Source organism: Streptomyces sp. P17 (assembly GCF_032436805.1).
Taxonomy (GTDB): domain Bacteria; phylum Actinomycetota; class Actinomycetes; order Streptomycetales; family Streptomycetaceae; genus Streptomyces.
The window spans coordinates 114,031-170,097 of sequence record NZ_JAVRBF010000001.1; the positions used below are offsets into that span (position 1 = coordinate 114,031).

At 71.2% G+C, this 56,067-nt stretch carries 55 protein-coding genes (2 of these 55 cut by a window edge); 38 read left to right on the plus strand and 17 right to left on the minus strand.

Features of this window, described 5'->3' with window-relative positions:
* The 10 genes from hisD to RMT89_RS00575 all read left to right on the plus strand — a co-directional run.
* Positions 1–1,151: the 3' portion of a histidinol dehydrogenase gene (hisD, locus tag RMT89_RS00530; RefSeq protein WP_315881872.1), read on the plus strand. The gene continues 175 nt to the left of window position 1, outside the view; the window shows 1,151 of its 1,326 coding nt (coding positions 176–1,326); the start codon falls outside the window, past its left edge; its stop codon occupies positions 1,149–1,151.
* On the plus strand, positions 1,148–2,254 hold the full coding sequence (locus tag RMT89_RS00535; protein WP_315881873.1) for a histidinol-phosphate transaminase: 1,107 nt from the start codon (positions 1,148–1,150) through the stop codon (positions 2,252–2,254). The genes hisD and RMT89_RS00535 overlap by 4 nt, the downstream gene beginning before the upstream one ends.
* Positions 2,251–2,844, plus strand: a complete 594-nt coding sequence (gene hisB / locus RMT89_RS00540; RefSeq protein ID WP_015661105.1) for an imidazoleglycerol-phosphate dehydratase HisB — start codon at positions 2,251–2,253, stop codon at positions 2,842–2,844. Before RMT89_RS00535 ends, hisB begins: the two co-directional genes overlap by 4 nt.
* A gap of 3 nt (positions 2,845–2,847) precedes the next feature.
* Positions 2,848–3,012 carry a hypothetical protein gene (locus tag RMT89_RS00545; RefSeq protein WP_315881874.1) on the plus strand — a complete coding sequence of 55 codons (165 nt, stop codon included), beginning with the start codon at positions 2,848–2,850 and terminating at the stop codon, positions 3,010–3,012.
* On the plus strand, positions 3,009–3,650 hold the full coding sequence (hisH, locus tag RMT89_RS00550) for an imidazole glycerol phosphate synthase subunit HisH (protein ID WP_315881875.1): 642 nt from the start codon (positions 3,009–3,011) through the stop codon (positions 3,648–3,650). The genes RMT89_RS00545 and hisH overlap by 4 nt, the downstream gene beginning before the upstream one ends.
* The gene (gene priA / locus RMT89_RS00555) at positions 3,650–4,378 is read left to right on the plus strand and encodes a bifunctional 1-(5-phosphoribosyl)-5-((5-phosphoribosylamino)methylideneamino)imidazole-4-carboxamide isomerase/phosphoribosylanthranilate isomerase PriA (protein WP_315881876.1); all 729 of its coding nucleotides are present in this window, start codon (positions 3,650–3,652) and stop codon (positions 4,376–4,378) included. Before hisH ends, priA begins: the two co-directional genes overlap by 1 nt.
* Positions 4,375–4,776, plus strand: a complete 402-nt coding sequence (locus RMT89_RS00560) for a RidA family protein (protein WP_315881877.1) — start codon at positions 4,375–4,377, stop codon at positions 4,774–4,776. The genes priA and RMT89_RS00560 overlap by 4 nt, the downstream gene beginning before the upstream one ends.
* A complete protein-coding gene (hisF, locus tag RMT89_RS00565; protein ID WP_315881878.1) occupies positions 4,773–5,528 on the plus strand; it encodes an imidazole glycerol phosphate synthase subunit HisF in 756 nt (251 codons plus the stop codon). The genes RMT89_RS00560 and hisF overlap by 4 nt, the downstream gene beginning before the upstream one ends.
* 124 nt (positions 5,529–5,652) lie before the next feature.
* A complete protein-coding gene (locus tag RMT89_RS00570; RefSeq protein ID WP_315881879.1) occupies positions 5,653–6,240 on the plus strand; it encodes a helix-turn-helix domain-containing protein in 588 nt (195 codons plus the stop codon).
* A 24-nt stretch (positions 6,241–6,264) separates the two neighbouring features.
* Positions 6,265–7,515, plus strand: coding sequence for an MFS transporter (locus tag RMT89_RS00575; RefSeq protein WP_399497379.1), 1,251 nt, complete (start codon positions 6,265–6,267; stop codon positions 7,513–7,515).
* Positions 7,516–7,519: 4 nt separating this feature from the next.
* Here the strand turns inward: RMT89_RS00575 and RMT89_RS00580 are convergent, their stop codons facing one another.
* A complete protein-coding gene (locus tag RMT89_RS00580; RefSeq protein WP_315881880.1) occupies positions 7,520–8,155 on the minus strand; it encodes a TIGR03085 family metal-binding protein in 636 nt (211 codons plus the stop codon).
* Positions 8,156–8,238: 83 nt separating this feature from the next.
* Here RMT89_RS00580 and hisI point away from each other — a divergent pair, with 83 nt between their 5' ends.
* The 11 genes from hisI to lgt all read left to right on the plus strand — a co-directional run bounded on the left by hisI (position 8,239) and on the right by lgt (position 16,915).
* Positions 8,239–8,631, plus strand: coding sequence for a phosphoribosyl-AMP cyclohydrolase (hisI, locus tag RMT89_RS00585; RefSeq protein ID WP_315881881.1), 393 nt, complete (start codon positions 8,239–8,241; stop codon positions 8,629–8,631).
* 11 nt (positions 8,632–8,642) lie between these two features.
* Positions 8,643–10,121, plus strand: a complete 1,479-nt coding sequence (locus RMT89_RS00590; RefSeq protein ID WP_315881882.1) for an anthranilate synthase component I — start codon at positions 8,643–8,645, stop codon at positions 10,119–10,121.
* A gap of 52 nt (positions 10,122–10,173) precedes the next feature.
* Positions 10,174–10,812: a TIGR02234 family membrane protein gene (locus RMT89_RS00595; protein ID WP_315881883.1), complete on the plus strand. Its 639-nt coding sequence runs from the start codon at positions 10,174–10,176 to the stop codon at positions 10,810–10,812.
* A 99-nt stretch (positions 10,813–10,911) separates the two neighbouring features.
* Positions 10,912–11,160, plus strand: coding sequence for an HGxxPAAW family protein (locus tag RMT89_RS00600; protein WP_315881884.1), 249 nt, complete (start codon positions 10,912–10,914; stop codon positions 11,158–11,160).
* Between the two features lie 57 nt (positions 11,161–11,217).
* The gene (locus RMT89_RS00605) at positions 11,218–11,655 is read left to right on the plus strand and encodes a DUF2752 domain-containing protein (RefSeq protein ID WP_315881885.1); all 438 of its coding nucleotides are present in this window, start codon (positions 11,218–11,220) and stop codon (positions 11,653–11,655) included.
* A gap of 123 nt (positions 11,656–11,778) precedes the next feature.
* Complete coding sequence (gene trpC, locus RMT89_RS00610) at positions 11,779–12,588, plus strand: indole-3-glycerol phosphate synthase TrpC (protein WP_315881886.1); 810 nt, start codon at positions 11,779–11,781, stop codon at positions 12,586–12,588.
* Between the two features lie 22 nt (positions 12,589–12,610).
* Complete coding sequence (gene trpM / locus RMT89_RS45825) at positions 12,611–12,853, plus strand: tryptophan biosynthesis modulator TrpM (RefSeq protein WP_399497381.1); 243 nt, start codon at positions 12,611–12,613, stop codon at positions 12,851–12,853.
* A gap of 59 nt (positions 12,854–12,912) precedes the next feature.
* Entirely contained in the window at positions 12,913–14,196 is a 1,284-nt protein-coding gene (gene trpB, locus RMT89_RS00615; protein WP_315881887.1) for a tryptophan synthase subunit beta, read from the plus strand.
* Entirely contained in the window at positions 14,193–15,011 is an 819-nt protein-coding gene (gene trpA / locus RMT89_RS00620; protein ID WP_315881888.1) for a tryptophan synthase subunit alpha, read from the plus strand. Before trpB ends, trpA begins: the two co-directional genes overlap by 4 nt.
* A gap of 97 nt (positions 15,012–15,108) precedes the next feature.
* On the plus strand, positions 15,109–15,885 hold the full coding sequence (locus RMT89_RS00625) for a thioredoxin domain-containing protein (RefSeq protein ID WP_315881889.1): 777 nt from the start codon (positions 15,109–15,111) through the stop codon (positions 15,883–15,885).
* Positions 15,886–15,967: 82 nt separating this feature from the next.
* Entirely contained in the window at positions 15,968–16,915 is a 948-nt protein-coding gene (gene lgt, locus RMT89_RS00630; RefSeq protein ID WP_315881890.1) for a prolipoprotein diacylglyceryl transferase, read from the plus strand.
* A 260-nt stretch (positions 16,916–17,175) separates the two neighbouring features.
* Here lgt and RMT89_RS00635 read toward each other — a convergent pair whose 3' ends face one another.
* Genes RMT89_RS00635 through RMT89_RS00665 form a run of 7 tightly spaced genes read right to left on the minus strand, consistent with a single transcriptional unit; the run spans position 17,176 to position 24,885 of the window.
* Positions 17,176–17,988, minus strand: coding sequence for a CoA ester lyase (locus RMT89_RS00635; protein ID WP_315881891.1), 813 nt, complete (start codon positions 17,986–17,988; stop codon positions 17,176–17,178).
* Positions 17,985–19,175 carry a CoA transferase gene (locus RMT89_RS00640; protein WP_315881892.1) on the minus strand — a complete coding sequence of 397 codons (1,191 nt, stop codon included), beginning with the start codon at positions 19,173–19,175 and terminating at the stop codon, positions 17,985–17,987. The genes RMT89_RS00635 and RMT89_RS00640 overlap by 4 nt, the downstream gene beginning before the upstream one ends.
* Complete coding sequence (gene rbsK, locus RMT89_RS00645) at positions 19,172–20,065, minus strand: ribokinase (RefSeq protein WP_315881893.1); 894 nt, start codon at positions 20,063–20,065, stop codon at positions 19,172–19,174. Before rbsK ends, RMT89_RS00640 begins: the two co-directional genes overlap by 4 nt.
* Positions 20,062–21,423 carry an ADP-ribosylglycohydrolase family protein gene (locus tag RMT89_RS00650; protein ID WP_315881894.1) on the minus strand — a complete coding sequence of 454 codons (1,362 nt, stop codon included), beginning with the start codon at positions 21,421–21,423 and terminating at the stop codon, positions 20,062–20,064. The genes rbsK and RMT89_RS00650 overlap by 4 nt, the downstream gene beginning before the upstream one ends.
* The gene (locus tag RMT89_RS00655) at positions 21,411–22,589 is read right to left on the minus strand and encodes an ADP-ribosylglycohydrolase family protein (protein ID WP_315881895.1); all 1,179 of its coding nucleotides are present in this window, start codon (positions 22,587–22,589) and stop codon (positions 21,411–21,413) included. The genes RMT89_RS00650 and RMT89_RS00655 overlap by 13 nt, the downstream gene beginning before the upstream one ends.
* A gap of 8 nt (positions 22,590–22,597) precedes the next feature.
* On the minus strand, positions 22,598–23,845 hold the full coding sequence (locus RMT89_RS00660) for an ADP-ribosylglycohydrolase family protein (protein WP_315881896.1): 1,248 nt from the start codon (positions 23,843–23,845) through the stop codon (positions 22,598–22,600).
* 14 nt (positions 23,846–23,859) lie between these two features.
* Positions 23,860–24,885 carry an ADP-ribosylglycohydrolase family protein gene (locus RMT89_RS00665; RefSeq protein ID WP_315881897.1) on the minus strand — a complete coding sequence of 342 codons (1,026 nt, stop codon included), beginning with the start codon at positions 24,883–24,885 and terminating at the stop codon, positions 23,860–23,862.
* Between the two features lie 269 nt (positions 24,886–25,154).
* On the opposite strand from RMT89_RS00665, the gene RMT89_RS00670 reads away from it, so the two are divergent.
* The 4 genes from RMT89_RS00670 to RMT89_RS00685 all read left to right on the plus strand — a co-directional run bounded on the left by RMT89_RS00670 (position 25,155) and on the right by RMT89_RS00685 (position 32,980).
* A complete protein-coding gene (locus tag RMT89_RS00670) occupies positions 25,155–25,886 on the plus strand; it encodes a VIT1/CCC1 transporter family protein (protein WP_315881898.1) in 732 nt (243 codons plus the stop codon).
* A 401-nt stretch (positions 25,887–26,287) separates the two neighbouring features.
* The gene (gene gltB / locus RMT89_RS00675; RefSeq protein ID WP_315881899.1) at positions 26,288–30,880 is read left to right on the plus strand and encodes a glutamate synthase large subunit; all 4,593 of its coding nucleotides are present in this window, start codon (positions 26,288–26,290) and stop codon (positions 30,878–30,880) included.
* Entirely contained in the window at positions 30,873–32,336 is a 1,464-nt protein-coding gene (locus RMT89_RS00680; RefSeq protein WP_315881900.1) for a glutamate synthase subunit beta, read from the plus strand. Before gltB ends, RMT89_RS00680 begins: the two co-directional genes overlap by 8 nt.
* A gap of 146 nt (positions 32,337–32,482) precedes the next feature.
* Positions 32,483–32,980, plus strand: a complete 498-nt coding sequence (locus tag RMT89_RS00685; RefSeq protein ID WP_315881901.1) for a glycoside hydrolase family 113 — start codon at positions 32,483–32,485, stop codon at positions 32,978–32,980.
* A 42-nt stretch (positions 32,981–33,022) separates the two neighbouring features.
* Here RMT89_RS00685 and RMT89_RS00690 read toward each other — a convergent pair whose 3' ends face one another.
* Positions 33,023–33,934, minus strand: a complete 912-nt coding sequence (locus tag RMT89_RS00690; protein WP_315881902.1) for a rhomboid family intramembrane serine protease — start codon at positions 33,932–33,934, stop codon at positions 33,023–33,025.
* Positions 33,935–34,081: 147 nt separating this feature from the next.
* Between RMT89_RS00690 and RMT89_RS00695 the strand changes: the two genes are divergently transcribed.
* On the plus strand, positions 34,082–34,810 hold the full coding sequence (locus RMT89_RS00695; protein WP_315881903.1) for a VWA domain-containing protein: 729 nt from the start codon (positions 34,082–34,084) through the stop codon (positions 34,808–34,810).
* Positions 34,811–34,894: 84 nt separating this feature from the next.
* Entirely contained in the window at positions 34,895–36,532 is a 1,638-nt protein-coding gene (locus RMT89_RS00700; RefSeq protein ID WP_315881904.1) for a cytochrome bc complex cytochrome b subunit, read from the plus strand.
* Here RMT89_RS00700 and RMT89_RS00705 read toward each other — a convergent pair.
* Positions 36,507–37,442 carry an acyl-CoA dehydrogenase family protein gene (locus RMT89_RS00705; protein ID WP_315881905.1) on the minus strand — a complete coding sequence of 312 codons (936 nt, stop codon included), beginning with the start codon at positions 37,440–37,442 and terminating at the stop codon, positions 36,507–36,509. The two genes, RMT89_RS00700 and RMT89_RS00705, sit on opposite strands and share 26 nt — an antisense overlap.
* On the minus strand, positions 37,442–38,581 hold the full coding sequence (locus RMT89_RS00710) for an acyl-CoA dehydrogenase family protein (RefSeq protein WP_315881906.1): 1,140 nt from the start codon (positions 38,579–38,581) through the stop codon (positions 37,442–37,444). Before RMT89_RS00710 ends, RMT89_RS00705 begins: the two co-directional genes overlap by 1 nt.
* Positions 38,582–38,630: 49 nt before the next feature.
* On the opposite strand from RMT89_RS00710, the gene RMT89_RS00715 reads away from it, so the two are divergent.
* Genes RMT89_RS00715 through RMT89_RS00725 form a run of 3 tightly spaced genes read left to right on the plus strand, consistent with a single transcriptional unit; the run spans position 38,631 to position 41,221 of the window.
* Positions 38,631–39,413 (plus strand): SDR family oxidoreductase, encoded by a 783-nt coding sequence (locus RMT89_RS00715; RefSeq protein ID WP_315881907.1) that lies wholly within the window; start codon positions 38,631–38,633, stop codon positions 39,411–39,413.
* A gap of 15 nt (positions 39,414–39,428) precedes the next feature.
* A complete protein-coding gene (locus RMT89_RS00720; RefSeq protein WP_315881908.1) occupies positions 39,429–40,040 on the plus strand; it encodes a TetR/AcrR family transcriptional regulator in 612 nt (203 codons plus the stop codon).
* Positions 40,041–40,063: 23 nt separating this feature from the next.
* The gene (locus RMT89_RS00725) at positions 40,064–41,221 is read left to right on the plus strand and encodes an acetyl-CoA C-acetyltransferase (protein WP_315881909.1); all 1,158 of its coding nucleotides are present in this window, start codon (positions 40,064–40,066) and stop codon (positions 41,219–41,221) included.
* Here RMT89_RS00725 and RMT89_RS00730 read toward each other — a convergent pair.
* Genes RMT89_RS00730 through RMT89_RS00745 form a run of 4 tightly spaced genes read right to left on the minus strand, consistent with a single transcriptional unit; the run spans position 41,205 to position 44,516 of the window.
* On the minus strand, positions 41,205–42,254 hold the full coding sequence (locus RMT89_RS00730; RefSeq protein ID WP_315881910.1) for a nitronate monooxygenase: 1,050 nt from the start codon (positions 42,252–42,254) through the stop codon (positions 41,205–41,207). The two genes, RMT89_RS00725 and RMT89_RS00730, sit on opposite strands and share 17 nt — an antisense overlap.
* The gene (locus tag RMT89_RS00735) at positions 42,254–42,970 is read right to left on the minus strand and encodes a CoA-transferase (protein WP_315881911.1); all 717 of its coding nucleotides are present in this window, start codon (positions 42,968–42,970) and stop codon (positions 42,254–42,256) included. The genes RMT89_RS00730 and RMT89_RS00735 overlap by 1 nt, the downstream gene beginning before the upstream one ends.
* A complete protein-coding gene (locus RMT89_RS00740) occupies positions 42,967–43,776 on the minus strand; it encodes a CoA-transferase (RefSeq protein WP_315881912.1) in 810 nt (269 codons plus the stop codon). The genes RMT89_RS00735 and RMT89_RS00740 overlap by 4 nt, the downstream gene beginning before the upstream one ends.
* Complete coding sequence (locus tag RMT89_RS00745; protein ID WP_315881913.1) at positions 43,773–44,516, minus strand: enoyl-CoA hydratase family protein; 744 nt, start codon at positions 44,514–44,516, stop codon at positions 43,773–43,775. Before RMT89_RS00745 ends, RMT89_RS00740 begins: the two co-directional genes overlap by 4 nt.
* Positions 44,517–44,569: 53 nt before the next feature.
* On the opposite strand from RMT89_RS00745, the gene RMT89_RS00750 reads away from it, so the two are divergent.
* On the plus strand, positions 44,570–45,310 hold the full coding sequence (locus RMT89_RS00750) for an SDR family oxidoreductase (RefSeq protein WP_315881914.1): 741 nt from the start codon (positions 44,570–44,572) through the stop codon (positions 45,308–45,310).
* A gap of 152 nt (positions 45,311–45,462) precedes the next feature.
* Complete coding sequence (locus tag RMT89_RS00755; protein WP_315881915.1) at positions 45,463–46,368, plus strand: SDR family oxidoreductase; 906 nt, start codon at positions 45,463–45,465, stop codon at positions 46,366–46,368.
* Between the two features lie 108 nt (positions 46,369–46,476).
* On the opposite strand, the gene RMT89_RS00760 is transcribed toward RMT89_RS00755, so the two are convergent.
* The gene (locus RMT89_RS00760; RefSeq protein ID WP_315881916.1) at positions 46,477–47,364 is read right to left on the minus strand and encodes a hypothetical protein; all 888 of its coding nucleotides are present in this window, start codon (positions 47,362–47,364) and stop codon (positions 46,477–46,479) included.
* Positions 47,365–47,526: 162 nt separating this feature from the next.
* Here RMT89_RS00760 and RMT89_RS00765 point away from each other — a divergent pair, with 162 nt between their 5' ends.
* Positions 47,527–48,327 carry a serine protease gene (locus RMT89_RS00765; RefSeq protein WP_315881917.1) on the plus strand — a complete coding sequence of 267 codons (801 nt, stop codon included), beginning with the start codon at positions 47,527–47,529 and terminating at the stop codon, positions 48,325–48,327.
* 61 nt (positions 48,328–48,388) lie between these two features.
* Here RMT89_RS00765 and RMT89_RS00770 read toward each other — a convergent pair whose 3' ends face one another.
* Positions 48,389–50,125, minus strand: a complete 1,737-nt coding sequence (locus RMT89_RS00770) for a beta-galactosidase (protein WP_315881918.1) — start codon at positions 50,123–50,125, stop codon at positions 48,389–48,391.
* Positions 50,126–50,211: 86 nt separating this feature from the next.
* Between RMT89_RS00770 and RMT89_RS00775 the strand changes: the two genes are divergently transcribed.
* The 5 genes from RMT89_RS00775 to RMT89_RS00795 form a co-directional block, all read left to right on the plus strand.
* Entirely contained in the window at positions 50,212–51,102 is an 891-nt protein-coding gene (locus tag RMT89_RS00775; RefSeq protein ID WP_315881919.1) for an AraC family transcriptional regulator, read from the plus strand.
* Positions 51,103–51,113: 11 nt separating this feature from the next.
* A complete protein-coding gene (locus tag RMT89_RS00780) occupies positions 51,114–51,473 on the plus strand; it encodes a chorismate mutase (protein ID WP_315881920.1) in 360 nt (119 codons plus the stop codon).
* Between the two features lie 142 nt (positions 51,474–51,615).
* The gene (locus RMT89_RS00785; protein ID WP_315882005.1) at positions 51,616–52,149 is read left to right on the plus strand and encodes a response regulator; all 534 of its coding nucleotides are present in this window, start codon (positions 51,616–51,618) and stop codon (positions 52,147–52,149) included.
* A 56-nt stretch (positions 52,150–52,205) separates the two neighbouring features.
* Positions 52,206–54,689 carry an aminopeptidase N gene (pepN, locus tag RMT89_RS00790; protein WP_315881921.1) on the plus strand — a complete coding sequence of 828 codons (2,484 nt, stop codon included), beginning with the start codon at positions 52,206–52,208 and terminating at the stop codon, positions 54,687–54,689.
* 98 nt (positions 54,690–54,787) lie between these two features.
* A protein-coding gene (locus tag RMT89_RS00795) for an aminotransferase class V-fold PLP-dependent enzyme (RefSeq protein ID WP_315881922.1) crosses the window boundary here: on the plus strand, positions 54,788–56,067 show its 5' portion. 91 nt of this gene lie beyond the right edge of the window; the window shows 1,280 of its 1,371 coding nt (coding positions 1–1,280); it begins with the start codon at positions 54,788–54,790; its stop codon lies off the right edge, out of view.

Sequence of the window (56,067 nt, forward strand, 5' to 3'; positions counted from 1 at the left end):
ACGGGGTCAGGCTCGACCAGGTCCGGGTGGCCCCGGCGGCGCTCACCCGCGCCCTGGAGGAACTCGACCCGGCCGTGCGCGCGGCCCTGGAGGAGTCCATCCGCCGCGCCCGGCTCGTCCACCGCGAGCAGCGCCGTACGACGCACACCACGCAGGTCGTGCCGGGTGGCACGGTCACCGAGAAGTGGGTGCCGGTCGACCGCGTCGGGCTCTACGCCCCCGGCGGCCGGTCGGTCTACCCCTCCTCCGTGATCATGAACGTGGTGCCCGCGCAGGAGGCCGGCGTCGAGTCGATCGCCCTCGCCTCCCCGGCGCAGGCCGAGTTCGACGGCCTCCCGCACCCGACGATCCTCGCCGCGTGCGCGCTGCTCGGCGTGGACGAGGTGTACGCGGCCGGTGGCGCCACGGCCGTCGCGATGTTCGCGTACGGCACCGAGTCCTGCCCGCCCGCCCCCATGGTCACGGGGCCCGGCAACATCTGGGTCGCCGCGGCCAAGCGCTACTTCACCGGCAAGATCGGCATCGACGCCGAGGCGGGCCCGACCGAGATCGCGATCCTGGCCGACTCCACCGCCGATCCGGTGCACGTGGCCTCGGACCTGATCAGCCAGGCCGAGCACGACCCGCTGGCCGCAGCCGTCCTCGTCACCGACTCCGTGGAGCTCGCGGACGCGGTCGAGAAGGAGCTGGAGCCGCAGGTCGCGGCCACCAAGCACATCGACGACCGGATCGTCCCGGCGCTCAAGGGCAAGCAGTCCGCGATCGTCCTCGTCGACGGCATCGAGGAGGGGCTTCGGGTCGTCGACGCGTACGGCGCCGAGCACCTGGAGATCCAGACGGCCGACGCGGCCGCCGTGGCCGACCGGGTCCGCAACGCCGGCGCGATCTTCATCGGCCCCTGGGCGCCGGTCTCGCTCGGCGACTACGCCGCCGGGTCCAACCACGTCCTGCCCACCGGCGGCTGCGCCTGTCACTCCTCGGGCCTGTCCGTCCAGTCCTTCCTGCGCGGTATCCACATCGTCGACTACACGAAGGACGCGCTGGCGGACGTGGCGCATCACGTGGTGACGCTGGCGGAGGCGGAGGATCTGCCGGCGCACGGCGCGGCGATCAAGGCAAGGTTCGGTTGGAAGGTTCCTGAAGGCAAGTGACCGGCATCGACGATCTCCCCGTACGGGACGAGCTGCGCGGCAAGTCCCCTTACGGCGCGCCCCAGTTGGACGTGCCCGTACGGCTGAACACCAACGAGAACCCCTACCCGCTGCCCGAGCCGCTGGTCGAGCGGATCGCCGAGCGGGTGCGTGAGGCGGCCCGCAACCTCAACCGCTACCCGGACCGGGACGCGGTGGAGCTGCGCACCCAGCTGGCCAAGTACCTGACGGACACATCCGGCCACGAGGTCGGCCTGGCCAACGTCTGGGCGGCCAACGGCTCCAACGAGGTCATCCAGCAGCTGCTGCAGACCTTCGGCGGACCCGGCCGTACGGCCATCGGCTTCGAGCCGTCGTACTCCATGCACGGGCTCATCTCGCGCGGCACCGGCACGGGCTGGATCTCCGGCCCGCGCAACGAGGACTTCACCATTGATGTGGAGGCGGCACGGCAGGCGATCGCCGAGCACCGGCCGGACGTCGTCTTCATCACCACCCCCAACAACCCCACGGGCAACGCGGTCCCGCCCGAGACGGTCCTCGCGCTGTACGAGGCCGCGCAGGCGGCGAAGCCGTCGATGGTGGTGGTCGACGAGGCGTACATCGAGTTCAGCCACGGCGACTCGCTGCTGCCGCTGCTCGAAGGGCGGCCGAATCTCGTCGTCTCGCGGACCATGTCGAAGGCCTTCGGCGCGGCCGGTCTGCGCCTCGGCTACCTCGCCGCGCACCCGGCGGTGGTGGACGCCGTCCAGCTCGTACGGCTGCCGTACCACCTGTCGGCCGTCACCCAGGCGACCGCCCTGGCCGCCCTGGAGCACACGGACACCCTGCTCGGCTATGTCGAGCAGCTCAAGGCCGAGCGGGACCGGCTGGTCTCCGAGCTGCGGTCCATGGGCTACGAGGTGGTGGAGTCCGACGCCAACTTCGTGCAGTTCGGACTGTTCGAGGACTCCCACACCGCCTGGCAGAAGATCCTCGACCGGGGTGTGCTGGTCCGCGACAACGGCATCCCCGGGTGGCTTCGGGTCTCCGCCGGAACCCCTGCCGAAAACGACGCGTTCCTCGACGCGGTACGTGAACTGAAGAAGGAGCAGAGCGCATGAACCGCGTAGGACGCGTGGAGCGAGTCACGAAGGAGACCTCGGTCCTCGTCGAGATCGATCTCGACGGGTCCGGCAAGGTCGATGTGTCGACCGGTGTCGGCTTCTACGACCACATGCTCGACCAGCTCGGCCGGCACGGTCTGTTCGACCTGACCGTGAAGACCGAGGGCGACCTGCACATCGATTCCCACCACACCATCGAGGACACCGCCCTCGCGCTGGGCGCCGCCTTCAAGCAGGCGCTCGGCGACAAGGTGGGGATTTATCGATTCGGCAACTGCACGGTCCCGCTGGACGAGTCCCTCGCCCAGGTCACCGTCGACCTCTCCGGCCGCCCCTACCTCGTGCACACCGAGCCCGAGAACATGGCGCCGATGATCGGCGAGTACGACACGACGATGACCCGGCACATCCTGGAGTCCTTCGTCGCCCAGGCCCAGATCGCCCTGCACGTGCACGTGCCCTACGGGCGCAACGCGCACCACATCGTGGAGTGCCAGTTCAAGGCGCTGGCCCGGGCCCTGCGCTACGCCTCCGAGCGCGACCCGCGCGCGGCCGGCATCCTCCCGTCGACGAAGGGCGCGCTGTAAGCCATGAACGGTCTGTCCACCATCCTGATCGTCGTCGGCCTCTTCTTCGCCGGCGGTATCTACTCCTTCGTCAAGCAGGGGATGCCGAAGAACCTCATCGTGCTGCTGTCCGCCGGCGCCGCGATGTGTCTCGTCGCCGGTGTCATGAGGCTGGAGGTGTGGAATTGAGCGCCCCCAAACGTGTGGTCGTCTTCGACTACGGCTTCGGCAACGTCCGGTCCGCCGAGCGTGCCCTCGCGCGCACCGGCGCCGAGGTCGAGATAACGCGTGACTTCGACAAGGCCATGAACGCCGACGGACTGCTGGTGCCGGGCGTCGGCGCCTTCGCCGCCTGCATGAAGGGCCTGAAGGAGGCCCGAGGCGACTGGATCATCGACCGCCGGCTGTCCGGCGGGCGCCCGGTGATGGGCATCTGCGTCGGTATGCAGATCCTCTTTGCGCGGGGCATCGAGCACGGCGTGGAGAGCGAGGGCCTCGACGAGTGGCCCGGCTCGGTCGAGCCGCTCCAGGCCGACATCGTGCCCCACATGGGCTGGAACACCGTGGAGGCCCCGGCCGACTCCGAGCTGTTCGCCGGCCTGGACACGGACGCCCGCTTCTACTTCGTGCACTCCTACGCCGTCCACGACTGGACCCTGGAGACGCACAACGCGGCGATGACCGCGCCCAAGGTCACCTGGTCGACGCACGGCAAGCCCTTCGTGGCCGCCGTGGAGAACGGTGCCCTGTGGGCCACGCAGTTCCACCCCGAGAAGTCCGGCGACGCCGGAGCGCAGCTGCTGAACAACTGGATCGGAACCCTCTGATGGCTTCGAAGCTCGAACTCCTCCCGGCCGTCGACGTCCGTGACGGCCAGGCGGTCCGCCTGGTGCACGGCGAGTCCGGCACGGAGACCTCGTACGGCTCCCCGCTGGAGGCCGCCCTCGCCTGGCAGCGCTCCGGCGCCGAGTGGCTGCACCTGGTCGACCTGGACGCGGCCTTCGGCACCGGCGACAACAGGGCGCTGATCGCCGAGGTCGCCAAGGCCATGGACATCAAGGTCGAGCTGTCCGGCGGCATCCGGGACGACGACACGCTGGCCGCGGCCCTGGCCACCGGCTGCACCCGGGTGAACCTGGGCACGGCCGCGCTGGAGACCCCGGAGTGGGTCGCCAAGGTCATCGCCGAGCACGGCGACAAGATCGCGGTGGGTCTGGACGTACGGGGCACCACGCTCCGCGGCCGCGGCTGGACCCGCGACGGCGGCGACCTCTACGAGACGCTGGAGCGCCTCAACCAGGAGGGCTGCGCCCGGTACGTCGTCACCGACATCGCCAAGGACGGCACCCTCCAGGGCCCCAACCTGCAGCTGCTGCGCAATGTCTGCGCCGCGACCGACCGCCCGGTCGTGGCCTCCGGCGGCGTGTCGTCGCTGGACGACCTGCGCGCGATCTCCGAGCTGGTACCCCTCGGTGTCGAGGGCGCCATCGTCGGGAAGGCCCTGTACGCGAAGGCGTTCACCTTGGAAGAGGCCTTGGAGGCTGTGTCGTCATGAGCGAAGCCGTACGGCGTGTGCAGAGCGGGAGTCCCTGGGAAGAGTCCTTCGGTTTTGCACGCGCCGTCGCGGCGGGGGACCGCGTGCTGGTGGCGGGCACGACGTCCTTCAAGGGCGATGTGCTGTACGGCGAGGGCGACCCGTACGAACAGGCCAAGGTGGCCTTCGTCGGCGCGATCGAGGCGATCGGCGAGTTCGGGCTCGGGGTCGGGTCCGTGATCCGTACACGGATGTACCTGACCCATGCGCGGGACGTGGACGCCGTGGGCCGGGCCCACAAGGAACTGTTCGACGGGGTGCGCCCGGTCTCGACGCTGCTGGTCGTGGAGGGCTTCGTGGACTCGCGCATCCTGGTCGAAGTGGAAATAGAAGCATTCAGAGGAGCCGAGCAGTCATGACCCTGGCGGTCCGAGTCATCCCCTGCCTGGACGTGGACAACGGCCGGGTCGTCAAGGGCGTCAACTTCCAGAACCTGCGCGACGCGGGCGACCCCGTCGAGATGGCGAAGGTGTACGACGCCGAGGGCGCCGACGAGCTGACGTTCCTGGACATCACCGCGTCCTCCGGCAACCGCGAGACGACCTACGACGTCGTGCGCCGCACGGCCGAGCAGGTCTTCATCCCGCTCACCGTCGGCGGCGGTGTGCGTACCGCCGAGGACGTCGACAAGCTGCTGCGCGCGGGCGCGGACAAGGTGGGCGTCAACACGGCCGCCATCGCCCGCCCCGAGTTGATCCGCGAGATCGCCGAGCGGTTCGGGCGCCAGGTGCTGGTCCTGTCGGTGGACGCGCGGCGCACCGCGTCCGGCGGCTTCGAGGTGACGACCCACGGCGGCCGCAAGGGCACCGGCATCGACGCGGTCGAGTGGGCGCACCGGGCCGCGGAGCTGGGCGCGGGGGAGATCCTGCTCAACTCGATGGACGCGGACGGCACGAAGGACGGCTACGACATCGAGATGATCGAGGCGGTACGGGGACACGTGTCCGTCCCGGTGATCGCCTCCGGCGGCGCCGGCAAGCTCGGTGACTTCGCCCCGGCGATCGAGGCGGGCGCGGACGCGGTGCTCGCGGCGTCGGTGTTCCACTTCGGCGACCTGCGGATCGGTGAGGTCAAGCAGGCGCTGAAGGAGGCGGGGCATCCCGTCCGGTGAGGCTGTGATGCGAGCCCCGGTCGCTTGTTGGTGGCCGGGGCTTCCTTGTGGGCAGATACAGATACAGAGGGGAAGTTGCGCAAAATTTGTTGCGCAACTTTTCCTTTGTATCTACGGTGAGGGCATGACAGACAAGAGGGACCGGCGGATCACCGACGTGGGCACGCTCAAGGCCCTGGCGCATCCCTTGCGCATGAAGCTGTACCGGCTGCTGCTCCTCGCCGGGACGGCGACCGCCTCACAGCTCGCCGGGCAGGTCGACGAGGCCGTCTCGCTGGTCAGCTACCACCTGCGCAAGCTGGCCGAGCACGGGCTGATCGAGGAGGCCGAGCCGGGAAGCGGGGACGGGCGGGAGCGCTGGTGGCAGCCCGCCTCGGACGGTGTCTCCATCCGCAGCGCGGACTTCCGGGACGCCCCGGAGAAGGTCGCGGCCCATGTGGCGGCCTCCCGGCTCTTCCAGGAACAGCGCGCCGAGATGTACCGGACCTACCTCGACGAGCGCGCCCACTGGGGCACGGAGTGGAACGCGGCCGTCGTCGACTCGGAGTCGCTGCTGCGGCTGACGGCCGGTGAACTGGCCGAGCTCAAACAGGAGTTGCTGGACGTGCTGAAGAAGTACGACGAGCAGGGGCGGGCCCGGGCGGCCGCCGGTGAGAGCGAGGGGCGCGAGCACATCGCCCTGCACATGTACGGCTTCCCGTTCCGCGTCTGACCTTCATCTGAGAGGCCCCCTCCCGTGACCGCCACGCTCATGGCCCCGCCCGCCGCCACAGCCCGCCCCGCCCACCGCGACGGCAACGTCCTGCGCTGGCTCGCCGCCTACACCTCCTCGATGATCGGCGACAGCGTGTACTACATCGCCCTGTCCTGGGCGGCCGTACAGGCGGGTTCGCCCTCGCAGGCCGGAGTGGTCATGGCGGTGAGCGCCGTGCCGCGAGCCCTGCTGATGCTCGGCGCAGGAGTGCTCGCCGACCGGCTCGGGCCGCGCCGGGTCGTGATCGGCAGCGACATCGTGCGCTGCGCTGCCGTGCTCGCGGTAGCGGCCCTGCTGTTCCTCACCAGCCCGGGGCTGTGGCCGCTGGCGGCGCTCGCGCTGGTCTTCGGCACCGTGGACGCGGTGTTCATGCCGGCCGTGGGGGCGCTCCCCGCGCGCGTGACGACGCGCGACCAACTCGCGCGCGTGCAGGGCATGCGGGGGCTTGCAATCCGCTTCGCGAGCGTGGTCGGCGGTCCGCTCGGCGGGCTCGGGGTGGCGGCCGGGGGAGCGGCGGCCGCGTTCGCGCTCGCCGGGCTGCTGATCATGGTGTCCGTGCCGCTGCTGATGGCCGTACGGATGCGGGAGCTGCCCGCCGACGACAAGACGGCCGCACAGGGCGGCACCGCCTGGCGCGATCTGGTGGCCGGACTCGGCTACATCCGCCACCACCGGGTGCTCGCCCCGCTGATGCTCGCCATCGCCCTGGGCGACCTCGGATTCGTCGGCCCGCTCAACGTCGGCCTGACCCTGCTCGCCGACGAGCGGGGCTGGGGCGCCTCGGGGATGGGCTGGGTGCTCGCCGGGTTCGGCGTCGGCGCCGGGGCCGCCTCCCTGCTGCTGACCGTGCGCGGGCGGCTGCCGCACGCCGGGCAGGTGGCGGGGTACGCCATCATCGCCGGGTCGGTCGCGATCGGCGCGCTGGCCTACGTGCCCACGGTGGGCGCGGCCGTCGGGGTCGCCCTGCTCGTCGGACTGCTCGCGGGGCTGAGCGGCGCCATGTGCGGGGCGCTGCTCCAGACCCAGGCGGAGCCGGCCTGCCTGGGCCTGGTCACGGCCGTGTCCTCACTGGCCAGCCTCGGGTTCGCCCCGCTGAGCATGCCGCTGTCCGCCGCCGCGATCGGCGTCTGGGGCACCGGCCCGGTCTTCGTGGTCAGCGCGGCGGTTTGCGGGCTCGGCGGGGTGATCGCGCTGGGCGTGCGCGACCTGCGCCGCGCCGAGCTCCCGCGGTGATCCCTCAGATCCCGAGCTGCTTGCCCTCGCCCAGCTTCGTGATCGCGTCCTTGTCGCCCTCCAGCTCCACCTCGGCCGCGTTCTGCCGGCCGTAGAGGAAGAGCAGCAGCTCCGACGGCTCACCCGTAGCGGTCACCACCGGCGTACCGCGCTGGGCGACCGCCGTCTGGCCGTCCGGGCGGCGCAGCACGAGGCCGGTCGGGGTGCCGCGGCCCATCAGGCGGGCGGTGCGCTCCAGACGGGACCACAGGGCGTCCTGGAAGACCGGGTCCAGCTCGCGGGGCGTCCAGTCGGGGCGGGCCCGGCGGACGTCCTCGGTGTGGACGTAGAACTCCACCGTGCTGGACATCTCCTCGACCTGCTTCAGCGAGAACGGCGAGAAGCGCGGTGGGCCGGTCCGGATCAGCTGGATCAGTTCCTCGTACGGCTTGTCCGCGAACTCCGCCATCACCCGCTCCAGACGGGCGGCGAGCGGCTTGATCAGGATGCCGCCGGCGGCATCGGGGCGGCGCTCGCGCACCACGACGTGCGCGGCGAGGTCGCGGGTGGTCCAGCCCTCGCACAGGGTCGGGGCGTCCGGGCCCTCGGCCTCCAGAAGGTCGGCCAGCAGAAGTCGTTCACGCTTGGCGAAAGTCGACATGCCGTCAGCCTACGACCACCCTCCGGGTCCGCCCAGTGGACACGGGACGGTCACTGTCAGTGCCGCGCGGCACAATTGCACTCATGACCACCAGCACGCCCCGTCAGCCCAGCCGACTGGACCCCGAGATCGCCGCCCGCCTCAAGCGCAGCGCCGACGGGCTCCTCCCCGCCATCGCCCAGCAGTACGACACCGGTGAGGTGCTCATGCTCGGCTGGATGGACGACGAGGCGCTGCATCGCACCCTGACCACCGGCCGCTGCACCTACTGGTCGCGCAGCCGCCGGGAGTACTGGGTCAAGGGCGACACCTCCGGCCACTTCCAATGGGTCAAGTCCGTCGCCCTCGACTGCGACGCCGACACCGTGCTCGTCCAGGTCGACCAGGTCGGCGCCGCCTGCCACACCGGCGCGCGCACCTGCTTCGACACCGACGTCCTGCTCAAGGATTCCGGCGTACCCGCCGGAGATCAGTAAGGTCACCGGCCATGGACCCTGAGACCTTCCGCAAGCTCGCCACCGACCGGCGCGTCATCCCGGTCACGCGCAAGCTCCTCGCCGACGGCGACACCCCGGTCGCGCTCTACCGCAAGCTCGCCGACGAACGTCCCGGCACCTTCCTGCTGGAGTCCGCGGAGAACGGCCGCTCCTGGTCCCGGTACTCCTTCGTGGGCGTCCGCTCGGCGGCCACGCTCACCGAGCGCGACGGTCAGGCGCACTGGCTCGGCGTCCCGCCCGTCGGCGTCCCCACCGACGGCGACCCGCTCGCCGCCCTGCGCGCCACCATCGAGGCCCTGCACACCCCGCACCAGGAGGGCATGCCGCCCTTCACCGGCGGCATGGTCGGCTACCTCGGCTACGACATCGTGCGCCGCCTGGAGAAGATCGGCCCCGGCGAGCGCGACGACCTGAAGCTGCCCGAGCTGACCATGCTCCTGACCAGCGACCTCGCGGTCATGGATCACTGGGAGGGCTCGGTCCTGCTGATCGCCAACGCGATCAACCACAACGACCTCGACACCGGCGTCGACGAGGCCTACGCCGACGCGGTCGCCCGCCTGGACGCCATGGAGGCGGACCTGTCCCGCGCGGTCGCCCAGCCCCCGGCCGTCCTCCCGCCCTCCGAACTGCCCGAGTACACCGCCCTGTGGGGCGGCGCGGACTTCCAGGCGGCCGTCGAGGACATCAAGGAGCGCATCCGGGCCGGCGAGGCCTTCCAGGTCGTCCCCTCCCAGCGCTTCGAAACGCCGTGCACGGCAAGCGCGTTGGACGTCTACCGGGTGCTGAGGGCGACCAACCCGTCGCCGTACATGTACCTGTTCCGCTTCGACGGCTTCGATGTCGTCGGCTCCTCCCCGGAGGCGCTGGTGAAGGTCGAGGACGGGCGGGCCATGGTCCACCCGATCGCCGGCACCCGGTGGCGCGGGGCCACCCCGCAGGAGGACCAGGCACTCGCCGACGACCTGCTCGCCGACCCCAAGGAGCGCGCCGAGCACCTCATGCTCGTCGACCTCGGCCGTAACGACCTCGGACGGGTCTGCGAGCCGGGCTCCGTGGAGGTCGTCGACTTCATGTCCATCGAGCGCTACTCGCACGTGATGCACATCGTCTCCACGGTGACCGGCAAGGTCGCGGAGGGCCGCACCGCCTTCGACGTCCTGACGGCCTGCTTCCCGGCGGGCACCCTCTCGGGCGCCCCGAAGCCCCGCGCGATGCAGATCATCGACGAACTGGAACCGTCCCGGCGCGGAATGTACGGCGGCTGCGTCGGCTACCTCGACTTCGCGGGCGACTCCGACACCGCCATCGCGATCCGCACGGCGCTGCTGCGCGACGGCACCGCCTACGTCCAGGCCGGCGCCGGAATCGTCGCCGACTCCGACCCGCTCGCGGAGGACACCGAGTGCCGCAACAAGGCCGCGGCGGTGCTGCGCGCGGTGCACACGGCGAACCGGCTCGGGCAATAGGGCGCTTCTCATACGAACCCCGGGTGACGGTTCGCCCGGGGTGCAGGCGATAGTGGAGTACGTGACTGCCGTACCTCACCCCCGTTCCGAAGCCGCAGGGTCCGCCCGGGCCGGCCGCCTCAGCCTCGCTGTCGCCCTGCTGTCCGGCGCCCTCGGCGCGGCCGTGACGCTGCTGGCCACCCGTCAACGGTGGTCGGAGGGCAGCGCGACCGTGGCGGGCGGCGAATTCCCCCTCACTGCGAGCGGAAGTGACGTCACGGGCGTGCCCGCGTCGCTCGCCATAGTGGGCCTCGCCGCGCTGGTCGCCGTCTTCGCCGTCCGCAGATTCGGCCGCGTGTTCGTCGCGGGGCTGCTCGCGCTGTCGGGCGCAGGGACGGTCGCCGCGTCGCTGATCGGCGCGGGTGACAGTTCCGCGCTGGACGAGAAGGCGGCGCGGGCCACGGGGGACACCGCTGCGGCGGTGGCTTCCCTCAGTCACACCGCGTGGCCGTATGTCGCGGCTGTCGGCGGGGTGCTGATGCTGATCGCCGGGTTGCTCGCACTGCGGTACGCGTCGGTGTGGCCGGCGATGTCGAGCCGGTACGAGCGTTCGGGGGCGCCCCGGCCCCGTAAGGCTCCGGTGGTTGATCCTGACCGGCCCGAGGACCTGTGGAAGGCGCTCGACCGGGGTGAGGACCCTACCGGGGCATGACTCGCGAAGGACCCCCGGAACACCTCACACGCGCGCGTGCGGGACAATGTCGCTGAGCGTCCGGCTCAGAGACTTACACACAGCAACGAGGAGCAAGTCATGGCGGGCAGCAGCCACGGTCACACCCCGGCCGCCTGGACCGGTGTCACAATCGCCTTCATCGGTTTCTGCGTCGCGGGCGCCTTCATGGTGCTGGCCAACCCGGTGGGCTTCTGGGCCGGCATGGGTGTCGTGGTCCTCGGTGGCATCGTCGGCTGGATCATGAAGATCATGGGTCTCGGCATGCCGAAGGAGGCGGGCAAGCCGCACTTCGAGAAGCGTGGCGAGCCTGCCGGCGCCAAGAGCTGACGCGTACGACATTCTGAGGGGCGGCCCGGAGCCGCCCTTCAGGCGTTTTGGGGCAGAATGCAAGGCGTGAACGCTGACAGCCGGAGGGTGACGCACCAGGGCACCGCAGCGCGGCTCGCCGTACCCGCCGGGGTGCTCGCGGCCGTCGTAGCGGCTTTCGTCTACGTCGGCACCGTCGACCCGCGCGAGCCCGGCCACTACCCGGCCTGCCCCCTCCTCCAGCTGACCGGCCTGTACTGCCCGGGCTGCGGCGGACTGCGCAGCGCCTATGCCTTTGTGCACGGGGACCTCGCGGCGGCTCTCCAGAGCAACGCGGTGGCCGTACTGGGCTATCTGGCCTTCGCCGTGCTGTGGACCGTCTGGGTGGTCCGCGCGGTACGCGGACGACCGCTGCGGCTCGATCCCGGCCCGGTCGGGCTGTGGACGGTGGGCGCGTTGCTGCTGGTCTTCACGGTTGTCCGGAACCTGCCCTTCGGTGGCTGGCTGCATCCTTGATCAATTGACGAACGTCCAGGTAGTGGGACCGCCGTCAACCGGATGCGAGGCCTACGCCTTCCTCCGGATACCATCGCAGTGACCACCGGTTTTCGTCATCGCATCGGGAAGGGGGCCGCTCGCGTGAGTGTGCTCGACGAGATCATCGACGGAGTCCGTGCCGACCTCGCGGAGCGGCAGGCGCGCGTCAGCCTCGACGAGCTCAAGGAGCGCGCGGCGAAGGCTCCCGCGGCCAAGGACGGGGTCGCCGCGCTCAAGGGCGAGGGCGTCAAGGTGATCTGCGAGGTCAAGCGGTCCAGCCCCTCCAAGGGCGCGCTGGCCGCGATCGCCGACCCGGCCGGACTCGCCGCGGACTACGAGGCGGGCGGCGCGGCCGTCATCTCCGTACTGACCGAGCAGCGGCGCTTCGGCGGCTCGCTGGCCGACCTGGAAGCGGTCCGCGCGCGCGTGGACATCCCGGTCCTGCGCAAGGACTTCATCGTCACGTCGTACCAGCTGTGGGAGGCCCGCGCGTACGGCGCCGACCTCGCGCTGCTGATCGTCGCGGCCCTCGACCAGTCGGCCCTGGAGTCGCTGATCGAGCGCGCGGTGTCCATCGGCCTGACCCCGCTGGTCGAGGTGCACGACGAGGACGAGGTCGAGCGCGCCGTGGACGCGGGCGCCAAGATCATCGGCGTCAACGCCCGCAACCTCAAGACCCTTGAGGTCGACCGCGGCACCTTCGAGCGCGTCGCCCCCGAGGTCCCGGCCGGCGTCGTCAAGGTGGCCGAGTCCGGCGTACGCGGCCCGCACGACCTCATCGCCTACGCCAACGCCGGCGCCGACGCGGTCCTGGTGGGCGAGTCCCTCGTCACCGGCCGCGACCCCAAGTCGGCGGTGGCGGACCTGGTGGCAGCGGGCGAGCACCCGGCATTGCGGCACGGGCGCGGCTGATCTTTCGATAGGCTTTGGCGCGATGACTCTCACGACGGCAACCACGGACAGGTACGCCCGCCTCGCGCGCGGCTGCCGCCCCCGTGGCTGCCGCGCCCCCGCACGCAGGGTGCACGGCCGTCGCGTGCGGTACGTCATCGGAGACGAGCCGGGACAGGTGAACGGACGTCGATGGCAGCGCCCCGATAGGGGCGCGGGGCTCTGTCCAATTTGCGGCTACCGCCGCGCGGGCGTGACCAGCCACAACGGTCTCGCAGCGAACTGACCATCTCCGCCCCCACGGCGAATAGTGCACTCAACACACACTCACCGTGAGGTTTCCGCATGCCCAGCGAGTTCTTCATCCCTGACCCCGACGGTCAAGTACCCAGCGCCGAAGGTTACTTCGGGGCATTCGGCGGCAAGTTCATCCCGGAGGCCCTCGTCGCCGCCGTGGACGAGGTCGCCGTCGAGTACGACAAGGCCAAGCACGACCCCGAGTTCGCCCGTGAACTGGACGACCTGCTCGTCAACTACACGGGCCGCCCTTCGGCGCTCACCGAGGTCCCCCGTTTCGCGGAACACGCGGGCGGCGCGAGGATCTTCCTCAAGCGCGAGGACCTCAACCACACCGGCTCGCACAAGATCAACAACGTGCTCGGCCAGGCCCTGCTCACCAAGCGCATGGGCAAGACCCGCGTCATCGCCGAGACCGGCGCCGGCCAGCACGGCGTAGCGACGGCGACGGCCTGCGCCCTGTTCGGCCTCGACTGCACCATCTACATGGGCGAGATCGACACCCAGCGCCAGGCCCTCAACGTGGCCCGGATGCGCATGCTCGGCGCCGAGGTCATCGCCGTGAAGTCCGGCAGCCGCACGCTGAAGGACGCCATCAACGAGGCCTTCCGCGACTGGGTCGCCAACGTCGACCACACCCACTACCTCTTCGGTACGGTCGCCGGCCCGCACCCCTTCCCGGCCATGGTCCGCGACTTCCACCGCGTCATCGGCGTGGAGGCCCGCCGCCAGCTCCTGGAGCGCGCCGGACGGCTGCCCGACGCCGCCGTCGCCTGCGTCGGCGGCGGCTCCAACGCCATCGGCCTCTTCCACGCCTTCATCCCCGACGCGGACGTACGCCTCATCGGCTGCGAGCCCGCCGGCCACGGCGTCGAGACCGGCGAGCACGCGGCCACGCTGACCGCGGGCGAGCCGGGCATCCTGCACGGTTCGCGGTCGTACGTCCTCCAGGACGACGAAGGCCAGATCACCGAGCCGTACTCGATCTCGGCCGGTCTGGACTACCCGGGCATCGGGCCCGAGCACTCCTACCTCAAGGACAGCGGCCGCGCCGAGTACCGCGCGGTCACCGACGACGCCGCCATGCAGGCGCTGCGTCTGCTGTCGCGCACCGAGGGCATCATCCCGGCCATCGAGAGCGCCCACGCGCTGGCCGGGGCCCTGGAGGTCGGCCGTGAGCTGGGCAAGGGCGGGCTGATCGTGGTCAACCTGTCCGGCCGTGGCGACAAGGACATGGACACGGCCGCCCGCTACTTCGGCCTGTACGACACCGACGCCGAGGTCGCGGCGAACGCCGCCGACACCGCCGAGATCGAGGGGGACGCCAAGTGAGCGGGAACATTCAGCTGCTGTCCGACACCCTCGCCGCCGCCAAGGCGGAGGGGCGTTCGGCGCTCATCGCCTACCTCCCGGCCGGATTCCCGACCGTGGACGGCGGTATCGAGGCGATCAAGGCCGCCTTCGAGGGCGGCGCGGACGTCGTGGAGGTCGGTCTGCCGCACAGCGACCCCGTCCTCGACGGTCCCGTCATCCAGACCGCCGACGACATCGCCCTGCGCGGCGGGGTCAGGATCGCGGACGTCATGCGCACGGTCCGCGAGACCTTCGAGGCCACCGGCAAGCCGGTGCTCGTGATGACGTACTGGAACCCCATCGACCGCTACGGCGTCGAGCGGTTCACCGCCGAGCTCGCGGAGGCGGGCGGCGCCGGGTGCATCCTGCCCGACCTGCCGGTGCAGGAGTCGGCGCTGTGGCGGGAGCACGCCGAGAAGCACGGGCTCGCGACCGTCTTCGTGGTGGCGCCGAGCAGCAAGGACGAGCGGCTCGCGCAGATGGCCGCGGTGGGCAGCGGGTTCGTCTACGCGGCCTCGCTGATGGGCGTCACCGGCACGCGCGAGTCGGTCGGCGCGCAGGCGCAGGACCTGGTCGAGCGCACCCGCGGCACCGGCACCGGGTTGCCCGTCTGCGTCGGGCTCGGTGTCTCCAACGCCGCGCAGGCGGCCGAGGTCGCCGGATTCGCCGACGGGGTGATCGTGGGCTCGGCCTTCGTGAAGCGGATGCTGGACGCGCCGGACCACGCGGCCGGCATCGAGGGCGTCCGGGCGCTCGCCGGTGACCTGGCGAAGGGCGTGCGCGGGCAGGCGTAGATCTCGTCCTCGGACGGGGCGTTTCGCATGGGTCACTCGAACGGGTGGACCTGGGACCGGGGAGGCGCTGGGCGCCTCCCCGGTTCGTTTCCGGGGTGTGAGCGAGAAGAACCGTGAGGGAAAGCGCACCGCCCGGGAGCGGATGGCGGCAGAGCGAGAGAAGCAGAAGGCAGCGGAGAAGCGACGGCGCGCGCTGATCGTCGGCGCGAGCGTCGTCTGCGTGCTGGCGCTCGCGGCGGTGATCGGCGTGATCGCCGCCAATGCCGGCAAGGACGACGACAGCGAATCCGCAGGGACCGTCGTCGCGCCCTCGGGCGCCCAGGGCGAGGACAGCCTGGCGATCCCGGTCGGCAAGGACAGCGCCAAGTCGACCCTCGTCGTCTGGGAAGACTTCCGATGCCCGGCCTGTAAGGCCTTCGAGGCCGCCTACCGCTCGACGATCCATGAGCTGACCGGCGCGGGCCAGCTCAGGGTGGAGTACCGCCTCGTGACGATCATCGACGGCAATCTGGGCGGCACCGGCTCCCGCAACGCCGCCAACGCGGCGGCCTGCGCCCAGGACGTCGGAAAGTTCGTCGACTACCACGACGTGCTCTACCAGAACCAGCCCACCGAGACCGACGACGCCTTCGCCGACAACAGCAAGCTCTTCGAGCTGGCGGCCAAGGTCGAAGGACTGGACACGCCCGCGTTCCGCACCTGTGTGGAGAAGGGCACGCACAACAGCTGGGTCGAGAAGTCGAACGCGGCCTTCCGCAGTGGTGGCTTCACCGGCACGCCGACCGTGCTGCTCGACGGCAAGAACATCTACCAGGACCAGTCGATGACGCCCGAGAAGCTGAAGCAGCAGGTGCAGGAGGCGGCCCAGGGATGAGGCGCGAGGGCCCGCCCGTTATGGAGCCGTAGCCGGGCCGCCTGACGCGTGCCCCGCTCGGCAGGGTAGCGTCGACCTTGCCATGGAACTTGCCTACATTCCCAGCCCGTCGCGCGGAGTGATCCACCTCGGCCCCATTCCGCTGCGAGGCTACGCGTTCTGCATCATCATCGGCGTCTTCGTCGCCGTCTGGCTCGGCAACAAACGCTGGATCGCCCGCGGCGGCCGGGCCGGCACGGTGGCCGACATCGCGGTATGGGCCGTACCCTTCGGCCTGGTCGGCGGGCGCCTCTACCACGTGATCACGGACTACCAGCTGTACTTCAGCGAGGGCCGTGACTGGGTGGACGCCTTCAAGATCTGGGAGGGCGGCCTCGGCATCTGGGGCGCCATCGCCTTCGGCGGGCTCGGCGCGTGGATCGGCTGCCGGCGCCGGGGCATCCCGATGCCCGCGTACGCCGACGCCGTCGCCCCCGGTATCGCCCTCGCCCAGGCCATCGGCCGCTGGGGCAACTGGTTCAACCAGGAGCTGTACGGCAAGGCCACGGACCTGCCCTGGGCCGTGGAGATCACGTCCTCCTCGGACGGGCGGGTGCCCGGGACGTACCACCCGACCTTCCTGTACGAGTCGCTGTGGTGCATCGGCGTCGCGCTGCTCGTCATCTGGGCCGACCGTCGGTTCAAGCTGGGGCACGGGCGGGCGTTCGCGCTGTATGTCGCGGCGTACTGCGTGGGCCGGTTCTGGATCGAGTACCTGCGCGTCGACAAGGCCCACGAAATCCTGGGCCTGCGGCTGAACAACTGGACCGCGCTGTTCGTGTTCCTGCTGGCGGTGCTCTACTTCGTGCTCTCCGCGAAGAAGCGGCCCGGGCGGGAAGCGGTCGTGGAGCCGGGTGCGGCGGACTCCGGCGGTTCGGCCGACGCCGAAGAGGACGCTTCGCAGGAGAAGGCCGACACCGAGTCCTCCGAGGTTTCCTCGGACATGGAGGACGATGCCAACGACGAGGCGGGGTCGGCGAAGAAGGGCTGACAAGTCTTCGTACGACGGTGAGGGCGCTCGGAGCTTTCCGGGCGCCCTTTGTCGTACCTAGGGGGTGTTTTGAAAGTCCCGCACAGCACCCACGGCGCCCGGCACGCACCCTCGCCGCACCGGCCAAAGACCCAAGTACGTCCAGTACGAGGGCCTTCGTCCGGCACGCCGAGGGCACGCACCGAACACCGCGGGCACCGCACAGGACTTTCAAAACACCCCCTAGTGCCGCGACGGGGCGAACGTTGCCTGTCGCGGCACTAGCCTCGGCGGTGGGCCAGGGACAGGGTGCGCTGCGCCGCTGCCACCACCGCCGCGTCGATGAAGGTGCCGTCCTGCAGGGCCTGGGCGCCCTCGTTTCGCGTTGCCGCCTTGATGATGGTTTCCGCTCGCTCCAGTTCCTCCTCCGTGGGGAGGTAGGCCCGTTCGATGACGGGTAGTTGGCGGGGGTGGATGGCCGCGCGGCCCAGGAAGCCGAGGGCGCGGCCGTGGGCGCAGGTCGCTGCCAGGCCCGCCAGGTCGCGGATGTCGGGGTGGACCGACTGGGGTGGGGGCGGGAGCCCGGCCGCCCTGGCCGCGACGATCACTCGCGAGCGGGGCCAGTCCAGGGCCGCGTCGGTGCGAGCGCCGAGGTCGGCTTTGAGGTCCGCCTCGCCCAGGGCGATGCCGCACACGGCGGGATGGGCCCTGGCCACGGCGTACGCGTGCTCGATGCCCAGGGCCGATTCCAGGAGGGCGTACAGGGGGTGGGAGGTGGACCGCGCCACCCGCCGGATCTGGTCGGGGGACGTGACCTTGGGCAGACGCAGGGCCGATACCCCCGGGAGGTGGGCCAGGGCCTTCAGGTCCGCTGCCGCCAGGGGGCCGTCCAGGGCGTTCACCCGGACGTGCACCGGGAGCGGTTGCGGGTCGGAGAGGAACTCGGCCGTGGCGGCTCGGGCGTACTCCTTGCGGTCGGGGGCCACCGCGTCCTCCAGGTCGACCACCACCACGTCCGCCCCGGCCAGCAGGGCCTTGGCGACGAGGTGCGGGCGGTCGGCGGGGGCGTACAGCCAGGTCAGGGGCGTCGTCATACGGCGCCTTCCGTGCGCAGGGCCGCTACCTCCGCCGGGGTCAGGCCCAGTTCGGTGAGCACCTCGTCCGTGTCGGCGCCGTGCGGGCGGCCGGTCCAGCGGATCGCGCCGGGGGTGTCCGAGAGGCGGAAGAGGACGTTCTGCATACGCAGCGGACCGAGCTCGGGGTCGTGGACCGTGGTGATGGTGTCGAGGGCCTGGTACTGCGGGTCCGTCATCACCTCCCGTACGTCCTGGATGGGGGCGACCGCCGCTTCCGCCTTCTCGAAGGCCGCGACGACCTCGTCGCGGGTGCGCTCGGCGATCCAGTCCCCGACCGCCCGGTCGAGGATGTCGGCGTGGCGGGCCCGGTCGGCGCCCGTGGCGAACCACGGCTCGTCGATCAGGTCGGGCCTGCCCACCAGGCGCATCACGCGTTCCGCCACCGACTGGGCCGAGGTGGAGACGGCGACCCACCTGCCGTCCGCGGTGCGGTAGGTGTTGCGCGGGGCGTTGTTCGCGGAGCGGTTGCCGGTGCGCTGCTGGACGTAGCCGAGCTGGTCGTACCAGGTGGGCTGGGGGCCGAGGACCGACAGCATCGGCTCGATGAGGGCGAGGTCGACGACCTGGCCCTCGCCGGTGCGCTCGCGGGCGGCGAGCGCGGTGAGCACGGCGTACGCCGTCGCCAGGCCCGCGATCGAGTCGGCGAGGCCGAACGGCGGGAGCGTCGGGGGCGCGTCCGGTTCGCCGGTGAGCGCGGCGAAGCCGCTCATCGCCTCGGCGAGGGTGCCGAAGCCGGGGCGGTGGGCGTACGGCCCGAACTGGCCGAAGCCGGTGACGCGGGTGAGGACGAGACGGGGGTTGGCGGCCGACAGTTCGGGCCAGCCGAGGTCCCATTTCTCCAGGGTGCCGGGGCGGAAGTTCTCGATGATCACGTCCGCGGTGGCGGCGAGGCGCAGCAAAGTGGCGCGACCGCCCGGGGTCGACAGGTTCAGGGTGATCGTGCGTTTGTTGCGGCCGAGGTGCTTCCACCACAGGCCGATGCCGTCCTTGGCGGGGCCGTGACCGCGGGATGGGTCGGGCTTGGTGGGGTGCTCGACCTTGATGACCTCCGCGCCGAAGTCGCCGAGCGCCGTGGCGGCGAGCGGTCCGGCGAAGAGGGTGGCGAGGTCGAGGACGCGCAGGCCGTGGAGGGGTGCTTGGCTCATGACGTGTACTGCGCCTCGATCTCCGGGCGGTACGGCATCGACTCCGAGGCCCCGGGCCGCTGCACCGACAGCGCCGACGCGGCGGCCGCCCACGCCAGCGCGTCCGGCATCGGGCGGCCCTCGGCGAGCGCCACCGCGAGCGTGCCGGCGAAGGTGTCGCCGGCGCCGGTGGTGTCCACGGCGGTGACCTGGGGCGCGGGGACCATGAGCGGTTCGGCGCCGCGGGCCGCGTACAGGCTGCCCGCCGCGCCCAGGGTGACGACGACCTCCGGGACCTCGTCGAGCAGGGCGAGGGCCGCGGTGCGCGGGTCGGTGCGGCCGGTGAGGGTGGCGGCCTCGTGTTCGTTGGGGAGCAACAGGTCGGTGGCGTTGAGGAGATCGACGGGCAGCGGCTGGGCGGGGGCCGGGGTGAGGATCGTACGGACTCCGTGGGCGCGGGCCGCCAGGGCGCCCGCGAGGACGGCGTCGAGCGGGATCTCCAGCTGGAGCAGCAGTGCGTCGGCGGAGGCGATGAGGCCCTCGTCGCCGGGGGCGAGATGGTCGACGGTGCCGTTGGCGGCGGGGATCACCACGATCGCGTTGCCGCCGTGGTCGTCGACGACGATGTGGGCGGTGCCGGAGGGGCCTTCCGTGGTGCGCAGATGGTCGGTGTCGACACCGGAGTGTTCGAGGGTGGAGCGCAGCCGGGTGCCGAAGGAGTCGTTGCCGACGGCGCCGATCATCGAGACGGTGGCGCCCGCGCGGGCCGCGGCGATGGCCTGGTTGGCGCCCTTGCCGCCGGGGATCGTACGGAACTCGCGGCCGGTGACCGTCTCTCCGTGCTGGGGGGCCTTCTCGACGAAGGCGACGAGGTCCATGTTGGTGCTGCCGAGTACGGCGATATGGGTCATGGGCGGAGTGCCTCCCGGTGGGTGAGGTGGGCCAGGGTGTCGAAGCCGGTGCCGTTGAAGTCGCCGACGGAGGTGGACAGGCGGTTCTTGAGCGGGTCCGTCCAGTGGTCGGGGAGGGCGTCGGGGTGTCCCGCGAGGAGCCCGGCGATGCTGCCGGCCGTGGCGCCGTTGGAGTCGGTGTCCCAACCGCCGGAGACGGCACGGGAGATGGAGCCGGTGAAGTCGCCGTCGGCGTGAGCGAGGGCGGCGGTGATCAGGGCGGTGTTGGGGATGGCGTGGACCCAGTGGGTTTCGGCGTGGACGGCGTGGAGTTCGTCCACGACCGCGTCGAAGTCGTCGTGTTTCTGGGCCAGTTGTACGGCGTGGTGGACGGCCTGGGCGAGGCGGGAGGCCGGGGGGACGACCGTGAGGCCGGTGGCCAGGCAGGTGTGGATGTTCCCGGTGCCGGTCGCTGCCTGGGCGATGGTGGCCGCGATGAACATCGCCGCGTAGACGCCGTTGGCGGTGTGGGTGAGGGTGGCGTCCTTGTGGGCCTGTTCCGCCGCTGCCGCCGGGTTTCCCGGGTTGGTCCAGCCGTGCATGTCGGCGCGGATCAGGGCGCCGATCCATTCGCGGAAGGGGTTGCGGTGGGCGGCTGTGCGTGGGGGTTCCAGGCCGGAGAGGAGGTTGCGGTAGGCGATGCGTTCCGCGGTGAAGGTGCGGCCGGCGGGGAGTTCGTTCAGCCAGAGCTCCGCTACGTCCGTGGTGGTGAAGTCTCTTCCGTGGCGTTGGAGGAGGAGCAGGTTGAGGAGGGGGTAGTTGAGGTCGTCGTCCTCGGGCATGCCGTCGATGTTCTCGGCGAGGGAGGTGGTTGCCGAGCGGCGGTTCCAGGGGTGTTGGGAGAGGAGGCCTTCTGGGACGCCCTTGGCGGTGAAGTAGGTGGTGGGAGGCCAGTTGCCGGTGGGTTCGGCGAGGGCGCGGATGGCGGCCAAGGGGAGTTTCTCCACTGGTTTGCCCAGGAGGCATCCGGCTGCTCTGCCCAGCCAGGCGGCTTCGAGGCCGGCCTGGGTGGGGGGTGCTGTGGGAGTGGGATCGTTCGGCCAGTTCGGGCACCGGGACTTGATCTTCTCCAGGTCCGTCGGCTCGTGGTCCTTCACCTTGCTCGGCAGGTCCGCCAGTTCGTCCAGCAGGTCGTTTGCCAGCAGGCGGAGGTAGCGCGACGCCGGGTCGGGGGACGCGCCTGCGCTCCGTGGGGCCTCCAAGCCTCCCGCCGCCTTCCAGCGCGCCGCGATTCTCGACGGTTCCCGGCCGTCCTGGGCCGCCTGGCGCAACTCGTGGCCGATCAGGTCCTCCGGCTGGACCCACGTCAGGCGGAGCATGCCGGGGCTCCGAGGTGGGTGAGCGCCTGTTCGTGGGCGCGGCGGCGGCGTACGTCCTGTTCGAAGATCTCGCGGGTCACCTCGGTCAGCGTGCGTGCCGGTTCCCACAGGTCCAGGCGGCTGGCGTCGGCCACCTGTTTCGACCAGTCCTCGGGGACCGGGTGGCCCAGGGCGCCGGAGAGGGCGCCTGCCATCGTGGCGATGGAGTCGCAGTCGCGGCCGTAGTTCACCGAGCCGAGGACTGCCTGGCGGTAGTCGCCCGCCGACAGCAGCAACATGCCCAGGGCGATGGGGAGTTCCTCGATCGCGTGCAGGCGGGACGGGCGGCGGGCGCCGAGGGACGGGGAGCGGTAGTCGGGGCCCACCGTGTCGTACGGGGCCACCGCTTGGCGCAGCGGCGTCAGGACCGACTCGAACTCGCTGTGCTGGGCCGCTTCTTCGCAGACCTTCTCGATCGCCTCGCGTGTGCCGTCCTTCGCCAGGGACAGGCACGTGGCGATCACCGAGTCCGGGGTCGCCCCGGGGGTGCAGGCCGCCGAGACCGCCGCCGCGAAGACTCCCGCGGCCTCACGGCCGTACGACGACTGGTGCGCGCCCGCGATGTCGAGCGCCTCGGCGTAGGCGGCGGGTGGGTTGGCCGCGTTGACGAGGCCCACGGGGGCCATGTACATCGCGGCGCCGCAGTTCACGATGTTGCCGGTGCCGGCTTCTCGGGGGTCCGCATGGCCGTAGTGGAGGCGGGTCACCAGCCATTTCTCGGCGAGGAAGATGCGCTGCAGAGGGAGAGCCTCGGATTCGAGTTCGGGGATCCAGCGCGGGTTCGTCATCAGGTCCGGGACCAGGTGGTCGGCGACGGCGTAGGCGTCGAGGTGGTCGCGGACGGTGGCGTAGACCCTGATCAGCGCGTGGGTCATCAAGGTGTCGTCGGTGACGTGGCCGTCGCCCTTGTGGTACGGCGCGATGGGGCGGGCCGTGCGCCAGGCGTCGCCGTTCCAGGGGCCGACGATGCCGTGGACGCGGCTGCCGTGGCGTTCGACGATCTGGTCGGGGGAGTAGCCCTCGACCGGGCCGCCCAGGGCGTCCCCGACGGCGGCTCCGACGAGTGCTCCGGTGATCCGGTCGTCCAGGCTCGCCTCTTTGTTGCTTTCTGGAGCTTTGGGCTTCATGTGGCGAATCATCCTCCTGCCCCGGCCGGTTGCGTGGCTTCGAGGAGTTCGGCGAGTTCCACGAGGTCCGTGCCGGTGAGGCGGGGGAGGGCGCAGCCGGAGAGGGTGCGGCAGGAATCGCGCCAGGAGGCGGGGATCGCGGCGCCGCCGCCGAGGGCGCCGGTGAGGGCGCCGACGAGGGCGGGGGCGGAGTCGGCGACCCGGGAGAGGCAGGCTGCGGCGGGGACGGCTTCGGCGATGCGGCCGTGCGCGGCGGTGGTGAGGGCGAGGGCGACCGGGACGGTTTCGGCTGCTGCGATGCCGTAGCTGTAGACGTGGTCGACGATCTGGTGTTCCAGGTGGGGGATGAGTTCGAAGGCGCCGGCCGCCTCGTCGGCGAGGGTGAGGGCGTGGCGGGCGTTGCGGCCGATCTCGGTCTCGGGCGGGAGTTCTTCGAGGGCGGCTTCGACGCAGGTGGCCGGGTCGGCGCCGGCGAGGGCCAGGGCGAGGGCCGCGGCCATGGCGCGGGCGCCGTGGACTCCGTCGCCGTCCTGGGTGTAGTGGGCGTCGAACTCGGCCAGTTCCGCGGCGAGTTGGGGGTCGCCGGGGTGGGCCACCGCCAGAACGCAGGCCCGGATGCAGGCCGCGTCGTCGAAGTAGTGGGGGTTGTCGTGGCCGGTGGCGGGTGGGCGCAGGCCGGTGGCGAGGTTGCCGAGGCCCGCGCGGACGGAGATGCGGGCGCGGAGGGGGAGGACCGCGGATTCGACCTCGGGGGCGCGGTCCGCTGCTGCGGCCACCTCGCTGGCTACGGCGTTCCAGGTGAGGTCGATGGCCGCGCGCATGCGGCGGTGGCGGCTGAGGTCGCCGAGGGCTGTGTCGTCGCCTGCTCTCAGTACGGCTTCTGCGGCGAAGGCTGCCCATTCCGCGTCGTCCGAGGGGCCGAGGCGGAGGGGCTCGGGGGGTTGGTTCAGGGCGATGGGGACGGGGAGGGTGGTGGTGGCGTTCTGTTCGGCGAAGGTGTCGAGTTCGCGGGTGAGGCGGCGGGTCCATTCCGGCATGCGGGCGGCTCGGTGGCGGGCGGCGGGCCAGCCGGCGGCGTCGCCCGCGGCGAGGCCCAGCAGGAGGCCTTCGGTTCTGCGGGGGGTGTGCGCCCCCGCCGCCCCTACCCGTCCCTTCCCCAGGGGCGCTGCCCCTTCGACCCCGCCAGGGGGCTCCGCCCCCCGGACCCCCGTCGGCCCTGAAGGGGCCTCGTCCTCGAACGCCGGACGGGCTGACATGCCTGGCCTGAGTGTCACTGTTCCCCCTCCGCCGCCAGTACGTAGTCGCCCGGCGTCAGCAGGTCCGCCACGTCCAGTACGTGGTGGCCGCGCATCGCCGGCAGGCAGGTGCCGCGGGCCGGGCCGATGGCCGTTGCCCACTCCGCCGGGATCGATGACGCGCCCTCTGTCGCTCCTGCCAGGGCGCCTGCCACTGCCGCCGTCGTGTCCGCGTCCCGGCCCATGTTCACCGCTGTCAGGACCGAGTGGACGAAGTCGCCGTCCGCCGCCGCGTAGGCGCCGAAGGCCAGGGCCACCGCCTCGGGGGCCAGGTCGGTCCAGGGATAGCCGCCGACGACCACCGCGGAGCGGACCGCTCGTTCGCCTCGGTGGGCCACCGCCACCGCCCGGCGCAGGGAGCGGGCCGTCCAGGAGTCGTCGGGGACCACCGCCAGGGCCGAGGCCACTACCGCGATCGTGGGGGCGCCCGCCATCGCCGCCGCCACTCCCGCCGCCACCGCCTGACCGCCGTAGATGCCCTCGCCGTCATGGCTCACCGAGCCGTCGATCGCCACCAGGCGGGCCGCCTCGGCCGGGCGGCCGGCGGCGAAGACGCCGAAGGGGGCCGCGCGCATGGCCAGGCCGTCGCTCCAGGCGTGGCGGTGCTGCGCGGAGATGGGGGCCGCCAGGCCCCGGCGGAGGTTCTCCAGGGTGCCGCGCTCGCTGAAGCCGGCGCCCCGGAACGGGCCCTCGTCGCGGTCCGCGATCCACTCGTGCCAGGCCGCCTCCACATGCGCCGGTGTCAGCGCCGAGCCGTGGCGGGCCAGCAGCAGGCCGGAGAAGATCGCGTACTCCGTGTCGTCCGTGCCGGAGGGGGTGTCGACGACGTAGCCCGTGATCCGGCCCCAGCGGGCTCGGATTTCTGATGGCTTCATGTTTTCCGCCGGGGCTCCCAGCGCGTCTCCTACCGCCAGGCCCAGCAGCGCGCCCCGCGCCCGGTCGCGGAGTTCGGCGGCGTCCCCCGGCGCCGGGACCGAGGGGATGCAGGCGATCGATGCCATACGCGGCCTCTCCTCCGGGGCTCCCAGGGCGCGGAGCCCTTTGCGGATGTGTCCCACGGGAGGGGGGCGGGAGAGCCTCACCCGCCTCAGCGTCACCCGGTCGACATCTGTGCGCTCCATCTATCGAATGAGCGCCTAAATGGAAATCTGCAGGTTAGACCAGCCTTTCCTTGCTGGCGGCGATGAAATGTACGACGTAGATTGGTGGTTGTCGAAGAATAGAAGTTGTCTAAACATAGCCTTTCCTAAGTCCGAGGGGGACCAGCGACATGGCCATCATCGAGACCGAGGCCGCACTCCACGAGGCGCACCGCGACAACCACACCCACCGCGATGTGAACGGCGGCTGGCTGCGCCCCGCTGTCTTCGGTGCCATGGACGGACTCGTCTCCAACCTCGCCCTGATGACCGGTGTCGCCGGTGGGCAGGTCAGTCATCAGACCGTGGTGCTGACCGGGCTCGCCGGGCTTGCCGCCGGCGCCTTCTCCATGGCCGCCGGCGAGTACACCTCCGTAGCCTCGCAGCGCGAGCTCGTCGAGGCCGAGCTGGATGTCGAGCGGCGGGAGCTGCGCAAGCATCCGGAGGACGAGGAGGCGGAGCTGGCCGCTCTGTATCGGGCGCGCGGGGTCGACGCCCATCTCGCCGGCGAAGTCGCCCGGCAGCTCTCCCGGGATCCCGAGCAGGCCCTGGAGATACACGCCCGCGAGGAACTCGGGATCGATCCGGGCGACCTGCCCTCGCCGACCGTCGCCGCCGTTTCCTCCTTCGGCTCCTTCGCGGTCGGCGCCCTGCTCCCCGTACTGCCCTATCTGCTCGGCGCGACCGCGCTGTGGCCCGCCGTGCTGCTCGCGCTGTCCGGGCTCTTCGGCTGCGGTGCCGTCGTGGCCCAGGTGACCGCGCGCACCTGGTGGTACAGCGGTTTGCGGCAACTTGCCCTGGGTGGTGCCGCGGCCGGTGTGACGTACGCCCTGGGCAGCCTGTTCGGAACGGCCGTAGGATAGCGCGACTGGAACTTATGCGTTGGGCCGCATAAGTAGCCGTTACTCGCTGGTTTCGAATGCTTAACCACCGGGCATGAGCCGTAAGCGCTGTGGGCAATGGTGCCTGCCGCGCACCTGTGCGAGGTGAGCGACGACGCCCTCCTCGTCACCGTCCGACAGGCACCGATCTGATCGATCTTGTCCCTGCCGGGCCCCATCACTTTCGGCCGCTCTTCGCGGCCTTGCCGCCACCCCGCGGCGTCCGCATGCTGGAACGGAGTATCCGGTTCCCGAGAACCGCTCCATCATGTAACCTGCACGAAATTTTGATCTCAGCGCGGTTCCCAGCGCAGATCACCCGCAGAGGGCCAACGTCGTCCCTCGGCACCTGCTAAATGCCACTGACGACGACGGGAGAGCCGATGCGTACGCCGCGCCAGCCGTCCCAGCATTCCGCGAATGGCCAGAACTGGTCGTTCATGGATGCTCGCCCTGCTGCGCAGGGTATGTACGACCCCCGCAACGAGCACGACGCCTGTGGCGTCGGCTTCGTGGCCACCCTCACCGGCGAGGCGAGCCACGCGCTGGTCGAGCAGGCGCTCACGGTTCTGCGCAACCTGGAGCACCGCGGTGCCACCGGCTCCGAGCCCGACTCGGGTGACGGCGCGGGCATCCTGTCCCAGGTGCCGGACGCCTTCTTCCGCGAGGTGGCCGGATTCGAGCTGCCTGCGGCCGGTGCGTACGCCGTCGGTATCGCCTTCCTGCCGGAGGACGGGACCGAGGACGCCGTCTCACAGATCGAGACGATCGCCGTCGAGGAGGGCCTTACCGTCCTCGGCTGGCGTGAGGTTCCCGTCGCTCCCGAACTGCTCGGCGCCACCGCCCGTTCGACGATGCCCGCCTTCCGGCAGATCTTCGTCGGCGACGGCGTCTCGGAGGACATCGACCTCGACCGCAAGGCCTTCGTGCTGCGCAAGCGCGCCGAGCGCGAGGCCGGCGTCTACTTCCCGTCGCTGTCCGCCCGCACGATCGTGTACAAGGGCATGCTGACCACCGGCCAGCTGGAGCCCTTCTTCCCGGACCTGTCCGACCGCCGCTTCGCCTCCGCGATCGCGCTCGTGCACTCCCGGTTCTCCACGAACACCTTCCCGTCGTGGCCGCTCGCCCACCCGTACCGCTTCGTCGCGCACAACGGTGAGATCAACACCGTCAAGGGCAACCGCAACTGGATGCGGGCCCGTGAGTCGCAGCTCGTCTCCGAGCTGGTCGGTACGGAGAAGCTGGGGCGGATCTTCCCGGTCTGCACGCCGGACGCCTCCGACTCCGCCTCCTTCGACGAGGTCCTCGAACTCCTGCACCTGGGCGGCCGTTCGCTGCCGCACTCCGTGCTGATGATGATCCCGGAGGCGTGGGAGAACCACGACTCCATGGACCCGGCCCGGCGCGCCTTCTACCAGTTCCACGCCACGATGATGGAGCCCTGGGACGGCCCGGCCTGTGTCACCTTCACCGACGGCAAGCAGGTCGGCGCGGTCCTGGACCGCAACGGCCTTCGCCCCGGCCGCTACTGGGTCACCGACGAGGGCCTGGTCGTCCTCGGCTCCGAGGTCGGCGTCCTCGACATCGACCCCTCCAAGGTCGTCCGCAAGGGCCGGCTGCAGCCCGGCAGGATGTTCCTCGTCGACACCGTCGAGCACCGCATCATCGAGGACGACGAGATCAAGGCCCAGCTCGCCGCGGAGGCGCCCTACGCGGAGTGGCTTGAGGCCGGCGAGATCGAGCTGTCCGACCTGCCCGAGCGCGAGCACATCGTGCACACGCACGCCTCGGTCACCCGCCGCCAGCAGACCTTCGGTTACACCGAGGAGGAGCTGCGGATCATCCTGGCGCCGATGGCCAAGTCGGCCGCCGAGCCGATCGGTTCGATGGGCACCGACTCGCCGATCGCCGCGCTGAGCGAGCGTCCGCGCCTGCTCTTCGACTACTTCACCCAGCTGTTCGCGCAGGTCACCAACCCGCCGCTGGACGCCATCCGCGAGGAGCTGGTCACCTCGCTGCGCTCCTCGCTCGGTCCGCAGGGCAACCTGCTGGAGCCGACGGCCGCGTCCTGTCGTAGCGTCACGCTGCCGTTCCCGGTGATCGACAACGACGAGCTGGCCAAGCTCATCCACATCAACGCCGACGGCGACATGCCCGGCTTCAAGGCCGCGACCCTGTCCGGCCTGTACCGCGTCTCCGGCGGCGGTGACGCCCTCGCCGCGCGCATCGAGGAGATCTGCGCCGAGGCCGACGCCGCCATCGAGAACGGCGCCCGCCTGATCGTCCTGTCGGACCGCCACTCCGACGCCGAGCACGCGCCGATCCCCTCGCTGCTGCTCACCGCGGCCGTCCACCACCACCTCATCCGCACCAAGCAGCGCACCCAGGTGGGCCTGCTGGTCGAGGCCGGTGACGTCCGCGAGGTCCACCACGTCGCCCTGCTCATCGGCTTCGGCGCCGCGGCGGTCAACCCGTACCTGGCGATGGAGTCGGTGGAGGACCTGGTCCGCGCCGGCACCTTCCTGCCCGGTATGGAGCCCGAGCAGGCCATCCGCAACCTGATCTACGCCCTGGGCAAGGGTGTTCTGAAGGTCATGTCGAAGATGGGCATCTCCACCGTCGCCTCCTACCGGGGCGCCCAGGTCTTCGAGGCCGTCGGTCTTGACCAGGCCTTCGTGGAGAAGTACTTCAACGGCACCGCCACCAAGATCGGCGGCGTCGGCATCGACGTCATCGCCAAGGAGGTCGCCGCCCGCCACGCCAAGGCGTACCCGGCCTCCGGCATCGCCCCGGCGCACCGCGCGCTGGACATCGGCGGCGAGTACCAGTGGCGCCGTGAGGGCGAGCCGCACCTGTTCGACCCGGAGACGGTCTTCCGTCTCCAGCACTCGACGCGCACCGCGCGCTACGACATCTTCAAGAAGTACACGGACCGGGTGAACGAGCAGTCCGAGCGCCTGATGACGCTCCGCGGCCTGTTCGGCTTCAAGTCGGACCGTCAGCCGATCTCCATCGACGAGGTCGAGCCGGTCTCCGAGATCGTCAAGCGCTTCTCCACGGGCGCCATGTCGTACGGCTCCATCTCCAAGGAGGCGCACGAGACCCTCGCCATCGCCATGAACCAGCTGGGCGGCAAGTCCAACACCGGTGAGGGCGGCGAGGACGCGGACCGGCTGTACGACCCGGCGCGGCGTTCGTCGATCAAGCAGGTCGCCTCCGGCCGCTTCGGCGTGACCTCCGAGTACCTGGTCAACGCCGACGACATCCAGATCAAGATGGCCCAGGGCGCCAAGCCCGGTGAGGGCGGTCAGCTGCCCGGCCACAAGGTGTACCCGTGGGTCGCCAAGACGCGTCACTCGACGCCGGGCGTGGGCCTGATCTCCCCGCCGCCGCACCACGACATCTACTCCATCGAGGACCTGGCCCAGCTGATCCACGACCTGAAGAACGCGAACCCGCAGGCGCGGATTCACGTCAAGCTGGTCTCCGAGGTCGGCGTCGGCACGGTCGCGGCGGGTGTGTCCAAGGCGCACGCGGACGTGGTCCTGATCTCCGGCCACGACGGTGGTACGGGTGCGTCGCCGCTGACCTCGCTCAAGCACGCCGGTGGTCCTTGGGAGCTGGGCCTCGCCGAGACCCAGCAGACCCTGCTGCTCAACGGCCTGCGCGACCGCATCGTCGTGCAGACCGACGGTCAGCTCAAGACCGGCCGTGACGTGGTCATCGCCGCGCTGCTCGGCGCCGAGGAGTTCGGTTTCGCGACCGCGCCGCTCGTCGTCTCCGGCTGCGTCATGATGCGCGTCTGCCACCTGGACACCTGCCCGGTCGGCATCGCCACCCAGAACCCGACGCTGCGCGACCGGTTCTCCGGCAAGGCCGAGTACGTCGTGAACTTCTTCCGGTTCATCGCCGAGGAGGTCCGCGAGATCCTCGCCGAGCTGGGCTTCCGCTCCATCGAGGAGGCCGTCGGCCACGCCGAGGCGCTCGACGTGACCCGCGCGGTCGACCACTGGAAGGCGCAGGGCCTGGACCTGGCCCCGCTGTTCCATGTGCCCGAGCTGCCCGAGGGCGCGGTCCGCCACCAGCTGATCGAGCAGGACCACGGCCTGGAGAAGGCGCTCGACAACGAGCTGATCAAGCTCGCCTCCGACGCCCTCGCCGCGGACTCCGCCACCGACGCCCAGCCGGTGCGCGCCCAGGTCGCCATCCGCAACATCAACCGCACGGTCGGCACCATGCTCGGCCACGAGGTGACGAAGAAGTTCGGTGGCGCGGGCCTGCCCGACGACACCATCGACATCACCTTCACCGGCTCGGCCGGCCAGTCCTTCGGCGCCTTCCTCCCGCGCGGTGTCACGCTGCGCCTGGAGGGCGACGCCAACGACTACGTCGGCAAGGGCCTCTCCGGCGGCCGGGTGATCGTCCGTCCCGACCGGGGCGCCGACCACCTCGCCGAGTTCTCCACGATCGCGGGCAACACCATCGCGTACGGCGCGACCGGCGGCGAGCTGTTCCTGCGCGGCCGGACCGGTGAGCGGTTCTGCGTCCGCAACTCCGGCGCGACCGTCGTATCCGAGGGCGTGGGCGACCACGGCTGCGAGTACATGACCGGCGGTCACGCGGTGGTGCTCGGCGAGACGGGCCGTAACTTCGCGGCCGGTATGTCGGGCGGTGTCGCCTACGTCATCGACCTCGACCGCGACAACGTCAACGTCGGCAACCTCGACGCGATCGAGGCGCTGGCGGACGAGGACCGGCAGTGGCTGCACGGCGTGGTGCGCCGCCACGCCGAGGAGACCGGCTCGACGGTCGCCGAGAAGCTGCTCGCGGACTGGGACACGTCCGTGGAGCGCTTCAGCAAGATCATCCCCAGCACGTACAAGGCAGTGCTCGCCGCCAAGGACGCCGCCGAGCGAGCCGGTCTCTCCGAGACCGAGATCACCGAGAAGATGATGGAGGCGGCGACCAATGGCTGATCCCAAGGGCTTTCTCAACCACGGCCGCGAGGTCGCCAAGTCCCGCCCGGTCGAGGAGCGACTCCGCGACTGGAACGAGGTCTACGTCCCCGGCTCCCTGCTGCCGATCATCAGCAAGCAGGCCAGCCGCTGCATGGACTGCGGTATCCCGTTCTGCCACAACGGCTGTCCGCTCGGGAACCTGATCCCGGAGTGGAACGACTACGCCTACCGCGAGGACTGGTCGGCCGCGCAGGAGCGGCTGCACGCGACCAACAACTTCCCGGAGTTCACCGGTCGCCTCTGCCCGGCCCCCTGTGAGTCGGCGTGTGTGCTCGGCATCAACCAGCCGGCCGTCACCATCAAGAACGTCGAAGTCTCCATCATCGACAAGGCGTGGGAGACCGGTGACGTCGCCCCGCAGGCGCCCGAGCGCCTGTCCGGCAAGACGGTCGCGGTGATCGGCTCGGGCCCGGCGGGCCTGGCCGCCGCCCAGCAGCTCACGCGGGCCGGCCACACCGTCGCCGTCTACGAGCGCGCGGACCGTGTCGGCGGCCTTCTCCGCTACGGCATCCCCGAGTTCAAGATGGAGAAGCGGCACATCAACCGCCGTATCGAGCAGATGCGCGCGGAGGGCACCCGCTTCCGGACCGGTATCGAGATCGGCCGTGACCTCAAGGCGACCGACCTGAAGAAGCGGTACGACGCGGTCGTCATCGCCGCCGGTGCCACCACCGCCCGTGATCTGCCCGTCCCCGGGCGGGAGTTGACCGGCATCTACCAGGCCATGGAGTACCTGCCGCTGGCCAACAAGGTGCAGGAGGGCGACTACGTCACCGCGCCGATCTCGGCCGAGGGCAAGCACGTCGTCGTCATCGGCGGCGGCGACACCGGCGCCGACTGCGTGGGCACCGCCCACCGCCAGGGCGCGGCCTCGGTGACGCAGCTGGAGATCATGCCCCGCCCGAACGACGAGCGGAACAACGTCTCCCAGCCGTGGCCGACCTTCCCGATGCTCTACAAGGTCACCTCCGCGCACGAGGAGGGCGGCGAGCGGGTCTACTCCGTCTCGACGACCCACTTCGAGGGCGACGAGGACGGCAACGTCCAGTGGCTGCACCTCACCGAGGTGGAGTTCATCGAGGGCAAGCTGACCCCGAAGCCGGGCACCGAGCGGAAGATCCCCGCCCAGCTGGTGACCCTCGCCATGGGCTTCACCGGTACGGACCGCGAGAACGGCCTCGTGGACCAGTTCGGCCTGGACCTCGACGAGCGCGGCAACATCGCCCGTGACGCCGAGTTCCAGACCAATGTGCCGGGCGTGTTCGTCGCCGGTGACGCGGGCCGCGGTCAGTCGCTGATCGTGTGGGCCATCGCCGAGGGCCGCTCCGCCGCCCGTGGCGTGGACCGCTTCCTGACCGGCGCCAGCGATCTGCCGGCCCCGGTCCGCCCGACCGACCGGGCCCTGATGGTCTGACGGTCCCCCGAGGACCGCTCAAGAGACGTCCCGTACAAAGGCGTACGGAACACTGATGGCGCCTGCCCCTTGTCCCCGACCGGACGACTGGGCAGGCGCCGTCGCACTTACCGGGCAGCTCCTCGAACCGCACCGTGGCGTCCTCGGTGAGGGGGAGGACCGCCGCCGTTGTGGCGGCGGTCCTCCTCGCCGTCGGCGGCTGTACGCCGGAGCGCGAGGAGGCGCCCGTGATCCGGGGCATCACCCTGCCCTCCTGGTACCGCACCGACTACGACAGCCCCGCCGCCGACCGCTATCCGCGGGACATCAAGGCCACCGGGGCGGGCTGGGTCACCTTCACCCCGACCTGGTACCAGAAGCGCAGGGGCGACTCGGTGCTGCGGCCCACCGAGGAGACGGCGAGCGACGCGGGGCTCAGGCGGATCGTGCGGCGGGCGCACGCGCAGGGCCTGAAGGTGATGATCAAACCCCATGTCGATCTGCCCGGCGACGGCGACCGCGCCGGCATCCGCCCCCGCGACCGAGCCGCCTGGTTCACGTCGTACCGGCGCTTCATCACCCACTACGCCGAGCTGGCGGAGGCGATGGACACGGAACAGTTCGCCGTCGGCACCGAACTCGCGGGCGTCTCCGGGCACCGGTGATGGCGACGGGCAAGGCGGCGAACGCCAGGATTCCGGTATGTCTCACTTGAGCCCCGCGACCTTCAGCACGGCCGCCAGCACCAGTACCGCCAGGACCGCCGCACAGGCCACCGCCTGGATCAGCACCCGGCGCGGACCGCGGGGCACATAGGCGTACGCCAGCGCCACCACCCCGCCGGTCAGCAGTCCGCCGAGGTGGCCCTGCCAGGAGGTCAGGCCCGCGGAGACCAGCAGCCAGAGCAGCAGGAAGCCCATGAAGCGGTTGATGGCGCGCATGTCGGCGCCGATCCGGCGGGCCACGACGTAGTACGCCGCGCCCAGCCCGAAGATGGCGCCGGACGCGCCCAGCGAGGACTGTGCGGGGTCGGCCAGGAACAGCTCGAAGACCGAGCTGCCGAGCGCCGAGATCAGATAGAGCGCCAGATAGCGGGACCGCCCGAGCATGGGCTCCACCGCCCGGCCGAGCGTCCACAGCGAGAACATGTTCATCACGATGTGCAGCAGCCCGAACGTGCCCTCGGTCGGCTCCAGGTGCAGGAACGAGCTGGTGATCAGCCGCTCCCACTCCCCGGCTACCAGACCCTCGGCCTGATAGTCGGCCGGGTACCCGGACTGGTACACGTAGTAGGCGCCGTCCGGACCCAGCAGCCGGGCCGCGACCATCGAGAACCGCTCGACGATCGCCGGGCGCACCACCTCGGCCAGATAGGCCAGCACGTTCAGCGCGATCAGGACGTACGTCACCACCGGCGTCCGGGAGATCCGGCCGCCCACGATCGTGCGCGCCTGCCGTACCGACTTCGCGCCCTCCCGTACGCACTCCACGCACTGGTGGCCGACGGACGCCTCGCGCATGCAGTCCGGGCAGATGAACCGCTCGCAGCGCGTGCAGCGGACGTACGACTCCAGCGCGGGATGGCGGTAGCAGGTCGTGACGGTGGACTCGGGTTCCAAGCCGGCTCCTCGAAAGGCAATGGGACGGTCGGTGAGCCGGTGGGGACGGCGGCGAACAAGATAACGAACACCTGTGGATGCCGGGAGAGGCGGGCCAAGTGTGACGTAACCTCGGCAGGCAGTCGGTCGAGTCAAGGGGGAAGCCGCATGGCGGCGATCAGTCTCAGCAAGGTGGAGGAGAGCGCGCCCGCGCTGGTCAGCCTGTACAAGAGCGCCGGGGTGTCACTCAGCAAGCACGGCCTGGACGGGCTGCGGGCCGCGGTCTATCTGGTGGTCGACTACTCCGGTTCCATGAAGCCGTACTACAAGGACGGCAGTGTGCAGGCGCTCGCCGACCGGGTGCTCGGGCTCTCCGCGCATCTCGACGACGACGGCCGGGTGCCGGTGGTGTTCTTCTCCACCGAAGTCGACGCGGAGACCGATATCGCCCTCGCCGATCACCAGGGGCGCATCGAGCGGATCGTGGCCGGGCTCGGGCACATGGGCAAGACCAGCTACCACCTCGCCATGGACGCGGTCATCGACCACTACCTCGACAGCGGCTCCCGCGAACCCGCCCTCGTGGTCTTCCAGACCGACGGCGGCCCGGTCAACAAGCTCGCCGCGGAACGGTACCTGTGCAAGGCGGCCCGGCTGCCGCTGTTCTGGCAGTTCATCGGCTTCGGGGACCCCTCCAGCAAGCAGTTCGACTATCTGCGCAAACTGGACGACCTGTCGGTGCCGGACAAGCGGGTGGTCGACAACGCCGGCTTCTTCCACGCGGGGTCGGATCCGCGCAAGGTCTCCGACGGGGAGTTGTACGACCGCCTGGTGGCCGAGTTCCCGAAGTGGCTGGTGGCGGCGCGGGCGCAGGGGATCGTCCCGCCACGCGCCTGAACCGGTCCGAGGCCGCACGCACCGTTGGCTCAGCCGTGCCTCCGTGCCACCCTGAGGTTGATCCGACGGGGAGGGCGACGACGTATGGACGGCGCACGATCGGACAACCGGACGGCTCGCAGGGGTGCGGCCGGCAAGGGCGAGAAGGTCGCCGACTGGGCCGACGGGCGGCTCGGCATCTACTCGCTCGGCAAGGGGATGCGGAAGGCCTTTCCCGACCACTGGTCCTTCATGCTCGGCGAGGTCTGTCTCTACAGCTTCATCGTCCTGATCCTCACCGGCATCTACCTCACGCTCTTCTTCGAGCCGAGCGGTGTCGAGGTCGTCTACCAGGGCTCGTACGAGCCGCTCAACGGCGTGATGATGACCCGGGCCTTCGAGTCCACCCTGGACATCAGCTTCGATGTGCGCGGAGGTCTGCTGATCCGGCAGATGCACCACTGGGCCGCACTGGTCTTCGTCACCGGCATGCTGGTGCACATGATGCGGGTGTTCTTCACCGGCGCCTACCGCAAGCCCCGCGAGGTCAACTGGGTGTTCGGCTGGACCCTGTTGATGCTCGGCATCATCACAGGTCTGACCGGCTACTCCCTCCCCGACGACCTGCTCTCCGGCACCGGGATCCGGTTCGCGCAGGGCGCCATCCTGTCGGTGCCGATCGTCGGGACGTATCTGTCGTTCTTCCTGTTCGGCGGGGAGTTCCCGGGCCACGACATCATCTCGCGCCTGTTCCCGATCCATGTGCTGCTGCTGCCCGGGATCATGCTGGGCCTGGTGGTCGCCCATGTGATCCTGGTCTGGGTCCACAAGCACACGCAGTTCCCGGGCCCTGGACGCGATCAGCGGACGGTCACCGGGATGCCGCTGCTGCCGGTGTACATGGCCAAGGCGGGCGGCTTCTTCTTCCTGGTCTTCGGGACGCTCGCGATCATGGGCGGTCTTGCTCAGATCAACCCCGTGTGGGCCTTCGGGCCCTACCGCCCCGACCTGGTCACCACCGGCGCCCAGCCCGACTGGTACCTCGGCTTCTCCGAGGGCCTGATCCGGGTGATGCCGGGATGGGAGATCAACGCCTGGGGCCACACCCTGGTGCTCGGCGTGCTCATCCCCTTCTCGCTCTTCCCGCTGATCCTGCTCGCCCTCGGCGCGTATCCCTTCGTCGAGGCGTGGATCACCGGCGACAAACGCGACCACCACATCCTGGACCGGCCGCGCAACGTACCCGTGCGCACAGGCCTCGGGGTGGCCTGGCTGACCCTGTACGTGGTGCTGCTGACCGGCGGCGGCAACGACATCGTGGCCACGCATCTGCATCTGTCCATCAACGCCATCACCTGGTTCGTGCGGGTCGCCGTCTTCGTGGGGCCAGTCCTCGCCTTCATCATCACCAAACGGATCTGTCTCGGTCTCCAGCGCCGGGACCGGGACAAGGTGCTGTACGGCAGGGAGACCGGCACGATCAAACGGCTCCCGCACGGCGAGTACGTCGAGGTCCACGAGCCCCTCTCGCAGGCGCAGTTGTACGCCCTGACCCAGCACGAGCAGCCCCCGCCGTACGAGATCGGGCCGCTGGTCGACGCGAACGGGGTGCGCCGGCCGGTGAAGGCTTCCCAGCGGGTGCGGGCCCGTCTGGCGCGAGCCATGTTCGGGCCCGAGACCCACATCCCGAAACCGACGGCCGAGGAGTACCGCGAGCTCACCAGCGGCGATCACCGCCACTGAGCACGACGGCCCGGCACTCCTCCGGCCCGCCCCAGGCGGTGCGCAGGGCGCGGGCCTTGGTCAGCCAGAGGGACAGATCGCACTCCGCCGTGTACCCGGTCGCGCCGTGCAGCTGGAGGGCGGTACGCGCGGTGGCGTACGCCGCTTCGCAGGCCGCGACCTTGGCGGCGGCGATGTCTTCGGGGGCCAGGGTGAGGGCGGCGCCGAGGACGAGGGGGCGGGCGAACTCCAGGGCGATCCTCGCGTCGGCGAGCTGGTGCTTGACGGCTTGGAACGAGCCTATGGGGGCGCCGAACTGGCTGCGCTGCTTGGCGTGGGCGACCGCCTTGGCGAGGAGGGTCAGTCCTACGCCGAGAGCCTGGGCGGCGGTGGTGAGACGGGCGAGGGCGAGGGCGCGTCCGGTGGGCGGGGCGGGGGTGAGCAGTTCGCCTGCTTCCAGGGCGGTGAGACGGCGGGCGGGGTCGATCGACGGACGTACGGGGCCGTGTCCGGGGGAGCGGAACAGGCCGTCGGGGGTGAGGGTGAGGCGGACGGTGGCCGCGTCCCCGTCGAGGGCGTACGGGCTGCCGTGGGCCACCGTCGCCATGGTCCCTCCGGAGACCAGTTCCTTGGACTCGGTGAGCAGGACGGCCGCCGTGACGGTCTCCACGAGCGGGCCGGGGACGGCATGGCGCCCCAGTTCCACGAAGGCGAGGGCGAGTTCGACGGGCCGGAGACCGAGCCCGCCGTACGCCTCCGGGACCGCGAGTCCGAACACCCCTGCCTCGGTGATACGGCCCCACAGCGCCCGCCCGCGCGCGTGCTCGCCCCGGCTCCAGTCCCGTACGACGGCCGGTGTGTCCGCGGCGCTCAGCATGGCGTCCAGGGAGGCGACGAAGGCCCGCTGTTCGACATCGAGCAGGAAGCGCATCACCGGCGTCCCTTCGGCAGGCCCAGCAGCCGTTCGGCGATGATGTCCCGCTGTATCTCGTTCGTCCCGGCGTAGATCGGGCCCGCGAGGGCGAAGACATAGCGCTCGGCCCACTCCGTGTCCGCCAGCTCGCCCTCCTCGCCGAGGAGATCGAGCGCTGTCTCGTGCAGGGCGATGTCGTACTCCGACCAGAACACCTTGTTCACGCTGGACTCGGGGCCGATCCGCTCGCCGTCGAGGAAGCGGGAGGCGGCGGCGTAGGTGAAGAGCTGGTAGGCGCGGGCGCCGATGAGGGCGTCGGCGACGCCTCTTTTCGTGGTCTCCGGCTCGCCTCGCGCCCGCCACAGGCGGTGGAGTCGCTCCGCGCTCGCCAGGAACCGTCCCGGCGAACGCAGCATCAGCCCCCGCTCGTTGCCCGCCGTGGACATCGCGATCCGCCAGCCCTGCCCCGGCTCGCCGATCACGTCCTCGTCCGGTACGAGGACCTCGTCCAGGAACAGCTCGGCGAAGGCAGGTTTCCCGTCCAGTCGGCGGACCGGGCGTACGGTGACCCCGGGTGCGCGCAGGTCGAACATCAGGTAGGTCAGCCCCTGGTGGGGCTTCGCCGCGTCCGGGGCGCTGCGGAACAGGCCGAAGGCGCGGTCCGCGAAGGCGGCCCGGGACGACCAGGTCTTCTGACCGGACAGCAGCCAGCCGCCGTCCGTGCGCCTGGCCCTCGATCGCAGGGACGCCAGATCCGACCCCGCCTCCGGCTCCGACCAGGCCTGCGCCCAGACGACCTCGCCGGAGGCCATCGGCGGCAGCACCCGCGCCCGCTGCTCCGCCGTACCGAAGTCGAAGAGCGTCGGCGCGAGCAGATGGATGCCGTTCTGGCTCACCCGACCCGGCGCACCGGCCGCGTAGTACTCCTCCTCGAACACCAGCCATTGGACGAGCGAAGCCGCCCGGCCGCCGTGCTCCGTCGGCCAGTTGACGACCGACCAGCGGTCCGCGGCCAGTTCGGCCTCCCACGCGCGGTGCGCCGCGAAGCCCTCCTCGGTCTCCAGGGACGGCAGCGGATCGGCCGGCACATGTGCGTGCAGCCAGGCCCGGGCCTCCGCGCGCAGCGCCGTCTCCTCCTCGGTGAACGTGAGATCCATCGGCCGCCGCTCCTTCCCTAACAAGTGTTTGGTAGGTTAGCGTGCCCCTATGACAGGCGTCGAGAGCCCGGCGTACGTCCCCGGGCACGGGCTGCTGAAGGGCCGTACCGCGGTCATCACGGCGGCCGGGGGCGCCGGGATCGGCAGGGCCACCGCACGCCGCTTCCTGGAGGAGGGCGCGCGGGTGCTGATCAGCGACGCGCACACCCGGCGGCTGAAGGAGTACGAGGCCGGGCTGGGCCGGGAGTTCCCGGGAGCGGTGACCGCCCTCGCCTGTGACGTCACCGACGAGGCCCAGGTGACGGCCCTGTTCGACACGGCCGTACAGGAGCACGGGCGGCTGGATGTCGTCGTCAACAACGCCGGGCTCGGCGGGACTTCGGCCCTCGTCGACATGACCGACGAACAGTGGTCGCGGGTGCTCGACGTGACGCTGACCGGCACCTTCCGGTGCACCCGGGCCGCCCTGCGCCGGATGCGGGAGACCGGCGGGGTGATCGTCAACAACGCCTCCGTGCTGGGCTGGCGTGCGCAGGCCGGGCAGGCGCACTACGCCGCCGCGAAGGCGGGCGTGATGGCGCTGACCCGGTGCGCGGCGATCGAGGCCGTCGCGTACGGGGTGCGCGTCAACGCCGTGGCGCCGAGCCTCGCCATGCACCCGCACCTGGCGAAGGTGACCTCGCCCGAACTGCTGGAGGAGCTCACCGCGCGGGAGGCCTTCGGGCGGTACGCCGAGCCCTGGGAGGTGGCCAACGTGATCGTGTTCCTGGCGTCCGGCTACTCCTCGTACCTGACCGGAGAGGTCGTCTCCGTCAGCAGCCAGCACCCGTAGGACGAGAATGGATCCGTGCCGACCAAGAAGAAGCCCCAGGTGACCGCCGCCCCCGCCCGGCGCCGCGAACTCCTCGACACCGCCGCCGAGGTCTTCGCCGAGCAGGGCTACAACGCCACCACCGTACGCAAGATCGCGGATCACGCGGGCATGCTCGCGGGCAGCCTCTACTACCACTTCGACTCCAAGGAGTCGATGCTGGAGGAGATCCTGCGCACCTTCCTCGACGAGCTGTGGGACGGCTACGACACCGTTCTCGGCGCCGAGCTGGGGCCGCGGGAGACCCTCGAAGCACTGGTCACCGAGTCGTTCCGGGAGATCGACCGGCACCGCGCCGCCGTCGCGATCTACCAGAAGGAGAGCAGACAGCTGGTGGCGCAGGAGCGGTTCGCGTTCCTCGCCGAGTCCCAGCTGAGGTTCGAGAAGGCGTGGCTGTCCACGCTGGAGCGCGGGGTCGCGGCCCGGGTCTTCCGTGCCGACCTCGACGTCCGGCTCACCTACCGGTTCGTGCGGGACACGGTGTGGGTCGCCGCGTCCTGGTACCGGCCCGGCGGACACCACAGCCCGGAGGAGATCGCCCGGCAGTACCTGTCGATGGTGCTGGACGGGATCGCCGTACGCGAATAACCCTGTCGAGCTTGGGAGTTGCCATGGCCGAGGCCTATATCGTCGAAGCGGTCCGTACGCCCGTCGGGCGGCGCGGGGGAGGGCTCGGCCAGGTGCATCCGGCCGACCTCGGCGCGCGGGTGCTGACGGAGCTGGTGGCGCGTACGGGCGTCGATCCGGCGGCCGTCGAGGACGTCGTGTTCGGGTGCCTGGACGCAGTGGGGCCGCAGGCCGGGGACATCGCGCGGACCTGCTGGCTGGCGGCCGGGCTGCCCGAGGAGGTGCCGGGCGTGACCGTCGACCGGCAGTGCGGATCCTCGCAGCAGGCCGTGCACTTCGCCGCGCAGGCCGTGCTGTCCGGCACCCAGGACCTGGTCGTGGCCGGCGGAGTGCAGAACATGTCGATGATCCCGATCGCCTACGCCACCCGGCAGGCCGCCGAGCCGCTCGGGCTGACGCAGGGCCCCTTCGCGGGCAGCGAGGGCTGGCGGGCGCGGTACGGCACGAAGCCGGTGAACCAGTTCGCCGGCGCCGAGATGATCGCCGCGAAGTGGGGGATCAGCAGGCGCGACCAGGAGGAGTTCGCGCTGCGGTCCCATCAGCGGGCGGTCCGGGCGATCGACGAGGGGCGCTTCGGTCGCGAGCTGGTGGCCTACGGCGACGTCGTGGCCGACGAGGGGCCGCGCCGGGACACCTCACTGGAGAAGATGGCCGCCCTGAAGCCGGTCGTGGACGGCGGCACGATCACCGCCGCCTGCTCCTCGCAGGTCTCCGACGGCGCGGCGGCCATGCTGCTCGCTTCGGAGAGGGCGGTGCGCGAGCACGGGCTCACGCCACGCGCGCGCGTGCACCATCTGTCGGTACGCGGCGAGGACCCGATCCGGATGCTCACCGCGCCCATACCGGCCACCGCGCACGCCCTGAAGAAGACCGGCATGACCATCGACGCGATCGACCTCGTCGAGATCAACGAGGCCTTCGCGCCGGTCGTCCTGGCCTGGCTGAAGGAGACCGGCGCGGACCCCGAGAGGGTCAACGTCAACGGCGGTGCCCTCGCCCTGGGTCATCCGCTGGGGGCCACAGGGGTGCGGCTCATGACGACCCTGCTGTACGAACTGGAGCGCACCGGCGGCCGGTTCGGGCTCCAGACGATGTGCGAGGGCGGAGGGCAGGCCAACGTGACGATCATCGAGAGGCTGTGAGACGCCGGCACGCCTCCTCGGCCTCCTTCATGATCCGCTCCACCAGGTCCTCGCACGACGGCAGGTCGTCGATCACCCCCGCGACCTGCCCCGACGCCATCACCCCGAGATCCGTACGGCCGTCCACCATCGACGCCCTGAGCAGCATCGGGGTGTTCGCGGCGAGCAGCACCTGGCTCCAGGTGAGGTCCTTGCCATGCCGCAGCGCCCGCCCGTCCTGGATCATCCGGTGCCAGCTCAGCCCCGAAAGGCGCCGGAAGCCCGCGGCCCGCCGTACGGCCTGGAACAGGGCCTTCGTACGGCCGGAGCGCTCCAGTGACTCGACCAGTTCGGTCCGGAGCATGCGGTGCGGCAGGCCGTCGACCGCCGTCGTGACGGTGACGTCGCGGACCGTCGCCGCCAGATACCGCGCCTTCACGGCGTCCGGGACCGTCGAGTCCGAGGTCAGCAGGAAGCGGGTGCCCATGGCGACGCCCGCCGCGCCATAGGCCAGCGCGGCGACCAGGCCCCGCCCGTCGAAGAACCCGCCCGCGGCCACGACCGGGATCCGTACGGCATCCACCACCTGCGGCAACAGCACCGTCGTAGCCACCTCGCCGGTGTGCCCGCCGCCCTCGCCGCCCTGCACGATCACCGCGTCCGCGCCCCAGCCCGCGACCTTCTCGGCATGCCGCCGGGCGCCCACGGTCGGGATCACCACCACGCCCGCCTCCTTCAGCCCGGCGATCAGCGCGGGGGAGGGCGCGAGGGCGAAGGACGCGACTGGGACGCCTTCGTCGATGATCACCTGGACACGGTCGCCGGCGTCCGAGGCGTCCGCGCGGAGATTGACGCCGAAGGGCGCGTCCGTACGGGACTTGACCTCGCGGACGGCCTCGCGCAGCCGGTCCACCGTCATCGTGGCGGAGGCCAGGATGCCGAGCGCGCCGGCCTCGGCCGCGGCGGAGACCAGTCGAGGACCGGCCACCCATCCCATCCCGGTCTGCACGAGCGGATGCCGGACTCCGACCAGCCGGGTCAGCGCGGTCTCCATCAGCGGTACACCTCCCGCGCGCGGGTGTTCTGCGGATCGATCTCCTCGCGGATCAGGCGCAGTTCGCCGGGGGTGGGATCGCGGGTGTACGGCACCTCGTCCGCGACCGCCAGCGCGAAGCCGGTCGCCTCCTGGACCTCCTCGACGCTCACCCCGGGATGCAGCGAGGTCAGCCGCATCGAGCGGTCGGGGGTGTCGAAGTCGAAGACGCCGAGGTCGGAGACGACCCGGGGGATGTGGTGGTGGCGGGCGCCGGCGGCGTGGTCGTAGCCCACTCCGCAGATCATGTCGACGCGCTCGACGAAGACGCGTCGGGAATGGCGGGGGATCCAGTAACTGGTCGGGTTGTTGAGGGTGTTGACGGGTGCCCCGCGCACGCCGAGCAGCTGGCGTTCGGGCCGGGCCCAGTCCCCGATGCAGGAGATGTTCTGGTTGCCGAAGCGGTCGATCTGGCTCGCCCCCATCATCACGTGCCGCTTCCCGCCCGTGACCAGGGTGAGGTGCTGCCGGTACGGCAGCCAGCCCTCGACCGTGCCGTCCGGGCGCACGAGCATCGCCTCGCCGTCGGTGAGCAGCAGATCGGGGGCGAAGGTCAGCCGGGCGAGCCGGGCGGCGACGGAGGGGACCAGACCCATGGGGCTCGCGAGGATCTCGCCCGCACCGCGCCAGGTCTCGGCGCAGGCGATGACGCAGTACTCGGCGCGGGTGGCGGTCATGCCGTCCTCCCGTCCTTGAGGTACCGCTCGGCGAACTGCGGCCAGGGCGTGCTCGCGTAGTCCCGCTGTACGGCCTCGTCGCGGCCGTAGTCCGGGGTGCAGGAGGTGAAGTGCGCCCCGTTCGGGGCCTCGATCACGCCGGTGACGGTGTGCCGTTTGACCAGCAGGGTCTGGGGCGGGCGCTCCTTCGTCAGCTCGGCGGTGTCGACGATGCGCTCGCAGGAGACGTACGCGGTGTCGGCCGCCTCGCAGAAGAGGTCGTCGAAGTACGGGTCGGGGCCCAGATACTGGCCGTTGCCCCGCCGGTCCGCGCGATTGACGTGCACCAGGGCCGCGTCGAGCCGCAGCGCGGGCATGGCGACGAAGGTCTCGCCGTCGTCGTACGGTGAAGTCACGGTCCGCAGGCCTGGGTTGACCCGCATCACGTCCGAGCCGAGTCCGGCGCGCACCGGGAGGAAGGGCAGCCGGTTGGCGGCGGCGCGCAGGCCCCACAGGAACATCGCCTCGTCGATCTCGGTGAGTTCGAGGGCGCCGCGCTCGCGGGCGGCGCGGTAGTGGGGTTCGAGGGGGATGGAGTCGAGGGTGACGAAGGGGGCGACGAGCTTGCGGACCCGTCCGGCGGCGGCGAGCATGCCGACGTCGGGGCCGCCGTAGGAGACGATCGTGAGATCGGTGATCTCGGAGCGGAGCAGTGCTCGCACGAGGGCCATCGGTTTACGGCGGGAGCCCCAGCCGCCGATGCCGAGGGTCATGCCGTCGGACAGCCGGGAGACGGCCTCGTCGGCGGTCATCGTCTTGTCGGTCATTGGGCCGCCTCCCCGAAGGTGTCCCGGACCCGGTCGCCGACGCCGCTCACGCTCGCCTCGTAGGTGAAGCCCTGCTCGAAGCGGTAACTGCGGCGGACGTCGACGGGATCGATGCCGTTGATGGCCGCTTTGGCGAGGCGGAGCAGTTCTCCGTCCTTGGCCGCGATGTCCCGGGCCAACTCCAGGGCTGCCTCCTGGAGTTGCTCGCGGGGCACGACCCGCCACACCGAGCCGTGCGCGTGCAGCTCGGCGGCGGTCGCCGTGCGGGAGGTGAAGTACAGGGCGCGCATGAGGTGGTGGGGGACGAGCCGGGCGAGGTGGGTGGCGGCGCCGAGGGCTCCTCGGTCCAGCTCGGGCAGCCCGAAGGTGGCGTCCTCGCTCGCGACGATCGCGTCGGCGTTCCCGACCAGACCGATGCCGCCACCGAGGCAGAAACCCTGCACCGCCGCGACTACGGGGACCTCGCACTCGTAGACGGCCGAAAACGCCTCGAAACAGCCCCGGTTGGCGCCGATGAGCGCGGCTCCCCCCCGGCTCTGGATCTCCTTGATGTCCACGCCCGCGTTGAACCCCCGCCCCGAGGCGGCCAGCACCACGCACCGCGCCTCCGGGTCGCGGCCCGCCGTGCGGACGGCGTCGGCGAGGGCGAACCAGCCCGTCACCGGGAGGGCGTTGACGGGCGGGTGGTCGACGGTGAGGACGCGGATCCCCTTTTCCGGGGACGAGGTGGAGACACTCATGGGCGCATCAGCTACCTTCCACCTAACGTTTGTTAGGTGGAAGGTAGCAGCGGATGGAGCTGAACGGGAAGCTCGCCGTCGTCACCGGCGGCACGCGCGGCGTCGGCGCCGGCATCGCCCGGGCCTTCGTGGAGGCGGGGGCGGAGGTGGTGGTGGGTGCGCGCCGCGCGCCGGAAGCCGGCCTGAAGGGAGCCGAGTTCAGGGCGCTGGACGTACGGGATCCGGCATCAGTGGGCCGCTTCTTCGCCGGCCTCCCCCGTCTTGACGTCCTCGTGAACAACGCGGGAGGCACCCCGTACCGCCTGCTGGCCGACGCGGACGCGGAGCGGCACGCGCGCGTGCTGGAACTGAACCTGACCGCGCCGCTGACGGTCACGCTCGCCGGGTACGGGCTGCTGCGGCGGGCCCGGGGGAGCGTGCTGATGATCGGCAGTGTGAGCGGCGTCCGACCCTCGCCGGGGTCGGCGGCGTACGGGGCGGCCAAGGCGGGACTGGAGAACCTGGCCCGCTCGATGGCGGTGGAGTGGGCGCCCGAGGTCCGCGTGAACACGCTGGTGCTCGGCATGGTCCGCACCGAGCTGGCGCACCTGCACTACGGCGGCGAGGAGGGCGTCGCGGCGGTGTCGAGGACGGTCCCACTGGGCCGCCTGGCCGAGCCCGCGGACGTGGGCGCGGCGGCGGTCTTCCTCGCCTCGGACGCGGCCGCGTATGTCACTGGGGCCAGCCTGCAGGTGCATGGCGGTGGGGAGCGGCCGGCCTTTCTGGATGCGGCGACTGTCAACAAGGAGGGGTGAGATGCGTGGATCTGTGCGGGACGGGAGGGTGGGTCGTCTTGGCGGGGGCGGGCGGTTGGTTGGTGGGAGGGCTGGGGTGGGTGGATGTGTGTGGGGCGGGGAGAGCGGGTCGTCTTCGCCGGTGCGGGTAACCGCGCACAAGGAGGTGTGAGGTGACCGGCATCTGCGACGGACGGGTCGTCGTCGTCACCGGCGCGGGCCGGGGCCTCGGCCGTGCCCATGCGCTCGCCTTCGCGGCGGAGGGGGCGAGGGTGGTCGTCAATGACCTCGGTGTCGGACTCGACGGCACACCGGACCCCGACAGCCCGGCGGGGCGGGTCGTCGAGGAGATCCGCTCCGCGGGGGGTGAGGCGGTGGCCCACGGCGGCGACATAGCGACGACGGACGGGGCTGCCTCGCTGATCAGGACGGCCTTGGACACGTACGGCCGCCTGGACACGCTGGTCAACAACGCCGGGTTCCTGCGGGACCGGATGCTGGTGAACCTGTCCGAGGACGAGTGGGACGCCGTGGTGCGCGTCCATCTGAAGGGCCACTTCCTCCCGCTGAAGCACGCCGCGGCCCACTGGCGCACGGAGGCGAAGGCGGGCCGCACCCCGACGGCCAGGATCGTCAACACCAGCAGCGGGGCAGGCCTGTTGGGCGCGGTGGGACAGGGCAACTACAGCGCGGCGAAGGCCGGAATCGTGACGCTCACGCTGGTGGCGGCCGCCGAACTCGGCCGCTACGGCATCCAGGTCAACGCCATCGCCCCGGCGGCCCGCACCAGGATGACGGAACGCACCTTCGCCGACACCATGACGGCCACCGAGACCGGCTTCGACGCGATGGCCCCGGAGAACGTCTCCCCACTGGTCGTCTGGCTGGGCTCGGCGGCGAGCGCGGGGGTGACGGGGCGAGTCTTCGAGGCGGAGGCAGGGCGCATCACCGTGATGGAGGGCTGGCGGAGAGGGCCCAGCGCGGACAAGGGGGCTCGGTGGGATGCGAGGGAGGCGGGGGAGACGGTGGTGAAGCTGCTGGGGGAGGCGGAGGTGCCGGGACAGGTGTACGGAGGGTAGGACAACTCCTCAAGGGGCGCGGGGCTGCATCGATTTGCGGCTCCGCCACGTGGGCGCGACCAGCCACGACGCACCCGCAGACGACTCACCGGCCTTCCAGCGGGGCGCCTACGTGTCGCACTCCAGCACCGTCCGGCACAACCCGCACCGCGCCCGCACCCGCCCCTTCACCGGCACTCGAATCCGCTGATGACACGTAGGGCAAGGAAACGACACCCGCAGCCCCCCACCATCCGGACTGAACGTGTACGGCGCCCCCGGCCCGGGCCCCGGCCCCCCACCCCCATGTCTCCGATCCCGCGCATACCGCCGCCGCCCCGCCCACCCCGCAGCCGTCAGCGGCGGCTGCTGCTCATCACGCCGTGCCTCCACCATCCCCTTGCCGTACGCCGTGTACGCCTGCGGACTGGTGAACCACACCGACGGATCCTCCCCGAAGACCAGCGCCCGCTTGGCGAGGACATAGCCGAACTCCTCCGGCGTCAGATACCCCAGCTTCTGCGACGACGCCCCGTCCTCCCGGTACGCGTCCAGCAGCAGCCACCCGGCGCCCAGATACGTCGTCGCCGTGTCCGTGAGGATCTCGTTGTCCCGCGTGCCGGGAAACGACAGATCGAGCCGGTGCAGATACACATGCATGATCTCGTGGGCCAGCGCCGCCCCGATGTCGCGCCGATGCGTCCGGAACCGGTCGTTCAGCTCCACGAAGTACTCGGGTCCCGCGGCGAGTTCGACGTTCGCCGCATGCGTCATCTCGCGGAAGCTCACGATGATCCGCGCGTCCGGCAGCCGATAGTGCCGCACCAGCTCCCGCGCCACCCGCTGCGTCCCCAGATACAGATCATCGGTGTCGCAGAAGGCCACATCCGCGGGGACGACACTGCTCGCGAACGTCTGGATCGTGTCGTAGGACAGCCGCTTGTACAGCGCGGTGACCGCCGCCCGCACCGTCTCCAGGTGTGGGTAGCCGTGCTCGACCGGTCCGCCGTTCGCCACGTCCGAACCCCCAAGACGCCTGAACCCGATTCCACTCTACGGGGATGTGAGGGATATTTCCCCGCTCGGGTTCCATCCCCGGTACGTGAGATCCGTCCTTGTCATGCCCCCTCCTTGATCTTCATACTGCGGGCCGCCCAACCCCCCACGAAAGGACATGCGTTGACCCATAACACGCCCAAGAGAAATGGCGGCCTGACGCTGGTCAAGAGAGCCGCGGCGTTCGGTGCCGTCGCCCTCGCGGTCGCCTCCCTCCAGCCCCTGAGCTCCGCCCAGGCCGCGGACACCCGCGTCGTAGGTGGAACGCCCGCGGCACAGAACGAGTTCCCCTTCATGGTCCAGCTCTCGATGGGCTGCGGCGGGGCGCTCTACAAGAAGGACATCGTCCTGACCGCCGCCCACTGCATGGACGGCTCCGGCAACAACACCAGCATCACGGTCACCGCGGGGGTCAACGACCTCAACTCCTCCGCGGCGATCAAGGTCAAGTCGACCAAGGTCAAGGTGGCCCCGGGCTACGACGGCACCGGCAAGGACTGGGCGCTGATCAAGCTCGCCAAGCCGATCGACAAGCCCACGCTGAAGATCGCCACCACGGACCGCTACAACCGCGGCATGTTCACGATCGCCGGCTGGGGTGACACCCGGGAGGGCGCGGGCACCGGCACCACCAAGCTGCGGAAGGCCACCGTGCCGTTCGTCGCCGACCGGGTGTGCAAGCGCCAGTACGGCAACCGTCTGGTCGCCAACGAGGAGATCTGCGCCGGCTGGACGCGCGGCAGCGTCGACACCTGCCAGGGCGACTCCGGCGGCCCGATGTTCCGCAGGGACGACGCCGGCAAGTGGATCCAGGTCGGCATCGTCAGCTGGGGCGACGGCTGCGCCCGCGCCGGTGTGCCCGGCGTCTACACCCAGGTGAACACGTTCGCCGCCGACATAGCCCGGGCCGCGTCTGCCCTGTAGGGACGCGGCCACGAGCGCGGCGTGAGCCGCACGCCCTCACCGTCAGGGAGGGGCGTGCGGCTCACACGCCTGTGAGCGTGGGCGCCTGTCCCGGCGCCCCCGCGAACTCCAGCACCCGCACCTCGTTCTCCCCCTCGTGCAGCACCGGCCCCGGCACGAACAGCGCCCGCTGCGGCCCGGCCGACCAGTACCGGCCGAGGCTGAAGCCGTTGACCCAGACGAACCCCCGTGTCCAGCCCGGCAGTTCCAGCAGCGCGTCCCCGGCGCCCCGGAGGGTCACCGCACCCCGGTACAGCCCCGGCGCCCCCGCCCCGTCGAACTCCCGGAACGGCACGTCCGAGACGTCGTCCAGGTCGTCGAGCCGCAGCCCACGCGCGCGTACGTCGTGCAGATACTGCCGCTCGTGCAGGATCCCCCCGGTGATCCCCTTGGCCTCCCCGCAGCGCGGGCCGTAGTTGACCCGGCCCAGGGACTCCACCCACAGCTCCACACGCGCGTGCCCGGCGACGGGCTCCTTGAGCCGCTCGTCCTCCTCGGTGAGCACCCCGGCCCGCTCGCCGTCGACGTACACCACCGCGATGTCCCGCAGCCCGCGCACGATCAGCGGATACGGCTGCCGCGGCCCCGGCACGGTCACCTCGTAGCGCACCACACCCCGGTCGACGTCCAGCTCCTCGAACGTCGGCGGAACAGGCCCGGACACCTCCGCACCGCCACGCGCCTCCAGTACGGCGTCCAGGGGTGCCCAGGCGGTCAGGCGGGCCTCGGCGGGGGCGGACAGCGGGGCGGGCGGGGGAGGGGGCTCGGGGAGCGGGCCTTGGGCGTACTCGGCGAACGCCTCGCGGAAGGCCCAGAACTTCGCCGTGGGCCGCCCGGCCTCGTCGATCGGGGCGTCGTAGTCGTAGGACGTCACATCGGGCTCCAGCGGCCCGTCGTGCAGCTCGCCGCCGCCCCGGTTGGCGCCCGACCAGCCGGCGAAGCTGGTGCCGCCGTGCGCCATGTACAGGTTGACCGAGGCCCCGCACTCCAGGATCTCCCGCAAGGCCGCGGCGGCGTCCTCAGGATCCCGTACGACGTGTTCGGCGCCCCAGTGGTCGAACCAGCCGCACCAGAACTCCATGCACATCAGCGGACCCTCCGGGCGGTGCCGGCGCAGCGTCCGGAACGCCTCCCGCGCGTGGGAGCCGAAGTTCACGGTGGCCGGTACGCCCGGCACCGAGCCGCCGGTCAGCATGTGGTCCTCCGGGCCGTCCGAGGTGAACAGCGGGACCGTCACGCCCTCCTCGCGCAGCAGCTCGGCCAGCCACCGGAGGTACCGGGCGTCGGAGCCGTAGCTGCCGTACTCGTTCTCGACCTGGACCATGATCACCGGGCCGCCCCGGTCCACCTGCCGGGACACCACGCCGGGCAGCAGCTGACGGAACCAGTCGCGCACGGGACGGAGAAAACGCTCGTCACGCGTGCGTGCGTGGCCCGGCACCCAGTGCGGCAGCCCGCCGTTCTCCCACTCGGCGCAGATGTACGGGCCCGGCCGCACGATCGCCCACAGCCCCGCCTGACGCGCCGCGTCCAGGAAGCGGCCGAGCGCGGCCACGTCCCGGAACTCGCCCGGCCGAGGCTCATGGAGGTTCCACGGCGCATACGTCTCGACGCAGTTGAGGCCCATCGCCCGCAGCATCGCCAGCCGGTGCCCCCACTGGGCCTCGTGCACCCGGAAGTAGTGCAGCGCGCCGGACAGCAGCCGTACCGGCCGGCCGTCCAGCAGAAAATCGGTGTCCCCCACGGTGAAGTCGCTCATGCCGCCACCCTCACCCCCTGGCGGCGATCGGATCCATGGACAAAGATCGACGCTGGTTGGACGCAAGTGAACGCGGGAGAGCGCCGATGTACCACACCTGGACGCGCTTCTTCACGCCCGGCCCCGTCCATCACCGTCTGGGCCTGGTCTGCCTCGGCGTCGGCCTCCAGTACGGCGCCCTGCCCACCGTCGGCCCCCGCACCCTCGACCACCATGTCGCCGTCGTCATCAGCGCCGGCGGCGGCTGGTACCGGGGCCCCGACGGCCGCCGTACGACCGTCACCGCGCCCGCACTGCTGTGGCTCACCCCCGGTGTCCCGCACCACTACGCCCCCGACCCCGCCACCGGCTGGGACGAGGGGTTCGTCGACTTCACCGGGCCCGCGACCACGACGTACACCGAACTCGGCTGCATCGAACCGGACCGCCCTGTGGTGCCCCTGTCGGACGCGGCGGGCCCGCGCGGGGTGATCGCCCGGGTCGCGCGTGCCGCCCGCCGTGACAACCCGCTGCTGGAGGTCGAGACCGCGGCCGCCGTCCATGAACTCCTCGTCGCCCTGCGCCGCGCCCGCGCCGACCTCGCCCCCGACGGCGACCAGGTACTCAAGGCCCTCGCCCGCGACGCCTGCACCCCGATGACGGTCGCCGAGCACGCCGCCCGGCACGGCATGACCCTCGCCGAACTGCGCACCGCCGTCCGCCGCGGCGCCGGATGCAGCCCCAAGGACTACCTGCTCGGCATCCGCCTCGGCCGCGCCAAGGAACTCCTCGCCGGCACCGACCTGTCCGTCGCGGCCGTCGCCCGGCGCGTCGGATACGACGATCCGGCCTACTTCTCCCGCCTGTTCACCCGCCGCGTCGGCATGCCCCCCGTCCGCTTCCGCGCCCAGCAGGGCCGCACCGTCCCCGGCGGCTGGAGCGACCGCGTCCCGGACCCGGACGATCCGCCGATGATCGAACGGCCCCGGGGCCCTTAGGGTTGTCGCCCATGACCACCAGCAACACCGGAACCGGTGACGTCGACCCCGCCGTCCGCGAGGAGCTCGCCCGGCTGCGCGACAGCATCGACAACATCGACGCGGCCGTCGTCCATATGCTCGCCGAGCGCTTCAAGTGCACCCAGCAGGTCGGCCACCTCAAGGCCGCCCACCAGCTGCCGCCCGCCGACCCGGCCCGCGAGGCCCGGCAGATCGCCCGGCTGCGCACGCTCGCCGAGAACGCCAAGCTCGACCCGGCCTTCGCCGAGAAGTTCCTGAACTTCATCATCGCCGAGGTGATCAGACACCACGAGAGCATCGCGGAGACCTCAGAGAACACGGTCAACGGCGCTGCGCCGACGGCGAACTGAGCACCTCCCGGCCATCCGGGGGCGTGACAGGGGCCGCCCGCGCGGGGCATGCTGCGCTGTGCACTCCTTGTCAGCCGACGGGCACACCCCGTCAGCGTCACGGACAGAAGCTGGTTGTCCCATGCGGGAGGGACGTCGGGCCATGCCGTCGGATGCCAAGATCCTCATCGTCGACGACCATGAGGACACCCTGTACGCGCTGGAGAGCGCCCTCGCCCCCCTGGGCTACCGGCTCAGCCGCGCCACCACCGGCGACGAGGCGCTCAAGCACGTGCTCCGCGGGCAGGTCGGGCTCCTCCTGCTCGATGTGCGGATGCCCGGCGTCAGTGGTCTGGACGTCGTGCGCTACATGCGCCGCCTGGAACAGACCCAGCACATTCCGGTCATTTTACTCACCGGCTTCGGACCCGATCAGGAACTGACGTCGACCGCCTTCGGGTTGGGCGTCGCCGACCTCTTGATGAAACCCATCGACCCCTGGGCATTACGCACCAAGGTCCGCTACCTCTACGACGCCCACCGCCGCCACCGCGCCCTGGAGCAGGAGGTCCGCGAACTGCGCGCCCTGGTCAAGGGCCAGTCGGAGATCGGCGAGCCCGTCCTGCCCCACCTCGACGCCCGGGTCCCGCCGCAGCGCGACACCTCCGGCGCCCGACCGGCGCGGGACCGGACATAGGGCGCGTACCGATCCGCCCCTGTGCCGTGTCAGTGCCATCAGGCAGCATGTCCTGCATGTCCGTACTGACGCGCGACGAAGCGCAGACCCGTGCCCAGCTCCTCGACGTCCACCGCTACACGATCGAACTCGATCTGACCACGGGGGACGAGACCTTCGACTCCCTGACCGTCATCCGGTTCGCCACGCGCGCGGACGCGGACACCTTCGTCGAGGTCAAGCCCGCGGAACTGCGCTCGGTCAGCCTCGACGGACAGCCTCTGGACCCGGAGACCCTGGACGGCGACCGGCTGCCCCTGAAGAACCTCACCGCCGGAGAGCACGAACTGCGCGTCGAGGCCGCCATGCGCTACTCGCGCACCGGCGAGGGCATGCACCGCTTCACGGACCCCGCCGACGGCGAGACCTACGTCTACACCCAGCTGTTCATGGACGATGTGCAGCGCGTCTTCGCCGCCTTCGACCAGCCCGACCTGAAGTCCGTCTTCGAGCTGTCCGTCAAGGCCCCCGAGGGCTGGACCGTCCTCGCCAACGGCGTCACCGAGCACACCGACGGCGTCTGGAAGGCCGCGCCGACCCCGCTGATCTCCACCTACCTCGTCGCCGTCGCCGCGGGCCCCTGGCACTCGGTCACCACCGAACACCGCGGACTGCCCTTCGGCCTCCACTGCCGCCGCTCGCTCGCCCCCCACCTGGACACGGACACCGACGAGCTCTTCGAGATCACCAAGCAGTGCTACGACCGCTACCACGAGAAGTTCGCCGAGCCCTACCCCTTCGACTCCTACGACCAGGCGTTCGTCCCGGAGTTCAACGCCGGCGCCATGGAGAACCCGGGCCTCGTCACCTTCCGCGACGACTTCGTCTACCGCTCCGCCGTCACCGACGCCGAGCGGCAGACCCGCGCCATGGTCATCGCCCACGAGATGGCCCACATGTGGTTCGGCGACCTCGTCACCCTGCGCTGGTGGGACGACATCTGGCTGAACGAGTCCTTCGCCGAGTACATGGGCTACCAGACCCTCACCGAGGCGACCCGCTTCACCGACACCTGGACCGACTTCGGAGTCATCCGCAAGGGCTGGGGCTACGACGCCGACCAGCGCCCGTCCACCCACCCCGTCGCCCCCGAGGCCGTCGACGACACCGCCTCCGCGCTGCTGAACTTCGACGGCATCTCCTACGCCAAGGGCGCCTCCGCGCTGCGCCAGCTGGTCGCCTGGCTCGGCGAGAAGGACTTCCTCGCCGGCATCAACACCCACTTCGACCGGCACAAGTTCGCCAACGCCACCCTCGCGGACTTCATCGACTCCCTCGCCGCCCACACCGACCGCGACGTCCACGCCTGGGCCGACGCCTGGCTGCGCACCACGGGCGTCGACACTCTCACCCCGCGCGTGACGCCCGGCGGCGACGGCACCTACGCCCTGGAGGTCGAGCGCACCGGCAGCCGCCCGCACCACATCGCCGTCGGCCTCTACGACCTCGACGTCGCCGACGAGGGCCGCCATCTCGTCCTGCGCGAGCGCCTGGACCTCGATGTCCCGCAGACCGAGCCGCAGCCCATCGGCAAGCGCCCGACGCTGCTCCTGCTCAACGACGGCGATCTCTCCTACGCCAAGGTCCGCTTCGACCCCGAGTCCTTCGAGGGCGTCCGTACGGCCCTGTCCGGGCTGCCCGAGCCGCTGACCCGCGCGGTGGTGTGGAACGCCCTCAGGGACGCCGTCCGTGACGGCGAACTCCCGGCCGCCGCCTACCTGGAGACCGCCCGCACCCACCTCCCGCACGAGACGGACCTGGCCCTGGTCCAGGGCGTCCTGAGCTTCGCCTCCACCCAGGTCGCCGACCGCTACCTCGCCCCCGAGGAGCGGCCCACCGCCCTGGCCACCCTCTCCTCCCTCTGCCGCGACCTCATCCGCCGCACCGAGGACGGCGACCATCCCGGCCTGCGCCTGATCGCCGTACGCCACTTCATCGACGTCGCCGCGCACCCCGAGCCCATCGCGGCCTGGCTCGCCGACGGCACCGTGCCCGGCGGCCCCGAGCTCGACCCCGAGCTGCGCTGGCGGATCCTGTCCCGGCTCGCGGTCCTCGGCGCGACCGACGAGGCCGCCATCGCCGCCGAACTGGAGCGCGACCCGAGCGCCACGGGCCAGGAGGGCGCGGCCCGCTGCCGCGCCGCCCTGCCGGACGCGGAGGCCAAGGCACGCGCGTGGGACGCGATGTTCGCCACGGACGATCTCTCCAACTACCTCTTCACCGCCACGGCCCAGGGCTTCTGGCAGCCCGAACAGGCCGACCTCGTACGGCAGTACGTGCCGCGCTTCTACGCCGACGCCGTCGCCGTGGCCGCCCGCCGGGGCCCGGCGATCGCGGACGCGGTCGGACGCTGGGCGTTCCCGGTGTACGCGGTGGACGGCGAGACCCTGAGCCTGGGCGAGGCCTGTCTGCGCGAGGCGGACCCGATCCCGGCGCTGCGGCGCAAGCTGGTGGATCAACTGGACGACCTGGGGAGGGCGTTGCGGGTGCGGGAGCTTTAGCGTCCGACACGTTTTCCCCGCACGGAAGTACCCCCTTTCGGGTTCCGAACCCCGGGCTTTTCGGACACGTCGCTTCATGGGCGTACAAGCTGGACCCCATGAGCATGCCGCCCCTCGCCTCGGGACCCGAAGGCCCGCCCGCCCTGGGTCTGTTGCTCAACACCGTCCTGGACGCGTTGAGAGACGGCACCACGGCCCGCGGGGGCCCACTGCCGACGGGGGGACCGGAGGCGGTGGCGGCACGCGTACGGGACGCGCTGGGTGACGTACTGCCGGAGGAGGGCGACCCGGAGGCCCTGTACACCCTGGTACGGGCGCTGGCGGAAGGCTCGGCCGACCCGGCGCATCCCCTGTGCGCGGCCCACCTGCACTGCCCTCCATTGGCGGTGGCCGCAGCGGCCGACCTGGCCGCAAGCGCCCTGAACCCTTCCCTGGACTCCTGGGACCAGGCCCCGGCGGCATCGGAGCTGGAAGCCCTGGTGGCTCACGGACTTGCCGAACTGACTGCGGGCGGGGGCGGCATCGCAGCGGACGCCCTGGTCACCACCGGCGGCACCGAATCCAACCAACTGGCCCTGCTCCTCGCCCGCGAAGCCCACCACGGCACCCGCCTCATCCACGGCGCCAACGCCCACCACTCCCTCCCCCGAGCCGCCTGGCTCCTCGGCCTGCCCGACCCCGTCGTCGTCCCCGCCCCCTCCGGCACCCTCGACCCCGCAGCCCTGGACGAGGCCCTCACCCACCTCCCCGGCCCCCACCTGGTCGCGGCCACCGCGGGCACCACGGACGCGGGCCTCATCGACCCCCTCCCCGAGATCGCCGCCCTCTGCGCCGGACACGGCGCCCGCCTCCACATCGACGCGGCCTACGGCGGCGGACTCCTCTTCAGCGACCGGCACCGGCACCGGCTACGAGGCCTGGACGCCGCCGACACCGTCACCCTCGACCTGCACAAACTCGGCTGGCAGCCGGTCGCCGCCGGGCTCCTCACCGTCCGGAACCGGCACCACCTCGCCGCCCTCCACCAGCACGCCGACTACCTCAACGCCGACGACGACACCGGCGCCGGCCTCCCCGACCTCCTCGCCCGGTCCCTGCGCACCACCCGCCGCCCGGACATCCTGAAGATCGCGGTCACCCTCAAGACGCTCGGCCGCCAGGGCATGGGCCGGCTCGTCGACCAAGTCTGCGAGCGGGCCGCCGAGTTCGCGGCTCTCGTCGACAAGCACCCCCGCTTCGAGCTCTACGACCGCCCCACCATCAGCACGGTCGTCTTCCGCCCCCGCACCGCCACCGACGACACCGTCGCCGCCGTACGCCGAAAGCTCCTCACCGACGGCCGCGCGGTCATCGGCCGGGCCCGGCTCGACGGCCGGCT

Excerpts from the sequence above, each read along its gene's own strand:
- hisB (WP_015661105.1), top strand. The coding sequence starts at position 2,251 with ATGAACCGCGTAGGACGCGTGGAGCGAGTCACGAAGGAGACCTCGGTC.
- RMT89_RS00545 (WP_315881874.1), top strand. The coding sequence starts at position 2,848 with ATGAACGGTCTGTCCACCATCCTGATCGTCGTCGGCCTCTTCTTCGCC.
- priA (WP_315881876.1), top strand. The coding sequence starts at position 3,650 with ATGGCTTCGAAGCTCGAACTCCTCCCGGCCGTCGACGTCCGTGACGGC.
- RMT89_RS00560 (WP_315881877.1), top strand. The coding sequence starts at position 4,375 with ATGAGCGAAGCCGTACGGCGTGTGCAGAGCGGGAGTCCCTGGGAAGAG.
- hisF (WP_315881878.1), top strand. The coding sequence starts at position 4,773 with ATGACCCTGGCGGTCCGAGTCATCCCCTGCCTGGACGTGGACAACGGC.
- RMT89_RS00570 (WP_315881879.1), top strand. The coding sequence starts at position 5,653 with ATGACAGACAAGAGGGACCGGCGGATCACCGACGTGGGCACGCTCAAG.
- RMT89_RS00580 (WP_315881880.1), bottom strand. The coding sequence starts at position 8,155 with ATGTCGACTTTCGCCAAGCGTGAACGACTTCTGCTGGCCGACCTTCTG.
- hisI (WP_315881881.1), top strand. The coding sequence starts at position 8,239 with ATGACCACCAGCACGCCCCGTCAGCCCAGCCGACTGGACCCCGAGATC.
- RMT89_RS00590 (WP_315881882.1), top strand. The coding sequence starts at position 8,643 with ATGGACCCTGAGACCTTCCGCAAGCTCGCCACCGACCGGCGCGTCATC.
- RMT89_RS00600 (WP_315881884.1), top strand. The coding sequence starts at position 10,912 with ATGGCGGGCAGCAGCCACGGTCACACCCCGGCCGCCTGGACCGGTGTC.
- RMT89_RS00605 (WP_315881885.1), top strand. The coding sequence starts at position 11,218 with ATGCAAGGCGTGAACGCTGACAGCCGGAGGGTGACGCACCAGGGCACC.
- trpM (WP_399497381.1), top strand. The coding sequence starts at position 12,611 with ATGACTCTCACGACGGCAACCACGGACAGGTACGCCCGCCTCGCGCGC.
- trpB (WP_315881887.1), top strand. The coding sequence starts at position 12,913 with ATGCCCAGCGAGTTCTTCATCCCTGACCCCGACGGTCAAGTACCCAGC.
- lgt (WP_315881890.1), top strand. The coding sequence starts at position 15,968 with ATGGAACTTGCCTACATTCCCAGCCCGTCGCGCGGAGTGATCCACCTC.
- RMT89_RS00635 (WP_315881891.1), bottom strand. The coding sequence starts at position 17,988 with ATGACGACGCCCCTGACCTGGCTGTACGCCCCCGCCGACCGCCCGCAC.
- RMT89_RS00640 (WP_315881892.1), bottom strand. The coding sequence starts at position 19,175 with ATGAGCCAAGCACCCCTCCACGGCCTGCGCGTCCTCGACCTCGCCACC.
- rbsK (WP_315881893.1), bottom strand. The coding sequence starts at position 20,065 with ATGACCCATATCGCCGTACTCGGCAGCACCAACATGGACCTCGTCGCC.
- RMT89_RS00650 (WP_315881894.1), bottom strand. The coding sequence starts at position 21,423 with ATGCTCCGCCTGACGTGGGTCCAGCCGGAGGACCTGATCGGCCACGAG.
- RMT89_RS00655 (WP_315881895.1), bottom strand. The coding sequence starts at position 22,589 with ATGAAGCCCAAAGCTCCAGAAAGCAACAAAGAGGCGAGCCTGGACGAC.
- RMT89_RS00660 (WP_315881896.1), bottom strand. The coding sequence starts at position 23,845 with ATGTCAGCCCGTCCGGCGTTCGAGGACGAGGCCCCTTCAGGGCCGACG.
- RMT89_RS00665 (WP_315881897.1), bottom strand. The coding sequence starts at position 24,885 with ATGGCATCGATCGCCTGCATCCCCTCGGTCCCGGCGCCGGGGGACGCC.
- RMT89_RS00670 (WP_315881898.1), top strand. The coding sequence starts at position 25,155 with ATGGCCATCATCGAGACCGAGGCCGCACTCCACGAGGCGCACCGCGAC.
- gltB (WP_315881899.1), top strand. The coding sequence starts at position 26,288 with ATGCGTACGCCGCGCCAGCCGTCCCAGCATTCCGCGAATGGCCAGAAC.
- RMT89_RS00680 (WP_315881900.1), top strand. The coding sequence starts at position 30,873 with ATGGCTGATCCCAAGGGCTTTCTCAACCACGGCCGCGAGGTCGCCAAG.
- RMT89_RS00695 (WP_315881903.1), top strand. The coding sequence starts at position 34,082 with ATGGCGGCGATCAGTCTCAGCAAGGTGGAGGAGAGCGCGCCCGCGCTG.
- RMT89_RS00700 (WP_315881904.1), top strand. The coding sequence starts at position 34,895 with ATGGACGGCGCACGATCGGACAACCGGACGGCTCGCAGGGGTGCGGCC.
- RMT89_RS00705 (WP_315881905.1), bottom strand. The coding sequence starts at position 37,442 with ATGCGCTTCCTGCTCGATGTCGAACAGCGGGCCTTCGTCGCCTCCCTG.
- RMT89_RS00710 (WP_315881906.1), bottom strand. The coding sequence starts at position 38,581 with ATGGATCTCACGTTCACCGAGGAGGAGACGGCGCTGCGCGCGGAGGCC.
- RMT89_RS00715 (WP_315881907.1), top strand. The coding sequence starts at position 38,631 with ATGACAGGCGTCGAGAGCCCGGCGTACGTCCCCGGGCACGGGCTGCTG.
- RMT89_RS00725 (WP_315881909.1), top strand. The coding sequence starts at position 40,064 with ATGGCCGAGGCCTATATCGTCGAAGCGGTCCGTACGCCCGTCGGGCGG.
- RMT89_RS00730 (WP_315881910.1), bottom strand. The coding sequence starts at position 42,254 with ATGGAGACCGCGCTGACCCGGCTGGTCGGAGTCCGGCATCCGCTCGTG.
- RMT89_RS00735 (WP_315881911.1), bottom strand. The coding sequence starts at position 42,970 with ATGACCGCCACCCGCGCCGAGTACTGCGTCATCGCCTGCGCCGAGACC.
- RMT89_RS00740 (WP_315881912.1), bottom strand. The coding sequence starts at position 43,776 with ATGACCGACAAGACGATGACCGCCGACGAGGCCGTCTCCCGGCTGTCC.
- RMT89_RS00745 (WP_315881913.1), bottom strand. The coding sequence starts at position 44,516 with ATGAGTGTCTCCACCTCGTCCCCGGAAAAGGGGATCCGCGTCCTCACC.
- RMT89_RS00750 (WP_315881914.1), top strand. The coding sequence starts at position 44,570 with ATGGAGCTGAACGGGAAGCTCGCCGTCGTCACCGGCGGCACGCGCGGC.
- RMT89_RS00770 (WP_315881918.1), bottom strand. The coding sequence starts at position 50,125 with ATGAGCGACTTCACCGTGGGGGACACCGATTTTCTGCTGGACGGCCGG.
- RMT89_RS00775 (WP_315881919.1), top strand. The coding sequence starts at position 50,212 with ATGTACCACACCTGGACGCGCTTCTTCACGCCCGGCCCCGTCCATCAC.
- RMT89_RS00780 (WP_315881920.1), top strand. The coding sequence starts at position 51,114 with ATGACCACCAGCAACACCGGAACCGGTGACGTCGACCCCGCCGTCCGC.
- RMT89_RS00785 (WP_315882005.1), top strand. The coding sequence starts at position 51,616 with ATGCCGTCGGATGCCAAGATCCTCATCGTCGACGACCATGAGGACACC.
- pepN (WP_315881921.1), top strand. The coding sequence starts at position 52,206 with ATGTCCGTACTGACGCGCGACGAAGCGCAGACCCGTGCCCAGCTCCTC.